Raw genomic sequence first — 57,149 nt, forward strand, 5'->3', positions numbered from 1 at the left:
CCCCGCCCCCCCCCCCCCGGGCGGGCCCCCCCCCCGCCGGGCGGCCCGCCGCGGCGCGCCCCCCCCCCCCCCCCCGGGGGGGGGCCGCCCCACCGCCGTTGTCTACCATGCCCCGATGGACACCTCCCGGCTTCCGCCCGCGGCCCGGCAGCGACGCGGCTCGGAGATACGCGCGTTCCTGCGCTCACGGCGGTCCCGGCTGACCCCCGCGGACGTGGGCCTGCCCGGAGGCGGCGGGCGGCGCACCCCGGGGCTGCGCCGCGAGGAGGTGGCCGTGCTCGCCGGGGTGGGGGTTTCCTGGTACACCTGGCTGGAACAGGGGCGTGCCATCAATGTGTCGGCGGGGGTGCTGGACGCCGTCGCACGGGTGCTGCGGCTGTCCCCGGCCGAGCGCGAGCATCTGTATCTGCTCGCCGGGCTCAATCCGCCGCAGACACCGGCGGCGGCCCGGCGGATCTCCCCCGAGCTGCGGCGGGTGATCGACGGCTGGCTGCCGCGCCCCGCCTATGTCATCGACCGGCACTGGAATCTGGTCGTGGTCAACCACGCCGCCCGTGTGGTCTTCGGGTACGGCGAGGACGGCGACAACTGCCTGGTGAGTTTCTTCCTCGATGTCCGCCATCGCTCCGCGCGGACCCACCGGGAGGAGGCGGCGCGGGCGATGGCCGGCCAGTTCCGGGCGGACGCCGCACGCTGTCCGGACGATCCGGAGTTCGGCCGGATGGCCGCCGAGCTGTGTTCCGTGAGTCCTGAATTCGCCGCCGCATGGGCCGCACACCCCGTCGGCAGCACCTCCCAGGGCGGCAAGGTCGTCGACCATCCCGAGGCCGGGGAGCTGGTCTTCGAGTACACCACGCTGCCATTGCCGGATCTGCCCGGTCATCGGCTGCTGCTGTACAACCCCGCGCCGGACAGCGGTACGGAGGCCCGGCTGACGGCGCTGCTGAGCGAGCGGCGGGGGATCGACGGCTGAGACTGGTGGTGCCGGACCCAGGTTCGGCCGGCACTGCCGGAGCCGTGCGGGGCGAACGAGGATCGCCCCATGAGCACAGTGACCAGAACCGTCGCCACGATGCGCGCCATCAGTCAGGACGTTCTCGGCGGACCCGAGGTGCTGAAAGAGGTGCGGTTGGACGTCCCGTCCCCCGGACCGAACGAACTGCTCGTCAGGGTCCACGCGGCCGGGCTCAATCCGACCGACTGGAAGCACCGGGCGAGCGGGGCGTTCCTCGGCGCGCCGCCGTTCGTCCTCGGCTGGGACGTCTCCGGAGTGGTCGAGGAGGTCGGGACCGGGGTCACCCTGTTCGGGCCGGGGGACGCCGTCTTCGGGATGCTGCCCCATCCGCACGGAGCCGGAGCCCACGCCGAGTACGTCACCGGGCCCGCACGGGCCTTCGCGCACAAACCCCGGCAGATCGACCATGTGCGGGCGGCGGCGCTGCCGCTGGCCGCGCTGACGGCCCGGCAGGCCCTGGTCGACACCGCCCGGTTACGGCCGGGGCAGCGGGTCCTGATCCACGCGGCGGCGGGCGGGGTCGGCCATCTCGCCGTGCAGATCGCCAAGGCCAGGGGGGCTCATGTGATCGGCACGGCGGGCGGGGAGAAGCACGAGTTCCTGCGCGGCCTGGGGGCCGACGAGGTGATCGACTATCGGAAGACCGATTTCGCCGAAGCAGTCGGCGAGGTGGACGTCGTACTGGATCCCGTCGGCGGCGACTACCGGGCCCGCTCGCTGCGCACCCTCCGCCGCGGCGGGGTGCTCGTCTCCCTCCAGCTCCACGGGAAGCGGGAACTCGCCGAGGAGGGGGCCCGGCTCGGGGTGCGGGCCGAGGTGATGATCGTCGAGGCCGACCGGGCCGGGATGGAGGCGATCGCGGACCTGGTCCGGACCGGCCGGCTGCGCCCGGCGATCGCCGGGGTGTTCCCGCTGGCCGAGGCCGCCGGGGCACACGCGCTGGGCGAGACCGGACGGACGGCCGGGAAGCTGGTGCTCGCCGTGCGGTGACAGGTGCCACCGCCGGTCGGCGTCGACGCCGACCGGCGGTTACCGGTCCCGGGTACTAGTCCGCTAGTCCTGCTTCTTGCGGCGGGTGCCGAAGACGATCTCGTCCCAGCTCGGCACGGCGGCGCGGCGGCCGGGGCGGACGCCGTCGGCCTCCGCCTGGCGGTCGGTGGTGCCGGTGAGGCGGTCGCGGTGGCCCGCGACGGAGCGGGGCATCAGGACGTCCGCGTAGGCGGAGCCCGCGCCGGCGGAGGCGGCCGGGGCGATCGGCTCTTCCTCCTCCGGCTCCTGGCCGTCCGGATCGTGGTCCTCGTCGCCCGGGGGCTCCGAGGAGGCCGGGCGCTCGGGGACGACCATGTCGCCGCGGAAGCTGGGCACCGCCTCCAGGAGGCTGGTGAGGGAGTCGCGCTCGCCCTCGTCCGGGGTCGCCGAAGGGGCGTTGGCGCTCGGGCGGTCGAGGGTGCGGTCCAGTGGCCGGTCTCTGGGCAGACGGGCGATCCGGGGCACGAACGGGAAGCTCGGCTCCTGGCCGGCGATGGTGTCGTCGGTCTCGCCGATCAGCGCGCGCGCCTCGTCGTCCACGGCCTTGACCAGCCGCCGGGGCGGATCGTAGGTCCAGCTCGCGGAGTGCGGCTCGCCCGCCACCCGGTAGACGAGCAGCACCTCCCAGGTGCCGTCGTCACGACGCCAGGAGTCCCACAGCAGGGTGTCCTTCTCCGCGCCGCGCAGCGTCAGCCGCTCGCGCACCGCGTCGCCGAGCTGGGGGCCCGTGTTCTCGCCGGGGCGGCGTACGGGGGTCTTGCGCGCCCGCTCCGCCATGAACGCCCGCTCGGCGAGCACCGGTCCCTCGAAGCGGCGCACCCGCTCGACCGGGATCCCGGCGAGCTGTGCGACTTCTTCGGCGGAGGCTCCGGCTCGTATCCGCGCCTGGATGTCCCGGGGGCGGAGATGGCTCTCGACCTCGATCTCGATCTGGCCGAGACGGGCACGGTCGTTGCGCACGGCGGCGCGCAGCCGCTCGTCGATGGGGAGGGTGTACTCCGTGCTGTCGGCAGCCTTGAGCACCAGTCGTGTGCCGTCGTTGGAGACGGCCACGACACGCAGTTCGGGCATGGGGACCTCCCGGGTGGTGCCTGCCGACGTCACCTGTCGCGTCGCTGCTTCCGCTAGTCGAGTGTGGCCTGCCCGGGTGCAGCCTGCCACAACCTTGCCGATTTGCCCGGCGTGTCGGGCACATGCCCATGAACGCCGTTATGGCAAGGTTACCCGTTTGCCACCGAGAGTGACCAATCGACCACCCTCGGTGCGGATTTCCCAGCGATATCGCGACGCCGCCGGTTCGAGCGCCACGTTCGGCCCCCTCCCCGAATCAGGGCACCCAAGAGGGAGTCCGGACCCAGGGCTCGTCACAGTACTCCATTCGGGCCATCCGAGCGGACTGCCGCGCCGCGCGACTTCTCCCCGTGCGCGGCGGTTCACCGCCAGCAGCCGGATGCCGGGTGTCCTGATTCACAGAATCTCCCCAAAGGGAACTATTCACTTCTCCCATTTGTCCCTCATGGGTACGCAAGGGACAGAAGGGCAAGCAGGGACTGAAGATGCATCAGAGGTCGGAGACCGGAGCGGAAGAGAACGAAGAGCGGGCGCGGCGGCTGGATCTGAGCGTTCCACAGGTGGCCGGAAGCGCCCTGGCCGCCGTGGCGGCGGCGGTGCTCGCCTCCCGGCTGGGGGTCTACGGCACGATCATCGGCGCGGGCGTCGTCAGCGTCGTCGCCACCTGCGGCGGCTCGGTCTTCCAGCATCTGTTCAGCCGTACGGGCGAGCAGTTGCGCGCGGCTCCGGCGGGCGGGCGCGAGAAGTCCGGGGCGTCCCGGGCGTCCCGGGAGGCGGCACTCCCCCCGGCCCCCGGGTCCGACGGGGAGTTCGGCGCGGCCACCACCCACGGGAGCAGGGTCAGAGGGTGGAAGCGCCCGCTGATCGGCGCGGGCGTCGTCTTCGGCGTGGCCATGGCGAGCATCACCGGCTTCGAACTGGCCTCCGGCTCCGGGCTCGACGGAGGTACGGGCACCACCGTCGGCTCGGTCGTACGCGGCGGTCCCGGCGGGTCCGGCGGACCGGCCCCGGACGAGCGGCCCCCGAACTCACCGGACTCCTCCGGCTCTCCGGACGCCCCCGAGTCCCCCGAGTCCCCCGGCTCTCCCGGGGAGCGGCCCGGGGAGCGGCCGGACCCGTCGGGGAGCGGCGCTCCGGACGACGGATCCGGCCCGCCGGAGACACCCGTACCCGATCCGGAGCACCCGTCGACCGGCACGGAGAACGGCGCGGGGAACGGCGCGGGGAACGGCTCCGGGCCGACCGAGCCCTCCGAACCCACCGGCCCCACCGGCCCCACCCCGGGCGACGGCTCCGGGAGCGGGACCGCCGAGCCGTCGACCGGCCGGAGCCCGGCCCCCGTACCCACCTCCGCGCCGCGCGGCGGCGCGAGCACCGGGCCGTGAGCCGGCTCAGTCGCCGAGCACCCGCCGCAGATGGTCGTTGCCGAAGCGGCGCTCCGGGTCGATCCGGTCCCGTACGGAGAGGAACTCGCCGAACTTCGGGTACACCCCGGCGAGGTACTCCGCGTCCCGGGTGTGGAGCTTGCCCCAGTGCGGCCGGCCGCCGTGCGCGGTCATGATCCGCTCCACGGCGGTGAAGTACGCGCGGTGGGGCGTGCCCCGGTACAGATGGACGGCGATGTAGACGCTGTCGCGGCCGTACGCCGTGGAGAGCGGGATGTCGTCGGCCGGGGCGGTGCGCACCTCCACCGGGAAGCCGATCTTCAGCGGGGAGCGCTCGATCATCGCCCTCACCTCGCGCAGCGCCGTCATGGCGGCGGCCCTGGGCAGCGCGTACTCCATCTCCACGAAGCGCACCCGGCGCGGCGAGGTGAAGACCTTGTAGGGGATGTCGGTGTAGGAACGGGCGGTCAGCGCCCGCCCGGCGAGACGGGCGAGGGCGGGGACGGTCGCCGGGACGGCCCGGCCCAGGGAACTGGCGACCTGGAAGAGACCGTTGGAGACCAGTTCCCGTTCGACCCAGTCGGCGATCGCGCCGGGCGGCTCGGCGGGACCCGCGGAGCGGTTGTTCCGCTTGGTGGCGCAGTGGCCGGTGTGCGGGAACCAGAAGAACTCGAAGTGCTCGTTCTCCGTGTGCAGGGCCTCGAACTCCGCGGCGACCCGGTCGAAGGGCATCGGCTCCTCGCGCGCCCGCAGCAGGAAGAGCGGTTCGACGGCGAAGGTGACGGCGGTGATGACGCCGAGCGCGCCGAGTCCGAGCCGGGCCGCCGCGAAGATCTCCGGGTTCTCCCCCGGTGAGCAGGTCAGCAGCGAGCCGTCGGCGGCGACCAGTTCCACTTCGGTGATCTGCGCGGAGAGTGAGGCCGATTCCCGGCCCGTGCCGTGGGTGCCGGTGCTGATGGCCCCGGCGGCCGTCTGCGCCATGATGTCGCCCATGTTGGCGAGGGAGAGCCCCTCGCGGGCGAGGACGGTGTTCAGCCGCTTCAGCGGGGTGCCGGACTCGACGGTCACGGTCATCGCGGCGCGGTCCACACGGCGGATGCCGGTGAGGAGATCGGGCCGGATCAGCAGCCCGTCGGCGGCGGCGAGCGCGGTGAAGGAGTGTCCGGTGCCCACCGTCCGCACCCGCAGCCCGTCCTCGGCCGCCCGCCGCACCGCGTCCACGACCTCGTCGGCCGAGGCCGGTGAGATCTCCCGGACGGGCCGGGCGGTGACGTTGCCTGCCCAGTTACGCCATATTCGTGCCGTCCCGCTCTCCCCGACCCCGCTCATCGTCCCGCAGTCCCTCCCGTTTCGGCGCCGGCCCGGTCAGCCGGCGGTACCCCAGGAACGCCACTCCCACGGCGATCGCGCCCGCCGCTCCGGGCACCGCGTAGGCCGCCCCGGCCCCGGCGGCGTCGACCGCCCGGCCCCCGGCCGAGAAGCCGAGCGCCACACCGACCGCGAGCCCGGTGCTGACCCAGGTCATGCCCTCGGTCAGCCCCGAGCGCGGCACATGCCGCTCGACGAGGGCCATCGTGGTCACCATCGTGGGCGCGATGGCCAGTCCCGCGAAGAGGAGCACCAGGGCCAGGACGGTGAGGTTCCCGGCCAGTTGGAGGGGGATCATACTCACGGCCGTCGCGCTCACTCCCAGCAGCCACCGCCGGGCCGCCGGGCCCTTGGGGCGGAGCAGCCCGAAGACGACGGCGGCGGCGCAGGAGCCGAGCGCGTAGAGCGCGAGCAGCGGTCCGGCCATGGCCGGACTCCCGTGCTCCTCGGCGAAGGCGATGGTGACGACGTCGACCGCGCCGAAGACCGTGCCGGTGGCGACGGAGGCCGCCACCAGGACCTGGAGTCCCGGGGAGCGCAGCGCCGAACGGCCGCCGTGGTGTTCGCGGGGGTGGACCGGCGGTTCGGTGTCGCGCTGGGCGGTCAGCCAGAAGACTCCGGCGAGCAGCAGGACGACGGCGAGCAGTGGTCCGGCGGCGGGGAACCAGGCGGTGGAGAGCCCGATCGCGAGGGTCGGGCCGCAGATGAAGCACAGCTCGTCGACGACCGATTCCCAGGAGTACGCGGTGTGCAGCTCGTGCGGGGAGTCCCGGTGGACCTCGGCCCAGCGGGCCCGGACCATCGAGCCGACGCTCGGTACGCAGCCGGCGGTGGCGGTGAAGAGGAAGAGCGTCCAGACGGGCGCGCCCTCGGTGGCGCAGATCAGCAGCCCGGCGACGGAGACCGCGGCGACGAGGGCGGCCGGGCGCAGCACCCTGGCCTGGCCGTGCCGGTCGACCAGCCGGGATATTCGGGGGCCGAGCACCGCGGTCGAGAGGGCGACCGTGGCGGAGAGCGCGCCGGCCGTTCCGTAGCCGCCGGTGAGCTGGGAGACCATTGTCACGATGCCGATGCCCATCATCGCCAGCGGCATGCGTCCGAGGAGTCCGGCGGCGGAGAACCGGATGCTGCCGGGCGTCTCGAAGAGGGCGCGGTAGGGGCTGGCCAAGGAGAACTCCGGTAAGCAGTATGAATGGCATTCGCAGATTACGCCCGGGGCGTCGCCGCGCACACCCGGGGTCCCGGGGGCGGGACCCCGGGGTCCCGGGGGCGGGCATCGCGGTACGGGAAGGGGCGCGCGGCCGGTTTCCACCGCCGGGACGGCGGGTGGGTGGTCGCGGTGTCGGCGGCGGGTGGCAGGATCGGAGTCATGTCCGATGCGCACGACCCCACCCCCTACGACGCCCTGCTGCTGCTCTCGTTCGGCGGCCCCGAGGGCCCGGACGACGTCGTCCCGTTCCTGGAGAATGTGACGCGCGGCCGGGGCATCCCCAAGGAGCGGCTCAAGGAGGTGGGGCAGCACTACTTCCTGTTCGGCGGGGTCAGCCCCATCAATGAGCAGAACCGCGCCCTGCTGGCCGCCCTGCGCGCGGACTTCGCGGCGCACGGCCTCGATCTGCCGGTCCACTGGGGCAACCGGAACTGGGCCCCGTATCTGACCGATGTGCTGCGCGAGATGACGCTGGCCGGTCACCGCCGGATCGCGGTCCTCGCCACCAGCGCGTACGCCTCGTACTCGGGCTGCCGCCAGTACCGCGAGAATCTGGCGGACTCGCTGGCGGCGCTGGCGGCCGAGGGGCTTGAGCCGCCCCGGGTCGACAAGCTGCGGCACTACTTCAACCATCCGGGCTTCGTACGCCCGATGGTGGACGGCGTGCTGGCGTCACTGGCGGAGCTGGACAAGGAGATCCGCGACGAGGCCCATTTCGCCTTCACCACGCACTCCATCCCCACCGCTTCGGCGGACTCCTCCGGGCCGGTGCCGGAGCACGGCGACGGCGGCGCGTATGTGCGCCAGCACCTGGAGGCGGCCCGGCTGATCGTGGACGCGGTGCGCGAGGAGACGGGCGTGGAGCACCCCTGGCGGCTGGTCTACCAGTCGCGCAGCGGGGCCCCGCACATCCCCTGGCTGGAGCCGGACATCTGCGATCACCTGGAGGAGCTGCGCTCCGCCGGGGCGCCGGCGGCGGTGATGATCCCCATCGGGTTCGTCTCGGACCACATGGAGGTGCTGTACGACCTGGACACGGAGGCCGCCGCCAAGGCCGCCGAGCTGGGTCTTCCGGTGCGCCGCTCGGCGACGGTGGGCGCGGATCCCCGGTTCGCGGCGACCGTGCGCGAACTGCTGCTGGAGCGGGCGGCCACCGAGCGCGGCGCGGCCGTGGAGCGCTGCGCCCTGGGGGCGCTCGGCCCCTCGCACGATCTCTGTCCGGTCGGCTGCTGTCCGGCCCGCGCGCCCCGGCCCGCCGCCGCGGGCGCCGACAGTCCCCGTCTGTGAGGAGCCGCCATGACCGGCGTCAGTGACAGTCTGCTCTCCGAACTGCTCGATCTCGGCCTGGAGGCCGCCGCCCGGGCGGGCGCGCTGCTCCGGGACGGCCGCCCCGACGATCTGGAGGTCGCGGCCACCAAGTCCAGCCCCATCGACGTCGTCACCGAGATGGACCTCGCCGCCGAGAAGCTGATCACGGGCTTTCTCGCCGAGCACCGGCCCCACGACGGCTTCCTCGGCGAGGAGGGCGCTTCCAGCCCGGGCACCAGCGGGGTCCGCTGGGTCGTCGACCCGCTCGACGGCACGGTGAACTATCTCTACGCCCTGCCGACCTGGGCGGTCTCCATCGCCGCCGAGTACGAGGGCGAGACCGTCGTGGGGGTGGTCGAGGTGCCGATGCGCGGCGAGAGCTTCCGCGCGGTGCTCGGCGGCGGCGCGTACGCCGCCGGGGGCGGTGCCGACGACCGGGCGCTGCGCTGCCGTCCGGCGGCCCCGCTGGACCAGGCCCTGGTCTCCACCGGTTTCAACTATGTCCAGGCCGTGCGCGCGCATCAGGCCGATGTCGCCCGGCGGCTGATCCCCCGGGTGCGGGACATCCGGCGCGGCGGATCGGCGGCGGTCGATCTGTGCGATGTCGCGGCGGGCCGCCTCGACGGCTACTACGAGCGCGGGCTGCACCCCTGGGACCTGGCGGCGGGCGATCTGATCGCGCGGGAGGCGGGGGCGCTGACGGGCGGCCGGCCCGGCGGGAAGCCCTCGTACGACCTCACGGTGGCGGCGAGCCCCGGGGTCTTCGCGCCCCTCGGTGAGCTGCTGGAGGAGCTGGGCGCCTGGCACGACTGACCGGGCCCGCCGTCCGGGCTCCGGGCGGCGGACCGGGGCGTCCGCGGCCCGGACGGACACGGACGGACACGGACGGACACGGACGGACACGGACGGACCCCGGCGCGACGATCCGCGCCGGGGTCCTTCGAGTGATCCACGACCGCGCTCCGCCACCGGGTCCGGGCCGTGGGCGGCCGTGCTCTGTGCGTTCGGATGCGGGGTCGTACGGGATTCGGGCCGGATCCGCGGCCCGGATCCGCGGTTCGTTCGGATCGGGCCGGATCGGCGGCCGGGGTCTGTCGTACGGGGTATGTCGTACGGGGCCGGGGGTGTGTCGTGCGGATTCGGGCCGGACGGGCGGTCGCCGGGGAGTCTCCCTAGGCGGCCCTGACCTCCACGCCGTGCTCGGCGGCCAGGCGGTGCAGATCGTCCAGCTCGGCCTGCTCGACGTCCGCGAGGAAGTCGTCGCCCGTCTCACGGGCCAGCGTGAGGTCGGTCTCGGCGGCCTTGATCCGCTGAAGCAGTCCTGCGGTGAATGCGTCCATGTGCGCCCCCTCGTCGTGGGTCGGTGGCACGGGGGTGTGCCGGGGCTCCCCTGCCGCGACAGGGGACGGGCGATCACTGATGGCACGGTTCTGGAGGTGTGCCACTACGGGGCGTGATCGCGGGTGTCTTCTCGTCCTCCCCCGGCCTTCCCGCCGAGAAACCTCAACTGGCCCGGAATTCAGGCCGATTCCCCGGACGGCGGGCGGGCCGCCGCGAGCGCCCACCGCCTTACAGCCGGTTTACGCGCGTAACGGGCAGGATGGACACGCACACCCGTGCGTAAACCTGCCCTGATCATGGCTGACGGGCCCGGAGGAAGGAATCCAGACGTGCGCGTACTCGTCGTCGAGGACGAGCAGCTGCTCGCCGATGCGGTGGCCACCGGACTGCGCCGGGAGGCCATGGCCGTCGACGTCGTGTACGACGGAGCGGCGGCCCTGGAGCGGATCGGCGTCAACGACTACGACGTGGTCGTCCTGGACCGCGACCTCCCGCTCGTCCACGGCGACGATGTGTGCCGCAAGGTCGTGGAGCTGGGCATGCCGACCCGGGTGCTGATGCTGACCGCGTCCGGCGATGTCAGCGACCGCGTCGAGGGCCTGGAGCTGGGGGCGGACGACTATCTGCCCAAGCCCTTCGCCTTCACCGAGCTGATCGCCCGGGTGCGGGCGCTCGGGCGGCGCACCACCGTCCCGCTGCCGCCGGTCCTGGAGCGCGCCGGGATCAAGCTCGACCCCAACCGCCGGGAGGTCTTCCGCGACGGCCGGGAGATCCAGCTCGCGCCCAAGGAGTTCGCGGTCCTGGAGGTGCTGATGCGCAGCGAGGGCGCGGTCGTCTCGGCCGAGCAGCTGCTGGAGAAGGCCTGGGACGAGAACACCGACCCGTTCACCAATGTGGTGCGGGTGACCGTGATGACCCTGCGGCGCAAGCTCGGGGAGCCTCCCGTGATCGTCACCGTGCCCGGCTCCGGCTACCGGATCTGAGCGGATGGCCTCCGCTCCGGCGCCCCCCTCGGCGCCTCCGAAGCCGACCTGGGACCCGCGCGACCCCGTGCGGCCGCTGCTGCGGCCCACGATCCGGATAAGGCTGACGCTGCTGTACGGCGGCATGTTCCTGATCGCCGGGGTGCTGCTGCTGTCGATCATCTATCTGCTGGCCGCGCAGGCGCTCAGCTCCGGCACCTCGCTGCCCTTCAAGCTGCTCCCGGACAGCAAGATCCAGCGGACCAACGACTCCTGCCCGGCGCTCATCCGCGGGCTCTCGGCCGAGCAGGCCAACGCCGTGCTGTCCTCGTGCTTCGCGCACGAGCGGCAGGTGGCGCTGGACGATCTGCTGCGGCGGTCGCTCTTCGCCCTGCTGGGGCTGAGCATCATCGCCTTCGCCTTCGGCTACGCGATGGCGGGCCGGGTGCTGTCGCCGCTCGGCCGGATCACCCGCACCGCCCGCCAGGTGGCCGGTTCCGATCTCTCCCGCCGGATCGAGCTGGACGGGCCCGACGACGAGCTGAAGGAGCTGGCCGACACCTTCGACGAGATGCTGGACCGCCTCAGCCGGGCCTTCACCGCCCAGCAGCGGTTCGTGGCGAACGCCTCGCACGAGCTGCGCACCCCGCTGGCGATCAATCGCACCCTGCTGGAAGTGCATCTCTCCGATCCGGGCGCGCCCGTGGAGCTCCAGCAGCTGGGCAAGACGCTGCTGGCCACCAATGAGCGCAGCGAGCAGCTGGTGGAGGGCCTGCTGCTGCTCGCCCGCAGCGACAATCAGACCTTTGAGCGGAAGCCGGTGGATCTGGCCGAGGTCGCGAGCCGCGCGGTCGACCAGACCCGCGCGGAGGCGGAGGCCAAGGGCGTGGAGATCCTCGGGGAGCGGTCGCCGGCGGTGGTCCAGGGCAATGGGGTGCTGCTGGAGCGGATCGCGCTGAATCTGGTGCAGAACGCCGTGCGGTACAACATCGCCGAGGACGGCTGGGTGCGGGTGACCACGGAGACCCAGCACGGCCAGGCGGTGCTGGTGGTGTCGAACACCGGTCCGGTGGTTCCCGCGTATGAGATCGACAGCCTCTGGGAGCCGTTCCGGCGGCTCCGGGAGGACCGTACGGGCAGTGACAAGGGTGTGGGTCTCGGTCTTTCGATCGCCCGGTCGGTGGCCCGCGCCCACGGGGGACGTATCATCGCGGAGCCCCGTGAGGGGGGAGGGCTCGTGATGCGCGTCACGCTTCCCCTCTGAGACAGTGTTTCGACGGCAGCCAACCCGTTCGCTTTGGGCGGAATTTTCGGGACTCGTTCCCGGGTTATGGCTGTGTGATCGATCACAGAGGCGGCTTTCAGGCCATCTACTCTCCGTGATCAGGTCCCTTTCCGGAAAGCCGGTAAAAGTCCGGGTTTCCGGGTGCCAAGATGACGGGAAGTACACGGGGTGGCGCCCGTGAGCTGCGGCATTGGGATCGTGTACGGTCCCCATCGCCATCCAACCCGATCACCCTCGGGTCGATCCGGTTGGGTGTCGATTCAGTAACAGACCTTGATGTGAGGCAAAATCTCCGCCTCAGGTCGGGCACAAGTCCGGCCTCTCACGCGTTACGTGCGCTGGAGACACCCGCAACCACCCAGGAGGGGGAGAAGCGACATGGCAACGGATTACGACACCCCACGCAAGACCGACGACGACGTCGACTCCGACAGTCTTGAAGAGCTCAAGGCCCGGAGGAACGACAAGTCGACCTCGACCGTCGATGTCGACGAGTTCGAGGCCGCCGAGGGCATGGAGCTCCCCGGCGCGGACCTGTCCAACGAGGAGCTGGCCGTCCGGGTCCTGCCCAAGCAGGCGGACGAGTTCACGTGCATGAGCTGTTTCCTCGTGCACCACCGCAGCCAGCTGGCCCGCGAGAAGAACGGCCAGCCCATCTGCCGCGACTGCGACTGAGGTCCGGTCGGCCGTGGCAGACGAGACACCGATCAGGAAGCGGCGCTTCCGGCTCCAGAAGGCGTCGGAAGCGCACCAGGGCGGCACAGCACCGGCGGACGGCTCCACGCCCTCCGGCGGGCACTCCGCCGCCCTCCTGCCCCGTCGTGCGGGAGACGTCGAGCGTGGCCCCGAGGCCCCGTCCGGCGTCTTCCCGCACGAGGCCGCTCTTGAGACCCTCCCCCGGGAGACTCAGCAGGCCCTCGAAGCGCTGCCCGCCGAGGCGGGCGACGAGCCGGGGACGGCGACCAGGTTCCGGCGGCTCGCCGCCGTGCGCCAGGGCGTCATCCGGAGCGGCGAGGGCGCCAAGGCCGCGGTCGGCTATGTCGCCGACCGTGTCATCGAGAACGCGCCGCGTGTGCCGGTGCGCGATCTGGCGACCCTGCGCGCCCAATTCCCGGGGCTGAGCCCCGAGCAGCTCGCCGACAAGCTGGTCGCGGGCGCGGCCAACGCCACCGCCACCGTCGGCGCGGGCGTGGGAGCCGTCGCGATGCTGCCCGTACCGCCGGCGATGCCGGCCGAGCTGGCGGCGGAGATCACCGGTGTGGCGGCGATCGAGCTGAAGCTCATAGCCGAGCTGCACGAGGTCTACGGCCTGCGTCCCGAGGGCGGTCTCAAGGACCGCACCACCGCGTATCTGACCGCCTGGTCGGAAGAGCGCGGTGTCCAGGTGACCAAGCCGGGGACCTACAAGAACGCCGTGATGGCCAGCCGCGGCCTCAAGCACGAGCTGCGCCAGCAGATCATGAAGCGCATGATCCGCAATCTGCCGAACCTGATGCCGTTCATGGTCGGCGCGGCGGTCGGCGCGGTGATGAACCGGCGGGACACCCGCCATCTCGCGGACCGTGTCCGCAAGGATCTGCGAGCCCGGCAGACGCACTGGGACGCGCTCCCCTCGCTGCCGCCGCTGGAGCAGCCCGCCCAGCCTCTGGAGGGCCTGCCCAAGCGCCCCGAACTGGAGAGCTGACCCCAGAGGGGCTCCCAGGCTCCCAGAGCCCCGGAAGACCCCGGAAACCCCAAGGACCCCAAGAGCCCCGAGGCGACCCCACTGGCCGCGCGGGGCTCTCAGTGGCTCATGAGCCCCCTGGGGCCCCCTCGGCCCGTGAGCCCCTCAGCCTCAGCCCGCCAGCGCGGCGGCCAGGGCCTTCGGGTTCCGGGTCGACAGATAGACGTACGGGGTCGGGTCGGCCGGATCCGTGATCTCGACCCGTACCGCCGTCGGGATGTAGCTGCGCAGCAGCATGAAGGCGCGCGGGTCGGCCTTGTGGAAGCGCCAGGCCCTGGCCTCCTCCGCGTCCAGCTCCTCGGGCTCCCCCAGCGCCGTGAGCGGGATCCGCGCGTCGCCCACCACCAGCGAGCCGGCCACCACCCGGATCCGGGCCGAGCCGTACGAGCTGACCACGGCCGCGGCCAGCGCACCGGCCCCGACCAGTCCGCCGAGGGTCGCCACGGTGCCGATCGGGAAGGTGAGCAGGCCGCCCGAGAAGGCCACGAGAGCGCAGATGGCCCACCAGCTCCAGGGGGCGGTCAGTCGTTCGTCGTAGCGCGGGGTGGAAGGCTGCATGAGGCCAAGCTTGGCACGCGCCCCCGGCGGGCCGTCCGGGCGGGTGCGGTGCGCGGTCGAAGAGGCGGCTCGTCTGGGCCCGGCCGCCCGACCGCGGGTAAGGTCTGCGGCTGTGAGCACTGCGAATCCCCGGGGAACGAACCCCGCGTCCTCGGCCCTGACGCCTCCGCCGAGCGCCATACCGCCGGTACGTCACCCCGACGCGCCCGCCCCCGGCGAACTGCTCGGCGCGCACTACGAGGACTGCTTCGGCTGCGGCGGCGGCCAGCCCCACGGCCTGCACCTCCAGGCGCGCGCGGGCGAGGGTGTGAGCATCACCGCCGAGTTCACCGTGAAACCCGCCCACCAGGGCGCTCCGGGCCTCGCGCACGGCGGTGTGCTGACCTCCGCCCTGGACGAGACGCTGGGCTCGCTGAACTGGCTGCTGCGGACGATCGCGGTGACCGGCCGGCTGGAGACCGATTTCGTGCGGCCCGTGCCCGTGGACACCACGCTCTTCCTCCAGGCCGAGGTGGCGGCCGTGGCCGGGCGCAAGATCTACTCCACCGCCGTGGGCCGGATCGGCGGGCCCGACGGGCCGGTCGCCGTGCGCGCCCAGGCACTCTTCATCGAGGTCAAGGTCGATCACTTCATCGACAACGGCCGCCCGGAGGAGATCCGGGCGGCGATGGCCGATCCCGACCAGATCCGGCGCGTACGCGCCTTCGAGGTGAACCCCTGATGTCCCAGACGCCCGTCGACGTGCTGATCCGCCGGGTAGACCCGGAGGTGCCGCTTCCGGTCTATGCGCAGCCCGGTGACGCCGGTGCCGACCTGGTGACCCGCGAGGCCGCCGAGCTGGCTCCCGGGGAGCGCGCCGTGCTGCCCACCGGGGTCTCCATCGCGCTCCCCGACGGCTACGCCGCCTTCGTCCACCCGCGCTCCGGGCTCGCCGCCCGCTGCGGTGTGGCCCTGGTGAATGCCCCGGGGACGATTGATGCCGGGTACCGTGGGGAGATCAAGGTGATCGTGGTCAATCTCGACCCGCGCGAGACCGTGCGGTTCGAGAGGTTCGACCGCATTGCGCAACTGGTCGTCCAGCAGGTCGAGAAGGTGCGCTTCCACGAGGTGGCGGAACTTCCCGGCTCGGCGCGGGCCGAGGGCGGCTTCGGGTCCACCGGTGGTCACGCCGCCGTGGACGGCTCAACGGGTGGGAATAGATACGCTTCCGTCGTATCCGACCGGGAAGGACAGTGACGTGTTCGGACGTCGCAAGAAGAGTGGTTCCGCGGAGGACGCGGACGCAACGGGCGAGGCCGGGCAGGTCGTCGACGAACGCGACGCGGAGGCCGGTGACGAGAGCGCCGAGGCGGGGGGCTCCCGCCGGGTGAACCTCCCGCCGGCCCCGCGCCCCGACGGACCCTGGGACGCCTCCGAGGTGTCCGCCCCCGGCGAGGGCCGGGTCGATCTGGGCGGTCTTTTCGTGCCCGGGGTCGAGGGCATGGAGCTGCGGGTGGAGGTCGCGGGCGACGCGATCGTCGCGGCCACGGTCGTGCTGCGCGACAGCGCCGTACAGCTCCAGGCGTTCGCCGCGCCCAAGAAGGAAGGCATCTGGGGCGAGGTCCGCGACGAGATCGCCTCCGGCATCACCCAGCAGGGCGGGATCATCGACGAGGTCGAGGGTCCGCTGGGCTGGGAGCTGCGGGCCCAGGTGCCCGTACAGCTGCCGGACGGCACCGGCGGGGTGCAGCTCGTGCGCTTCGTCGGCGTGGACGGGCCCCGCTGGTTCCTGCGCGGAGTGATCTCCGGGCAGGGCGCGGTGCAGCCCGAGGCCGCCGGTCTGCTGGAGCAGGTCTTCCGGGACACGGTCGTCGTCCGCGGCGACGGCCCGATGGCCCCCCGTGACCCGATCGTCCTCAAGCTTCCCGAGGACGCGCAGATGGTCCCCGAGGGCGTCCAGCAGGAGGACCAGGAGAGCTCCCGCTTCTCCGGCGGCATGGGCCAGCTCCAGCGCGGCCCCGAGATCACCGAGGTGCGCTGACCCGATCCGGGTCCGGTGGGCCGCACTCCCGTCAGGGGGTGCGGCCCACCGGCGTTTCGCCGTACTGTGCCGATCACCGAGGTCGGACATGCGTACGAGGGGGCTGGGATGGCCGGGAACACTGAGGTCGGCGCGGGGGCGGCCGCCACGGCGGAACGGCGGGGCGGGCCCATGGTCCGGGTGGAGGATCTGCACCGGTCGTACGGCACCGGGGCGGCGGCCGTGCACGCGCTGCGGGGCGTCTCCTTCGAGGTCCCGCGCGGGGAGCTGGTCGCGCTCAGGGGCCGGTCCGGCTCGGGCAAGACCACCCTGCTCAATCTGGTCGGCGGCCTCGACTCCCCCGACGAGGGCCGGGTGACGGTGGACGACACCGATCTGGCCGCCCTCGGCGAGAACGGCATGCTGGAGCTGCGCCGGGACCGGATCGGCTTCGTCTTCCAGTCCTTCGGGCTGATTCCGATCCTCAGCGCGGCCGAGAACGTCGGTCTCCCGATGCGGCTGCGCAAGGCGCCCGCGCGCGAGCGCGAGGAGCGGGTGGAGCTGCTGCTGACGCTGGTGGGGCTGGCCGGTCACGCGGCGCAGCGGCCCGGGGAGCTGTCCGGCGGCCAGCAGCAGCGGGTCGCCATCGCCAGGGCGCTGGCCAACCGGCCCGCGCTGCTGATCGCCGACGAGCCGACCGGGCAGCTGGACGCGGAGACGGGTCTGTCGGTGATGGAGCTGCTGCGGGCGGTGGTGCGCACCGAGGGGGTGACGGCGCTGGTGGCGACCCACGACCCCCAGCTGCTGGGACTGGCCGACCGGGTGCTCGAACTGAACGACGGGGAGATCACCGAGGGCCGGGCGGTGTGACGCTCCGGGGGTGCCCGCGCGGGCGCCGGAATCGGCCGGGACCGTCGTGGTGCGGAGCCGTGTTGACGGCCCGGATCAGGGGAAACGCCCGGCCGTCAACCGGAGCCCGGTGTATCAGAATCCCGTCAAGGAGAGGGCTGACGCCGCCGACCCACCCGATTTGCCCGAATCGCTCGCCGTAAGGTCGTCGGAGCGCAAGCAGCTGTTCCACCAGACCGGCTGATTCTGAAAGACAATGAGGCCATGGGACGCGGCAAGCTACGAATCTACCTGGGCGCGGCGCCCGGCGTCGGCAAGACGTACGCCATGCTCTCCGAGGCGCACCGCCGGGTGGAGCGTGGCACGGACTGCGTCGTCGCCTTCGTGGAGCACCACGACCGTCCCCGTACCGAGGTCATGCTGCATGGCCTGGAGCAGATCCAGCGCCGGGAGCTGGAGTACCGGGGTTCCGTCTTCACCGAGATGGACGTCGACGCCGTACTGGCGCGCGATCCGGCGGTCGCCCTGGTGGACGAGCTGGCGCACACCAATGTGCCCGGCTCGCGCAACGCCAAGCGCTGGCAGGACGTCGAGGAGCTGCTGAGCGCGGGAATCGATGTCATATCGACCGTCAACATCCAGCACTTCGAGTCGCTGGGCGACGTCGTGGAGTCGATCACCGGGGTGCGCCAGCGGGAGACCGTGCCCGACGAGGTGGTCCGCCGGGCCGATCAGATCGAGCTGGTCGACATGTCGCCGCAGGCGCTGCGCAGACGGATGGCGCACGGCAACATCTACAAACCGGACAAGGTAGACGCGGCGCTCTCCAACTACTTCCGCCCGGGCAATCTCACCGCGCTGCGGGAGCTGGCCCTGCTCTGGGTCGCCGACCGGGTCGACGAGTACCTCCAGCAGTACCGGGGCGAGCACAACATCCGTTCGACCTGGCAGGCCCGGGAGCGGATCGTGGTGGGGCTCACCGGCGGTCCGGAGGGCCGCACGCTGATCCGCCGCGCGGCCAGAATGGCGGCGAAGGGCTCCGGGAGCGAGATCCTGGCGCTCTACATCGCCCGCAGCGACGGGCTGACCTCCGCCTCCCCCAAGGAGCTGGCCGTCCAGCGGACCCTGGTGGAGGATCTCGGCGGCACCTTCCACCACGTCATAGGCGATGACATCCCGGCCTCGCTGCTGGATTTCGCGCGCGGCGTCAACGGGACGCAGATCGTGCTCGGCTCCAGCCGGCGCAAGGCGTGGCAGTACATCTTCGGCCCCGGGGTGGGCGCGACCGTCGCCCGCGACTCCGGGCCCGATCTCGACGTCCACATCGTCACCCACGACGAGGCGGGCAAGGGGCGCGGACTGCCGGTGGCGCGCGGGGCCCGGCTGGGCCGCTCCCGGATCATCGCGGGCTGGCTCACCGGCGTGGTGGCCCCCGTGCTGCTCTCGCTGCTGCTCACGGCGATGAACGACTCGCTCGGGCTCGCCAACGACGTCCTGCTCTTCCTCTTCCTGACCGTGCTGGCGGCGCTGCTCGGCGGGCTGCTGCCCGCGCTCGCCTCGGCGGCGGTGGGCTCGCTGCTGCTGAACTTCTACTTCACCCCGCCGGTGCGCACCCTGACGGTGTACGACCCCAAGAACATCGTCGCCATAGTGATCTTCTTCGCGGTGGCGGTCGCGGTGGCCTCGGTGGTCGATCTGGCGGCCCGCCGCACCCATCAGGCGGCCCGGCTGCGCGCCGAGTCGGAGATCCTCTCCTTCCTCGCGGGGAGCGTGCTGCGCGGCGAGACCACGCTGGACGCCCTGCTGGAGCGGGTACGGGAGACCTTCGGCATGGAGTCGGTGGCCCTGCTGGAGCGCAGGAGCGATGTGGAGCCCTGGACCACGGCGGGCAGTGTGGGCCCGGAGTCGGTGGTGCGCCCCGAGGACGCGGACGTGGACATGCCGGTCGGCGACGACATGGCGCTCGCGCTCTCCGGCCGGGTGCTGCCCGCCGAGGACCGCCGGGTGCTGGCCGCGTTCGCCGCGCAGGCGGCGGTGGTGCTGGACCGCCAGCGGCTGGTCGGGGAGGCCGAGGAGGCCCGCAGGATGGCCGAGGGGAACCGTATCCGTACGGCTCTGCTCGCCGCCGTCAGCCATGATCTGCGCACCCCGCTCGCCGCGATCAAGGCCGCCGTCTCCTCGCTGAGGTCCGACGATGTGGCCTGGTCGGAGGAGGATCAGGCGGAGCTGCTCGAAGGGATCGAGGACGGGGCCGACCGGCTGGATCATCTGGTGGGCAATCTGCTGGACATGTCGCGGCTCCAGACCGGCACCGTGACCCCGCTGATCCGGGTGACCGATCTGGACGAGGTGGTGCCGATGGCGCTGGTCTCCGTACCCGACGAGAGCGTGGAGCTGGACATCCCCGAGTCGCTGCCGATGGTGGCCGTGGACCGGGGGCTGCTGGAGCGGGCGGTGGCCAACATCGTCGAGAACGCGGTGAAGTACAGCCCCGACGCGGTTCCCGTGACGGTGGCCGCGAGCGCGCTGGGCGACCGGGTGGAGGTGCGGGTCGCCGACCGGGGGCCCGGGGTCCCGGACGACGGCAAGGACCGGATCTTTGAACCGTTCCAGCGGTACGGGGACGCGCCGCGCGGCGCGGGGGTCGGCCTGGGGCTGGCGGTCGCCCGGGGATTCGTGGAGGCGATGGGGGGAACCCTGTTCGCCGAGGACACCCCCGGCGGCGGAATGACCATGGTCCTCACGCTGAAGGCGGCCCCCGGGTTCGCGCCCGCGTGCCCCGACCTTCCCGCCCAGGTCACCTCGTGACCGGAGGGAACTTCCAGACGCCGGAGCTTCGGGTGCGGGTGCCGGAGTCACGGATGACAGTGCATCGGATGACAGTGAAACAGTCCAGAAAGGCGGGCCCGCGGTGACGAGGGTGCTGGTGGTCGACGACGAGCCGCAGATCGTACGCGCCCTCGTGATCAATCTGAAGGCGCGCAAGTACGAGGTGGACGCGGCCCCCGACGGCGCCACCGCGCTCCAGCTCGCCGCCGCCCGCCACCCCGATGTGGTGGTGCTGGACCTCGGGCTGCCCGACATGGACGGCGTCGAGGTCATCAAGGGGCTGCGCGGCTGGACCAGGGTGCCGATCCTGGTCCTCTCCGCCCGCCACACCTCCGACGAGAAGGTGGAGGCGCTGGACGCGGGCGCGGACGACTACGTCACCAAGCCCTTCGGGATGGACGAGCTGCTGGCCCGGCTGCGGGCGGCGGTCCGCAGGGCCGAGCCGGTGGGCGGCGGCGAGGACGATGTGGTGATCGTGGAGACCGCCGGGTTCACCGTCGATCTCGCGGCCAAGAAGGTGCACCGCGACGGGCGGGACGTCCGGCTCACCCCGACCGAGTGGCACCTCCTGGAGGTGCTGGTGCGGAACACCGGCCGGCTGGTCAGCCAGAAGCAGCTGCTCCAGGAGGTCTGGGGGCCCTCGTACGGCACCGAGACCAACTATCTGCGGGTCTACATGGCCCAGCTGCGGCGGAAGCTGGAGGCGGACCCCTCGCACCCCAGGCACTTCGTCACCGAGCCGGGGATGGGATACCGCTTCGAGCGGTCCTGAGCCTTCGGGCGGTCCCGGCCTTCGGGCGGCCCCGGCCTACGTCCGGCGTCCGGCCCGGAAGCGGGCCGGGTCCGCTGTCGGCGGAGGCCGGTACGCTGGGCTCATGAGTGCTGTACCCCCTCCGGGGGACGATTCCGGGAAGGCCGGCGGGACCGAGAAGCCCGTCGGCCGCTTCCGCCGCATGCTCGACCGGCTCTCCAGCTCCCAGCAGGACCTGGAGTCCGAGGAGCTGCGGGAGGACACCCAGGCGTCGGGATGCACCCGCATCGCCGAGTGCGGCGACCGCCAGATCGTGAGAGTGACTGGTACCTTGCGCACGGTCACCCTGCGCCCTCGGGCCGGAGTCCCCGCCCTGGAGGCTGAGCTGTTCGACGGCACCGCCCCGCTGGACGTCGTCTGGCTGGGCCGCCGCTCCATCGTGGGCATAGAACCCGGCCGCAGGCTCATAGTCTCCGGCAGGATCTCCATGAGCCAGGGCCGCCGTGTGCTCTTCAATCCCACATACGAACTCCGACCGCTCGGACAGGAGTAGCCGGTGACGTCTTTCGACAAGCCGACCACCACCACGACCAACACCCCTCAGCAGGACGGCTCCCAGGACGTCGCACCCCAGCCCGACGACTCCAGGGCCGTCACGGAGGCGGCGCTGTTCGAAGCCTTCGGCGGGGTCCGCGGCATGGTGGAGACGGTCGCCCCCGGACTGCTCTTCGTCACGATCTACACGATCAACAAGGATCTGCACATCTCCGCGATCGCCGCGCTGGCGGTCTCGCTGGTGCTGGTCGCGGTCCGGCTGCTCCGCAAGGACACCGTGAAGCACGCCTTCAGCGGCGTCTTCGGCGTGGCCTTCGGCGTCGTCTTCGCCATGATGACCGGCAACGCCAAGGACTTCTATCTCCCGGGGATGCTCTACACCCTCGGCCTGGCGCTGGCGTACATCATCACGGCGATCGCGGGCGTACCGCTGATCGGTCTGATCCTCGGGCCGGTCTTCAAGGAGAACCTCTCCTGGCGGACCCGCAACCCCGGCCGCAAGGCGGCCTACACCAAGGCCAGCTGGGCCTGGGGCCTGATCCTGCTGACGAAGTGCGCCATCCTCTTCCCGCTCTACTGGTGGGCCGACACCACCCAGCTGGGCTGGGTGCTGGTCTCGCTGAAGATCCCGCCATTCCTGCTCGCGGTCTACCTGACCTGGGTCTTCCTCGCGAAGGCCCCGCCGCCGATCGATGTGTTCGCCGAGCTGGAGGCGAAGGACCGCGCCAAGGCCGAGCGCGCGGCCCACGCCGAGCGCCCCGAGGTCTGAGGCCCGAAGGTCCGAGGCGTCGAATCGTGGCCGGCTGTCCCTCCGGGGCAGCCGGTCACGATCTCATCAAGTCCTCCCGGAGACCATTCTCCTGGATCCATGTCCTCTGAAAGCATCCTGTTCGTCAAGGGTTTTCGGGGGCGCGGGGCATCAGGGGGCTTGTCGTGGCGGGGTTTCTGTTTCTCCGCGCGCGCGGCCACCGGCTGCTGCTGGCCGCCGCGTTCCTCGCCATCGCACTGACCACCGCCGTACTGACCACCCTCACCTCCTTCGCCGGAGCCGTCGGCGACGCCGGGCTCCGGCAGGCGCTGCGGACCAGGGACGCGGCCGACGCCTCGCTGACCATCTCCCTGGAACGCCCCGGCGAGGACCGGGCGGCCGCAGCACGGGACGCCCGGCAGGGGGCGCGGCAAGCCTTCGACGGACTGCCGGTGACACTCCGCCAGTTCGATCTCTCCGGCCCGTACGCCCTGCCCAAGACCCTGCGGCCGAAGGCCGGGCGCGCGGGCGAACCCGATCTCGCGACCTTCGCCGTGGTGGACCGCTCCCGGGTGCGGATGTCGGCGGGCGACTGGCCCGCCGCGGCCCCCGGCGGCGTCACCGAGGTCGCCCTGCCCGAGACGGCCGCCCGCGAGCTGCGGCTGAGCCCCGGGCCGCGCGTCCTCACCCTCAAGGACCGGCTCGGCGGGAAGCCGGTCCGGATCAGGGTCACCGGCGTCTACCGCCCCGCCGACCGCGCCGATCCGTACTGGCGGCTGGACGATCTCGCCGGGCGCGGAGCCCGTGAGGAGAGCGGCTTCAGCTCCTACGGACCGCTGCTCACCGACCCCGCCGTCTTCCACTCGGACCGGATCGCCAAGGGCGAGCTGGCCTGGCTCGCCACCGCCGACTTCCGCACCGTGGACGCCGACCGGATCGGCCCGCTCCGCGAGGCCGCGAAGGACGGGCAGAGCCTCCTCTCCGCGCGGCCCTCGCTGAAGAACGGCGTGATGGCGCGCACCGCGCTCCCCTAGGCCCTGGACCGGCTGGAGCGGGCGCTGCTGGTCTCCCGGGCGACCCTGCTGATCGTCTCGCTCCAGCTCGTCCTGCTCGCCGGGTACGCCCTGCTGATGGTGGCCCGGCTGCTGAGCGCCGAGCGGGCGCGCGAGACCCGGGTGCTGCTGGCCCGGGGCGCTTCCCGGGGGCAGGTCGCCCGGCTGGCCGCCCTGGAGGCGCTGCTGCTCGCGCTGCCCGCCGCCGTGTGCGCGCCGCTGCTCGCCGGCCCGCTGACCGGGCTGCTGGCGGAGCGGGGGGCGTCCGCCAGGATCGGACTGCGGATCGACACGGGGGCCACCGCCTCGGTGTGGCTGGCGGGCGGCGCGGTCGCGCTGGCGTGCGCGGTGGCGGTCGCCGTCCCCGCGCTGACCGCCGCGCGGGGCGCGGGCGGCCGGGCCGGGGCGCTGCCCGGGCCGGTGCGGGCGGGCGCGGACCTGGCGCTGCTCGCCGTCGCCGGGGTGGCGTACTGGCAGCTGGAGCGGCGCGCCTCGGGCAGTGGCGCGCTGACCGGCGACCGCGCGGGGGAACTGGGCATAGACCCCCTGCTGGTGGTCGCGCCCGCGCTCGCGCTGCTCGCGGGAACCGTGCTCACGCTGCGGCTGCTGCCCCCGGCCGCGCGGCTCGCGGAGCGGCTCGCGGCCCGGGGCCGGGGGCTGACCGTCCCCCTCGCGGGCTGGCAGTTCGGCCGCAGACCGCAGCGCTCCGCGGGGCCGGTGCTGCTGCTGGTGCTGGCGGTGGCCATGGGAATGCTGGCGATCGGTCAGGGCGCTTCCTGGGAGCGCTCACAGGACGACCAGGCCGATTTCGCCTCCGGGGCCCCGGTGCGGGTGCTGGACAGCGGTGCGCTCCCCGCGTTCGGGAGCACGGGGGCGTACGAGGGGCTGGCGGGGGTACGGGCGAGCGCCCCGGCCGCCCGGGGCGCGATGTCGCTGTCGGGCGGGAAATCGGCCGCCGTGCTGGCGCTGGACGCCGCCCGGGCCGATCAGCATGTCCGTCTCCGGGGCGATCTGGCGGGCGAGGACGGCCCCGACCGCTTCCTCAAGCCCCTGCGCCCGGCGGCCGGGGAGCCTGCCCGGGCCGGTGTCGTACTCCCCCGCGACACCGCGCGGCTGATCCTCGATCTCACCCTGAGCGCGCCCTCGGGCACGGAGGGGCCGCCGGACGAGAACGGGGTTCCCGGGCCCGCCGAGGCGGAGTTCGCGGTGACCGTCGAAGACCGCTTCGGGGTCCCGTACCGGATGCCGCTCGGGTCCGTGCGCGCGGACGGCGAGCGCCGTTCGCTCGCTCTCGACCTCGCCGCCGCGGCCGGGGCCCCGGCGGGCAGGCCCGCCGGTCCGCTGGCACTGACCTCCGTGGAGTTCGAGGAAGCCGACTATCAGGAGCGGATCGTGCCCAAGCGGTTCACGCTGCACGGTCTGCGGACGGCCGGTGCGGACGGCGCCCCGCGGCCGGTCGCCGTCGGCGGCGGCGGCCCGGTCTGGAAGGCGGGGGCGAGCACCAATGTGGAACCCGGTCTCACCGACGGGAACGAGGAGGGTCCGGCGGTGACGGGCGTGCGCTCACCGCGCGGGGCGCTGCTGGAACTCTCGTACCACTCGGGCAGGGCCGTCTGGGAGTGGCCCGGCGGGCGGACGGTCACCGTGCGGGCCGCGGTGCGGCGGGCCGCGCCCGCGATGGCCGCCGCGCTGGCGGACCGGCGGTTCCTCGACGCCGCCGCCGCGAAGGTCGGTTCGGTGGTGGATGTGCCCATGCCCGGCGGCGATCTGAAGGTGAGGATCGCCGGTGTGCTGGGGCACATCCCGACGACCGGCCCCTCGGTCCGCCGGGACCGGGGCGGCACCATGGACGGCCCGGTCGGCGGACCCGGCGGGACCACGACCGACGGCGGGGCCCTGCTGCTCGATCTGCGGGCGGTCAACCAGGCCCTCGCGATCCGTGCCGACGCCTCGTTCCCGGCCACCGAGTGGTGGCTGTTCACCGAGCCGGGCGCGGCCGGATCCGTCGCCGCCGAGCTGCGCGAGCGGCCCGGTCTCGACCCCGGCCGGGTCCTGGTGCGGGACGAGTTCGCCGCCGAGCTGCACGACGATCCGCTGGGCGCGGGCCCGCGGTCCGCGCTGCTCGCGGCGGCGCTGGCCGCCGCCGCGCTGGCCGCGGTCGGGTTCGCGGTCTCCCTGGTGGGGTCGGTACGGGAGCGCTCGGCCGAGTTCGCGGTGCTGCGGGCGCTGGGCGCGCCCCGGCGGCGGCTGGCCGCGCTGCTGGCCGCCGAGGGCTTTCCGCTGATCGTGCTGGGGCTGGGCATCGGGGTCGCGCTCGGGGCCGTGCTCACCCGTGCCGTGGTCCCGCTGATCGTGCTGACCGGGCGGGCCGGCCGGCCCGTGCCGCCGGTGCTGGTGGAGCTGGACGCGGGCCGGATCGCGCTGCTGCTGGCCGCGATCGCCGCCGCGCCCGTGCTGATGGTGACGGCGCTGGCGCTGCGGCGCGGCGAGAGCGCCTCGGCGCTCCGCGCCCAGGGAGGGGAGTGACATGGCCGCCCGGCCCGCCCGAAGGACCGCCGCGCCCTGGGTCCGCACCCGGCTGCGCACCGCGCCCGGCGCGGCGCTCGCGCTGGCGCTGCTCGCGCTGCTCACCTCGTTCCTCGCGGCGGCGTTCCCGCGCGCGGTCGACGCGTACGAGAGCGAGGGGCTGCGCCACGAGCTCAGCTCCGCGATCCCGCAGCGGAGCGTCTTCGGGCTGTCGGCCGCCCCTCAGGAGGACGCCGACCCGGACGACCGGGCCGCCGCGCTGCGGGGCGCGCGGGTGGCGGAGCAGTACCGCGAGATCGTCGCCGGGCTGCCGAAGCCGCTGCGGGCCGACGCCGAGGGGTCCGCGTACGGGGCGCGCGTTCTGACGCCGGTGCCCGCCGACGACCCGTGGCTGCCCCATCTGGACGGCGGCCCGACGGTCTTCACCGTCAGCTCCCAGGCCGGTCTGGAGAGCCGCTCCGAGCTGCGCTCCGGGCGGCTGCCGAGGGCCGGTCACACCGGGCCGACGGCCGGACGGGTGGAGGCCGCCGTCACCGTGAGGACGGCCGCCGTCCTGGGGATCAAGGCCGGTTCGACCGTGCATCTGGCCCGGGACGGCACCAGGGGCCCGCTCGCCGTGACCGTCACCGGGGTCGTCGAGCCGCTCCGTCCCGAACTGGGCTACTGGGACGTCGAGCCGGTGCTGCGCGCCCCGGCGAAGCTCTGGACCTCGGGGCCCACCCCGGAGCCCTACTGGCACGGCGCGCTGCTGCTGCCGCCCGAGGCGGCCCCCGTACTGCTGTCGCTGGACGCGGGCAGTGAGGCGTACTGGCGGCTCGCCGTCGATCCCGAGGGGCTGCGCGCGGGCGATCTGCCCGCGCTGCGGGCCGCGGTCGCCTCCCTGGAGCGGGGGCCCGCGCGGGCCGCGCTGCGGGAGTCCGTCGCCGAGGAGCTGGACGCCGAATCCGGTCTTGACGATCTGCTCGGCCGTTACGCGGACACCCTGACCGCGATCGGTCCGGTGGTGGCGGTCGGCGCGTTCGGCGTCGGCACCGTCGCCGCGATCGTGCTGCTGATGTCCGGCGGGCTGGCCGCCGCCCGCCGCCACGGGGAGCTGGCCCTGCTGCGGTCGCGCGGTGGCTCGCTGCCCGGGACGGCCGGCCGGCTCTTGGCGGAGGTCGCCGTTCCGGTACTGCCCGCCACGGCGGTCGGCTGCGCTCTCGCCTTCGTCCTGCTGCCGGGCGCGCCCGCGACGCCGTCCCTGATCGGCGCGGGCGCTGTCGCCCTCATCGGCTGCGCCGCGCTCCCGCTGCGCGCCGCACTGGCGCACCGCCGCCCCCGGCTGCCCGGTGAGCGGGCGGACTCCGTACGGAAGAGGCCCTCGGGCCGCCGTACGGTCGCCGAAGCGACCCTGCTGGTCCTGGCGGTGGCGGCGGCACTGGCGCTGCGGCGGCGGGGCGCGGCGGGCGGCTCGGTCGACTGGCTGGTCAGCGCCGCTCCGGTGCTGGTGGGCGTCGCGGGCGCGCTGCTGCTCGTACGGCTGTATCCGCTGCCGCTGCGGCTGCTGGCGCTGCCCATGGCGCGGCGGCGGGGCGCGATCGGCTTTCTGTCGCTGGCCCGCGCGGGCCGCGCCCCCGCCACCACCGCGCTGCCGCTGCTGGCGCTGCTGGTGGCGCTGACGACCGCGGCCTTCGGGGGCTCGGTGCTCGCCGGGGTGGCCGACGCCCGGGACCGGGCCTCGCTGCTCGCGGTGGGCGCGGACGCCCGGGTCGAGGCGGCGGGCGACGAGCTGCCGAAGGGGCTCGCCGACCGGGTGCGCGAGGTCGCCGGGGTACGGGAGGCGGTGGCCGTGCGCCGGGAGTTCGACATCGATCTGCTCGACGGCGACCAGGACATCGTGACGCTGATCGCCGTGGACCCCGAGGCCTACGCGCGGCTGTCCGCCGCCACCGGGCACGGCGGCTTCGACGCCGGCGAGCTGCGGGCGTCCGCCGGGGCGCTGCCCGCGATCGCCTCGCCCTCGGTGGCCGCGCGGCTGGGCGAGGGCGCGTCCACCGTGGCGATGGCGGACGGGTCGTTCTCGGTGCGGGTGACCCGGGTGCGCGAGTCCACGCCCGCGATGGGCGACGGGAACTTCCTGCTGATCGACGCGGCCGGGCTGCCGGTGCCCCGGCAGCCCAGCACCCTGCTGATCACCGGCTCCTCGGTGTCGGGGCCCGGGCTCAGGGCCGCTGTCCCCGGCTCCGCCGAGGTGCTGCTGCGCTCCGCCGAGCGGGCGGCCTTCACCGATTCGCCGGTGCAGAGCGGGGCGGGGCTGCTGTACGCGGTCGCCAGTGCGACGGGCGCGGGGTACGCGGTCCTCGCGGTGCTGCTGTCGCTGCTGCGGGCCGCGCCGGAGCGGACCGCGCTGCTGGCGCGGCTGCGGACCATGGGGCTGACCCGGCGTCAGAGCCGGTGGCTGCTGATTCTGGAGAACCTCCCGCAGACCGCGCTCGCCGGGGCGGGCGGGGCGCTGGTGGGGTGGGCGGCGATCGTGCTGCTGGCCCCCGGCGTCGATCTGGCCCGGCTGGCGCTGGCCGGCCAGGGGCGGTTCGACGCGCTGGGTCCGGTGTGGCTGCGGGCCGACGCGTGGAGTCTGGTGCTGCCCGCGCTGGGCGTGGTGGCGGTGGCGGCGGGGGTGGCCGCGGCGCAGGCGTGGCTGACCACCCGGCGCGGGACGACGACCGAGCTGAGGGTGGGAGACGCACGATGACCGATGCGCTGGATCTGCGGGAGCTGGAGCGGCGGGCGACGGCCGGGCGCTCGGCCCCCGGGTACGGCCATGACGCGCTGATCAGCTGTGACCGGCTGGTACGCGTCTTCTCCATGGACGGGGTGGAGGTGCAGGCCCTTCAGGGGCTCGATCTGCTGGTCCGTCAGGGCGAGCTGATGGCGCTGGTGGGGGCCTCGGGCAGCGGCAAGTCGACGCTGATGAACATCCTGGCCGGGCTGGATGTGCCGACGGCGGGCGCGGCTTCGGTCGCGGGGTGCGATCTGCTGGCGATGGGCTCGCGGGACCGGCTGCGCTACCGGCGCGAGGTGGTCGGGTTCGTCTGGCAGCAGACGGCGCGCAATCTGCTGCCGTATCTGACGGCCGTACAGAATGTGTCGCTGCCCGCGCAGTTGCGGGGCCGGGCCGCCGGGCGGGCCCGGAAGCGGGCCGAGCGCGCCGATTCCCTGCTCGCGCTGCTGGGCGTGGCCGACTGCCGGGACCGCAGGCCGCACCAGATGTCCGGCGGTCAGCAGCAGCGGGTGGCGATCGCGGTGGCGCTGGCCAACGAGCCGTCGGTGCTGCTCGCGGACGAGCCGACAGGCGAGCTGGACTCGCAGACCGCGGAGCAGATCTTCGCGGCGTTCCGCACCGCGAACGAGGAGCTGGGCACGACGATCGTGATCGTCACCCATGATCAGGCGGTCGCCGCCGAGGTCCGCCGCACGGTGGCCATCCGGGACGGCCGCACCTCCACGGAGATCCTGCGGCGCACGGAGGTCGACACGGCGACGGGCCGGGAGTCGGTGGTGGCGCGGGAGTACGCGATGCTGGACCGCGCCGGCCGCCTTCAGCTCCCGGAGGAGTACACCCGGGCGCTGGGGATGCGGGACCGGGTGCTGCTGGGGCTGGAGCCGGACCGTATCGAGATCCGCCCGGACACCCCGGAGGGGGTGTGAGCCTCCGGCCCGGAAGGGCGTGGGGCCGGTGTCCTCCGGGCATGCCGAGCGGGCCCCGCCCCGGCGTATCCCCCGGTGTATCCCCGTCGTGCGCCCGGTCCCGACGTGCCGCCGGGCGCCCGGAGGAGCCCTCCTCCGGGCGGCCGGCGGACCGGGTCGCTACATCTCCCGGCGTACCGAGAGCAGCTCCTCAAGCTGCTCCTCCCGGGCCTGCGCGGCCACGAAGAGCAGTTCGTCGCCGGCCTCCAGCGTCTCCTCGGGGGTCGGGGTCAGCACCCGGGTGCCGCGGATGATCGTGACCAGCGAGGTGTCCTCGGGCCAGGCGACGTCCCCCACGGGGGTGCCGGCAAGCCCGGACTCCGGCGGCAGCGTCAGCTCGACGAGGTTGGCGTCGCCGTGGCTGAAGCGGAACAGCCGTACGAGGTCGCCGACGCTCACCGCCTCCTCCACCAGCGCCGACATCAGGCGCGGGGTGGAGACCGCCACATCCACGCCCCAGGACTCGTTGAAGAGCCACTCGTTCTTCGGGTTGTTGACGCGGGCCACCACCCTGGGCACCCCGTACTCCGTCTTCGCCAGCAGCGACACGACCAGATTGACCTTGTCGTCGCCGGTCGCGGCGATCACCACATGGCAGCGCTGAAGCGCGGCCTCGTCGAGCGAGGTGATCTCGCACGCGTCGGCCAGCAGCCATTCGGCCCTCGGCACCCGCTCCACCGAGATCGCGGTCGGCGCCTTGTCGACCAGCAGGACCTCGTGTCCGTTCTCCAGCAGCTCCCCGGCGATGGAGCGGCCCACCGCCCCCGCGCCCGCGATAGCGACCCGCATCAGTGACCGTCCTCCTCGGGGCCTTCGGCGAAGGACGCCTCGACCTTCTCGATCTCGCCCGTCCGCATCATCACGTGCACCAGGTCGCCCTCTTGGAGGACGGTCCCCGAGGTGGGCAGCACCGCCTCGCCCAGCCGGGTCAGGAACGCGACCCGTACACCGGTCTCGTCCTGAAGGTCGCTGACCTTGTGACCGATCCACGCGGGCGAGGTGTAGACCTCGGCGAGCTGCACCCCGCCGCTCGGGTCGCGCCACAGCGGCTCCGCGCCGGAGGGCAGCAGCCTGCGCAGCATCTGGTCCGCCGTCCAGCGGACCGTGGCGACGGTCGGGATGCCCAGGCGCTGATAGACCTCGGCGCGGCGGGGGTCGTAGATCCTGGCCGCGACGTTCTCGATGTTGAACATCTCACGGGCGACCCGGGCCGCGATGATGTTCGAGTTGTCCCCGCTGCTGACGGCGGCGAAGGCCCCCGCCTCCTCGATGCCCGCCTCGCGCAGGGTGTCCTGGTCGAATCCCACGCCGGTGACCCGGCGGCCCCCGAACGAGGAGCCCAGCCGACGGAAGGCCGTGGGGTCCTGGTCGACCACCGCGACCGTGTGCCCCTGCTGCTCCAGGGTCTGCGCGAGAGCGGCTCCCACTCGCCCGCATCCCATGATGACGATGTGCACGACCGTCCTTCCGGCTGCCACTGCCGTGACGTGGCATTTCTTTGCTCAGTATTTAACGGTGCTCTGGCTTAAAGGGTCTCAGACCTTCGCCCAAGCTACACATACCCCGTGGGGACTGGGCACCGGGTATCGGGAGGAGTGTCAGATTCCGCCGGAGAGCGGGGGGTGGTGGGTGGGCGACGCCCTTATCGAGCGCTTACGATCCTCTCCGTGTCCAAACTGACCGACCTGCCCAAACGGATTCTGATCGGCAGGGCGCTGCGCAGTGACAGGCTGGGGGAAACACTCCTCCCCAAGCGCATCGCGCTGCCTGTCTTCGCCTCCGACCCGCTGTCGTCCGTGGCGTACGCGCCCGGCGAAGTTCTCCTGGTGCTCTCCATCGCGGGTGTGTCGGCCTACCACTTCAGCCCGTGGATCGCCCTCGCCGTCGTGGTGCTCATGTTCACCGTGGTCGCCTCCTACCGCCAGAACGTCCACGCCTACCCGAGCGGGGGCGGGGACTACGAGGTCGCCAACACCAATCTGGGGCCCAAGGCCGGTCTCACGGTGGCGAGCGCCCTGCTGGTCGACTATGTGCTGACCGTGGCCGTCTCCATCTCCTCCGGGGTGGAGAATCTCGGCTCGGCGATCCCCTTCGTGGTCGAGAACAAGGTGCTGTGCGCGGTCGTGATCATCGCGCTGCTGACCGTGATGAATCTGCGCGGGGTCAGGGAGTCGGGCAAACTCTTCGCCATTCCGACCTATGTCTTTGTCACCGGCGTCTTCCTGATGATCGCCTGGGGTGCTTACAAAGGCCTGGTGCTCGACGAGACGATGAAGGCGCCGACCGCCGATTTCGAGATCAAGGCGGAACATCAGGGACTGGCGGGTTTCGCACTAGTCTTTCTGCTGTTGCGGGCTTTCTCCTCCGGCTGTGCCGCGCTCACCGGTGTGGAGGCGATCAGCAATGGGGTGCCCGCCTTCCAGAAACCGAAGTCGAAGAACGCGGCGACCACGCTGGCGCTGATGGGGATGCTGGCCGTCACCATGTTCTGCGGAATCATCGGACTGGCGATGGCCACCGATGTGCGGATGGCCGAGCGGCCCGCCGAGGAACTCCTCCACAACGGGGTCCCGGTCGGCGCGGAATATGTACAGGATCCGGTGATCTCGCAGGTCGCGGCCGCCGTCTTCGGCGACGGCACCTTCTTCTTCGTCCTCCTCGCGGCGGCCACCGCCCTGGTGCTCTTCCTCGCCGCGAACACCGCGTACAACGGATTCCCGCTGCTCGGCTCGATACTGGCGCAGGACCGCTATCTCCCCCGTCAGCTGCACACCCGGGGCGACCGGCTCGCCTTCTCCAATGGCATTGTGCTGCTCGCCGGGGCCGCCGCCCTCCTGGTGTGGGTGTACGGCGCGGATTCCACCAAACTGATCCAGCTCTACATCGTCGGCGTCTTTGTGTCGTTCACCCTCAGCCAGACCGGCATGGTGCGCCACTGGAACCGCCATCTGCGAACCGAGAAGAATCCGGCGAAGCGCCGCCACATGATCCGTTCACGGGCCATCAACGCCTTCGGGGCCTTCTTCACCGGCCTTGTGCTGGTCGTCGTGCTGGCCACCAAATTCACCCACGGGGCATGGGTGGCGCTGCTGGGCATGCTCATCTTCTACGGCACGATGAGCGCGATCCGCAGGCATTACGACCGGGTCGCCGAGGAGATCGCGGCCTCCGACGGGCCGAGCGACGACAGCGTGCGGCCGTCCCGGGTGCACGCCATCGTGCTGGTCTCCCGGATCCACCGGCCGACCCTGCGGGCGCTGGCGTACGCCAAGCTGATGCGGGTCGACAAGCTGGAGGCGCTCTCCATCAATGTGGACCCCGCCGAGACCAGGGCGCTGCGCGCCGAGTGGGAGCGGCGGCGCATCAATGTGCCGCTGAAGATCCTGGACTCGCCCTATCGGGAGATCACCCGCCCGGTGATCGAGTATGTGCGGGGGCTGCGGCGGGAGAGCCCGCGCGATGTCGTCAGCGTGGTGATCCCCGAGTATGTGGTGGGGCACTGGTACGAGCATCTGCTGCACAATCAGAGCGCGCTCCGGCTCAAGGGCCGGCTGCTCTTCACCCCGGGTGTGATGGTGACCTCGGTGCCGTACCAGCTGGTGTCCTCGGAGGCCGCGCGCAAGCGGGCGCGCAAGCGCCAGAACTGGAGCGCGCCGGGGGCCGTGCGCCGGGGGCCGGTGGACGAGCGCCCCAGGGAGCCCAGCTCCCGCACATGACGTCGGCCGGTCCCTCCGCGCCGACGTAGACTGGTGGGCTGCCCCTCCCTCCGGGCCCGCCGCGGCCCGCGCGGCCGCCGACGCGGCCGGGCCCGTACCTCCCGTACACCCGCGACACCCGTACACCCCGTACATCGAAACTCTGGAGTCACCCCGCCATGCAGAACGCCTCCGATTCTTCGCTTTCCTCACTGGTCGGGGAGGAGTACGAGGTCGAGGTGGGCCCCGTCGCGCACGGCGGGCACTGCATCGCCCGCACCGACGGCGGCCGGGTGCTCTTCGTACGGCACACCCTGCCCGGCGAGAAGATCGTCGCCCGGGTGACCGACGGCGACGAGGACTCCCGCTTTCTGCGCGCCGACGCGGTCCGGATCATCGAGCCGGCCAAGGACCGCATCGAGGCCCCCTGCCCGTTCTCGGGCCCGGGCAAGTGCGGCGGCTGCGACTGGCAGCATGTGAAGCCCGGCGCGCAGCGCCGCTTCAAGGGCGAGGTGATCGCCGAGCAGCTCCAGCGGCTCGCCGGGCTCACCCCCGAGGAGGCCGGCTGGGACGGCACGGTCATGCCCGCCCCCGGCGACAAGGTCCCGGCCGGCGAGGTGCCCGCCTGGCGCACCCGGGTGCAGTACGCGATCGACGAGGACGGCCGCGCCGGTCTGCGCAAGCACCGCTCGCACGATGTCGAGCCGGTCGACCACTGCATGATCGCCGCTCCGGGCGTCAGCGAGCTGGGCATCGAGAAGCGCGTCTGGCCGCAGATGGCCTCCGTCGAGGCGATCGCCGCCACCGGTTCCAGCGACCGCCAGGTCATCCTCACCCCCGCCCCCGGCGGCCGGCTCCCCCTGGTCGAGCTGGACAAGCCCGTCTCCGTGATGCGCGTCGACGAGCGCGACGGCGGAGTCCACCGCGTCCACGGCCGCGCCTTCGTCCGCGAGCGCGCCGACGGCCGCACCTACCGCGTCGGCTCGGGCGGCTTCTGGCAGGTCCATCCGCAGGCCGCGGACGTCCTGGTCAAGGCCGTCATGCAGGGCCTGATGCCCCGCAAGGGCGAGACCGCCCTCGACCTCTACTGCGGCGTCGGCCTCTTCGCCGGCGCCATCGCCGAGCGCGTCGGCGACCAGGGCGCCGTCCTCGGCATCGAGTCTTCAAAGCGCGCCGTCGAGGACGCCCGCCACAACCTCCGCGACCTGGAGCGCGTCCGCGTCGAACAGGGCAAGGTCGACCAGGTCCTCCCCCGCACCCAGATCACCGAGGCCGACCTCATCGTCCTCGACCCCCCGCGCGCCGGCGCCGGCAAGCAGACCGTCCGCCAGCTCGCCGCCCTCTCCCCCCGCCGCATCGCCTACGTCGCCTGCGACCCGGCGGCCCTCGCCCGCGACCTCGGCTACTTCCGCGAGGCGGGGTACCGGCCGCGTACGCTGCGGGCCTTCGACCTCTTCCCGATGACGCACCATGTCGAGTGCGTGGCGATTCTGGAGCCGGTGAAGAAGGAAGACGCCTGACCTGCGGTTTTACCGATGTGCGCTCCAGGCGTTACGGGTGCTGCCCTGACGCCTGGAATGACGCTCGTGACGCTCGTTCGACGCTCGTTGATCATGGTGATGGATGTGCCGTTCAAGGGCTTCCAGCGCATGGGGCGGGAGGGGGACCCCGGCCGTTCCGCTTTCTTCCGGCTCCGCGCGCGTTGACCGGTACCTCATTGCCAACGGCCACGGTCACCGGGCCGCCGGAGGGGTCACTCGGACGGGTCTCCAGGGATGGCGGGCGCCGGCCTGTGGAGGTGCGCTGACCGGGTGAAGAGCGGCGAACCTGAGACGAATGACGCGGTCACAGTGCCTGGATCGGTGCAGTATCCGGTCAAGATCGCATTATCGGAACAGGCGGACGGCGATCTCTCTCGCCACTGCCTTCCCTGCCTCCCCTCAATGGTTGGCAGGCAATCGGAAGGAGTCTCCGTGTCGTTGAGAAGACGTATTTCACTGGCCATCGCCATCGGCGCAGTGGTCTCGCTGCCCCTGACCGTCACATCGGCAACGGCTGCCGATCTGGACGCCCCCAACGCCCGCGCGGCTGCCAAGGTCAGCGCCGCCGGCACTCTCGTCTCGGGCAAAAACGTCGTGTCGTCCCAACGCGTCGCGAAGGGGCGCTACTGCGTCAGAGTGAACAGCACCGTCTCGCTCAGGAACGCGGTGGTCCTGGCGACACCCAACAGCGGTAGACAGACCACCCTTGATGTCCGCCGCGCGCCGACCGGCACCTGCGGCTTCGACGCCAGTTCGATCACGGTCTACACGTACAACGCCGGATATTACGCCGACACATGGTTCACGGTCGCCGTGCTCTAGTTCGGCCCTTCTGCCCGGCGGCATGTGCCGCCAGGCAGAAGGCATCCTCTCCACGCCCGTGCGGACGGGGCTGGCGAAGCACGTGACCCGAGGCCGCCACGAGGTCCGAATCCGACGGATACGAGGCTCTCGCCCGGGTGTGCTCCTGATCGGCGGCCGGCCCGTTCGATCGGAGTCACAGACGCTCGACGGAGGAGGCGGCCGGTGCGACGCCGCGGGTGTCGAGCACGTAGGGGGCCTCGGCAACGACCTTGCCGAGGTCGAACTCGGGGTGGGCGGTGAGGATGAGCACGGCGTCGTAGTCGCCGGCGGGGTTCATCTCGCCGAGGATCCCGGGCTCGGTTGCCGCCGCGTGCGGGTCGACGACGGTGACGATGGCGCCCTTGGCCCGGAGGATGTCGATGGCGACACGGGCGGGGCTCTGCCGTACGTCGGCGCTGCCGGCTTTGTAGGACAGCCCGAGGGCGGCGATCGTCGAGCCCTTGAGCGGCTTCCCGCGGGCGTTGAGGCCGTCCTGAAGGCGCCGCACCACATAGGCGGGTTGCTGCTCGTTGATGTCCTGGGCGAGTTCGACGAAGCGGAATGACTCGCCCAATGTCGTTCTGACGTGATGGCTGAGATAGACGGGGTCGACTGGCAGGCAGTGACCTCCCACTCCGGGGCCCGGGGTGAACTTCATGTAGCCGAAGGGCTTGGTCTCTGCCAGCCGGAGCGCGTCCCACAAGTCGATACCGAGAGTGTGGGCGAAGCGGGCCAGCTCGTTGACCAGGGCGATGTTGACGTGTCGGAAGGTGTTCTCCAGGATCTTCGCCAGTTCCGCGCTCTCCAGCGTTCCCGCTTCATGCACGGTCGCGGTGACCGTCCGGTAGAAGTCGCGGACCCGTGCGGTACAGGCCGGTGTCAGGCCGGAGATCACCTTGGGGGTGTTGGCGAACGTCCAATCCCGGTTGCCGGGGTCGATCCGTTCGGGGCTGTACCCGGCGTGGAAGTCCTCACCCGCGGTGAGTCCGGACTCCTCCTCCAGGAGGGGGACGAGGGCATTGCGCGTGGTTCCGGGGTGCGTGGTGGACTCAAGGATCACGATCTGGCCCTGCCCGCGGCTCAGGCCGCGCGCCAGCAGGGAGCCGGCCGTGCGGACATGGCCGAGGTCTGGCATCCCGTCTCTGAGCGGTGTCGGCACGGCGATGACCGCGACATCCCATCCGCGGTTCAGCGCCACCGTGTCGGACACGGGAAGGTAGCGTCCACTGGCGAGCGCGGCTCTCAGCTGCCGGCACGGAACGTCCTTCACATAGGAGTCCGCTTCCCTCAGTCGCCGGCAACGCTCGCCGTCGGGTTCGTACGCGACGACCCGGTGCCCCGCCCGCACCGCGGCCATGGCAAGAGGCAGCCCCACGTACCCCTGGCCCGCGATCAGGACGCGCAGGGCTCGACCATTGAGATCCGAGCCAGACGAAGCATCAGAAAAAGCCGTTGGATGGGACGGACTACTTACGCATTCCTGAACCATGACCCACACATGACCACAAATAGTGTGGTATCGGCAAGCTTCTCGGGTGCGTCGAAGGCGGAGAACAACACCGCCTCCCTCCCGGCGGGCCTGATCCACCGAAAGTTGGTCAGATCCGAAGCTGGACCCCCTTCGTGGCGGGTGGCCGACTCGGCGCTTTGAAAGGGCATTTGACGATCGGCCATGTGTTCCGTCAGCGGCGCTACGCCATCACGCCCCGAGTGGCCCAGCCCATCCTGCGCGTCTGCGTCGCCGCGTAGTACATCGCCGGTCGGATCACCATCATTTGATAGGCCAGCAGCAACGGTGTGAGCAGCAGCCACAGCATCAAGCGCGACCGGAACGCCATCTCCGGCCGTTCGAGATACAGCGAGGTCTGCATGTAGAGGAGCACCAACCAGTACGCGATCATCTGCCAGTACACCTGGCCGCCCAACAGCGGAATGGCCACGAGTACGTAGCCCACGATCAGCGGATACAGCGCCACCAGTGTCAGGTTCCAGCACCGCAGCGCAAGCGCCCAGCCGGTGAAGTTCCTGATCTCCCAGGGCAGATACCGCATGTACCCCTTGAACCAGCGGGTCCGCTGCCGGAATGCGCCACGGTAAGTGGACGGCATCTCGAACTGCACCACGGCCTCATCGACAGCTACGACCTGACCACGCTGCAGCGAGTAGTGGGACAGCCGTCGATCGTCACCGAAGGTGCCCTCCGTCAGGTAATCCTCGGCGTTGTCCCAGAGAATGCCCGCTCGGTAGATCGCGAATGCCCCCGATGTGGGAACCACCGCGCCGATCGAGGACCGGGCTCGGCGCATCACCATGTTGCTGAGGTTGATCTCCAGGTCCTGCACTCGTGTCCAGATCGACTCGGTGCGGTTGAGCACGAGGCAAGAAGCGCTGGTCGCGGCCTGTACCGCTGGATCAGACATGGCACGGAGCAGCTGTTCGATCCCGTCCGGCGCGATGACGCTGTCACTGTCCACCGTCACGACGAAGTCGGCCCACTCGGCTGCGCCGACATGCGCCAGCCCGGCCATCTGAGCCCCTCTCTTGCCGGCGTTGCCCTGCCGTAGCCACACCACGCCCGCCAGGTCGAAGGGCTCGACCGGTGTATCGGATCCGTCGTCCACAACGATGATTCGCTCGGGCGGTTTCGTCTGTGACACCAATGACCGGACGCACGCGCGGAGCAGGTCGGGCCGCTCGTTGTACGTCGGCACGACGACCACGACCCGGCCTTCGGCGACCGGGAGATGGGCGAATGAGCGCCGTCGCGCCGACGAACCGAGCATCCACATCAGCGTCGCGGCAACGGCGATGTAGAACACCCCGGTGATGTCCCAGGCCGTGTTCCCCATCTGCCAGTGGAAGGCGACGATCAGGGCTGCCGTCATAGTCGCGACCGTCCACGCAAACGCCTTACGCGTTCTCACGCCGCCGCCAGTACCTGATCACGAGAATTCCGATCACGATCAGCACCAGACTGACGCCGATGAGCCACGACAAGCCGATCGACACGCCCCCGATACTGATGGCCAGCCCAGTCTTGGGCAGCGGGTCTTCATACATACCGTGGTTCCCTTGGGGTGAGCGTTCCTGACGGCACATCACGCTTGGCAGTCGCTTACTGAAATGCGTCGGGTGGAAACGAAATCCTCCCTGTCAGGTGATCCTCTGGTCTCACAGAATCATGATCTCGCCTACAACTCGCCCTTTGCGCAATCCAGGAGGCCAATATCAGTCAGATAGCCCTATAGTGCGACGCCCCTGCGCCCCGGCTTGGTCCTCCACCGCGGGCCGGGGCCAGTGTCGGCACCCGCGACGGACCCGGGTCATGGGTGGGTGGGAGAGGGAGACGCCCGGTGGATCCAACAACTCGGCTACGGCTGCCGCGAAGAACCGCGGCAGTTGCGAATTGCGGTTGATGAGGCGGATGCCCTGCCCGGTGGCATCGGCGACGTCGGTGAGGTGCTCGCCGGAACGGTCGGCCCGCCGCGCCCTACGGCGCGGCGGGGCGCAGGAGAACGGGCAGGGTGAGGACGTCATTGCCGATGAACGACGGCTGTGGGTCCGGGGTGTTCTCCTCGTCCGCGAGCGTGATGTGCGGGAACCGGTCGAAGAGGGCGGGCAGGGCGATGGCGGCCTCCAGCCGGGCGAGCGGGGCGCCGAGGCAGTAGTGGATGCCGTGTCCGAAGGCCATGTGGTCCCTGTCCACGCGGTCGATCTTGAAGCCGTGCGGGGTGTCGTGGAACGACGGGTCCCGGCCGTGCGCCCCGAAGCCGATGAGGATGGCCTCCCCGGCGGCTATGGTGACGCCCTCGCCGAGGTCGATGTCATGGATCGCGAACCGCAGTGGGAGGTGGACGACCGGCGGATGGAGCCGCAGGGTCTCCTCGATGACATCGGCCCAGCGGGCGGGCTCGGCGAGGGCCGCGCTCAGCTGCCGGCGGTGGGTGAGGAGGGCCAGGACGGCGTTTCCGATCAGGGCGATCGTGGTCTGGCTCCCGGCGCCGATCATCAGGACCAGGGTGGAGATCAGCTCGGTCTCGGTGAGCCGGTCCCCCTCGTGGGCGGTGAGCAGCAGGCTGGTCATGTCGTCGCCGGGCTCCCGCCGCTTCGCCTCGACGAGACGGTGCATGACGGTGTGCAGCTCGCTCGCGATCCGCGCCGATTCCTCCTGGGGGACACCGGTGGCCAGGATCGCGTCGACGACGGAGAGCATGGCGGGGCGCTGGTCCTCGGGAACGCCGAAGAGATCGCAGATCACCCGGGTCGGCACACCGTGCGCGAAGTGCGCCCGCAGATCCACCGCCGCGCCGTCGTCCAGGGCCTCCAGACCGTCCAGGACGTCGGTGACGACGGACTCGATCGCGGGCCGCAGGGACTCCATGCGCCGCGGTGCGAAAGCGGGGCCGATCAGCCTCCGTAACCGGGTGTGCTCCGCCCCCTCGGAGGTGGCCATGGAGCGGACGTCGACCCAGGGGGAGAGCCAGGGGACGGCACCCGGCCGGTAACCGGTCCAGGTGCCGCGGGCGTTCCTGGTGACATCGGGATGGGTGACCAGCCGCCTGACGACATCGCCGCGCGTGACGGACCAGGCGATGACGTTCTGGGGCAGCCGGACCCGCACGGCGGGCCCGGTGGCGCGGAGTTGCTCGATCTGCTCGTACAGCCGGTCACCTCCGTCGCTGTCGAGGACCGGGATGGAAACCTCGTGGCTGGCGGTCATGAGACACCTCCGGTCACCCGGGGCGGCCCGTCGGCGGGAGCGGCCACGATGACGCGGTCTCGCTCCCGGGCGCCGGGGCGCGCCGGTGCGTGGATGGATGGACTCCGCGGCGACGGCGGGGAATCGGTACCGGGGATTGTCCTGCGCCCACTCGGAACTGCATAGAGGGAATCAGCCTCTTGTCTGAAATTCAGACCGGTGAGAGCGGTTCGCGGATCGAGACCGCTCGGGGAGAGCGCCTGGCGCCATGCGATGACACCGTCCGCCGATGGGTGAAGCCTGGGTTCCGGGTACGCGTCAGGGGTGAATTCCGGACCTTTCAGGTCAGGTAGGCGGCAGGAAGTAGCCTCAACTTCTACAGTCGTGTAGAAAGTAAGAGTAGGTCCGGCGGTTGCCGGGCCGCGCCGCGGAGGCACGCGATCCGCGGGCAGTGTCGCCGAGTTGGGTGTTCCGGGTTCATGGTCGGTCGCGGCACCACGCGGCCGGGCCCTGCGCTCCGGGACCTCCCAGGCCCTGACCCGGCGGTATCGCCGCACTCCGCCGGAAACCTCGCTCGCTCCATCAGCCCCGGAGGGCACACATGGCTTCGATCGATCTGAACAAGGTGCTGGACAAGGCGTGGGCGGAGAAGAGCCTGCCGGAGATCCTCGACGCACCCGTCTCCGCCCTGAAGGGGGTGTCCGACCGTGACGGCGAACTCCTGAGGGAGGCCTTCGGCGTCGCCTCCGTCGCCGATCTCGCGGAACTGAAGTACGCCCGCTGGGCCCAGGCCCTGTCCGCCCTCGCCACGGCGGCCAGGTAGTCACACCGGACCGCGCGGTGCCGCGGCCGGACGTTCCCCCCTGGCCGCGGCACCGCGCACCCCATGCACACGAAAAGGAGAACGCCATCATGGTGTTCAAGCGGTTGCTCGGCTCGCTCGGCGTGGGCGGGCCGGTCGTGGACACGGTCCTCGACCCCGGTCCCGTGCTGCCCGGCAGGGAACTCACCGGCCAGATCCGTCTGGAGGGCGGTAAGGCCGCCTTCGACATCGAGCACATCACGCTGGAGCTGGTCGCCCGGGTCGAGGCGGAGCACGGCGAGGGCGAGTCCGAGGGCGTGGCCGGCTTCGGCCGATTCACCGTCGCGGGCGGATTCCGGCTCGCCGAGGGCGAGCGGCGCGGTGTTCCCTTCGCTCTCACGCTGCCCTGGGAGACCCCGGTCACCGAGTTGTACGGCCGGCCGCTCGGCATCGTCCTCGGCGTGCGGACCGAACTGGGCGTGGCGGGCGCGAAGGACAAGGGAGATCTGGACCCGCTGACCGTGGCCCCGCTGCCCGCGCAGGAAGCCGTTCTCGAAGCCCTCGGGCAGCTCGGCTTCGGCTTCCGGTCCGCCGATCTGGAGTACGGGCACATCGGCGGTACGGGGCAGCATCTCCCCTTCTACCAGGAGATCGAGCTCGCTCCCGCTCCCCAGTACGCGCACGCCATGGCGGAACTGGAGGTGACCTTCATCGCAGGCCCCGGCGACATGGAGATCATCCTGGAGGCCGACAAGCCCTCCGGCCTCTTCTCCTCGGGGCACGACGCGGTCAACCGGCATGTCCTCAGCCATGAGGGCGCCGCCCACCGCGACCTGAACGCGGTCGTCGACGCCTGGATCCGCCAGCTGGTGGCCGGCCACGGTCATCACAGCGTTCCCGCGCCCTACGCGCACGGCGACCACCATGAAACCCACCACGGACACGACGGTCCCCACGGTCACGGCGGCCACCGCTCCGGCCCCGGCACAGGCGCCGTCATCGCCGCGGGCGCGGCCGGTCTCGCCGTCGGCGTGGTGGGCGGAATGGTCGCCGCCGAAGCCGTCGACGAGATCGGGGACTTCTTCGAAGGCGAGGAGGGGGAGGGGGGCGAGGGCTGAGCCGCCGAAGCACACAACGTCCAGATCGGCATCGGCATCGGCATCGGCATCGGCAAGGCTGACGGCGACTTGTAGCCGTCGCACCAGAACGGCTCCGGCCCGGGGCGTCGGATCGCCCGACGCCCCGTACGGAAGCGAACCAGGCTCGGCCACCCGCCGGCTCTTCTACAGAGGGGTGGCCGCCTTCAACACCACGAACAGGGTGAACGCCGCGTTCGCCGACGACAGCGCGGAGCAGGTCGCCCCCGCCGCGGCCGTCCACACGGCCAGGCCGGCCGTACTGAACACCGACGGCCACCTCCGTACGGCCGGGGCCGGCTCCAGCAGCGCCGCCACCCGCCTCGGCACCGGCCCGGCGACAGCGAAATGAGCCAGGGTCGAGGCCGGTGCGCCACGGGAGACCAGCGCGGCCCTGGCCACGGCCCGCGCCATCACCCGCCGGCTGCCGACCTCCTTCGCCGCGTCCTCGTCGGCCCACCGCTCCGTCGTGTACGCCACCGCCGTCCGCAGCGGGCGCAGAAAGGGATTGGCGCGCGCGGCCACCTGAACCGCCAGCAGGAAACGGTGATGACGGCAGGCCAGATGGGCCCGCTCATGCGCGAACAGCGCCCGCCTCTCCGGCCCTTCCAGACAGGCGACCATCGCCGTCGACACCACCACCCGGTTCGCCCGGCCCCTCCCCGATGGCAGGGCGTACGCGTAAGGCCTCTCATCCGGCAGTACCGCCACCGGGGAATTCCCGAGCCCCGCCAGAGCCCGCCCGGCGTCCCGGCGAACCCGCCAGTGCACCCACAGCATCCGTGAGCACGCCACCAGGACCGCGATCAGGACCGGAATCGCCACCCGTCCCGCCACCTCGTCGTAGGGGACCGCTTCCCGCACCTCCCGGTCCGACCATCCGTCCGGCAGGGGATTGCCCGGCAACTGCGCGGTGCCCACCACCATCAGCAGCGCCAGGCACACCGTGCTGCACACCGCCAGCACCCCGGCGACCACCGTCAGCAGGACCGTCGCGGTACGCGGATGCAGGCGCTGCTCCGCCAGCCGGGCGACCGGCCACGCGGTCAGCGGCAACACCAGCGGCAGGAAGACGAAGACCCCCATGAACGCGTCAGTCCTCCGGTTCCTCGGCCCGCTCCAGCAGCTCCCGCAACAGCCGCTCGTCGCCCGGCGGCAATGACGTCACGAAGCTCGCGAGCACCGCCTCCCGGTCGCTCTCCCCGTCCAGCACCCGCCGCATCCGCAGCGCGGCGAGACCGGCCTCGTCCGCCGCCGACGACCACACGAACGCGCGCCCCGACTTCTCCCGCGTCACCGCCTCCTTGGCCAGCAGCCGCGTCAGAATGGTGATCACCGTCGTATACGCCAGCTCGCCACCGAGCCTGGCCCGCACCCACGCCGCGTCCACCGGCCCCGGCGCCTCCCCAAGCGCCGCCAGCACCTGCGCCTCCAGCTCGCCCTGCCCCCGCCGAAAACGCCGCTCCCGCTCGCTCACCCCGTCTCCCTCCAGCCGCCTTCCCGCCTGCCGGAGACGGGATCATTCATCGTAGCCAGATCCATGGCCGTCACGGGACGCCCGTTCAGCCAGGTCACCAGCAGGGCGTGCCGCCTGCCGAGCGGGGGGGGGCGGCTCATGGCCGTTCCGGCCGGCTGGGTGGCTCCTGTGCGGGGTCGGCGGGGTCCGGAGCGGTTCCGTCGTCGAGGACGATCTCGATGGTCTTCCGGCCGGGGCCGGCGGTGACGGTGTTGAGTTCGCCCGCGATCCGGTTGTAGACCGTGGCCGCGAGCGCCCAGTCGGCGCCCAGGGCCGGCCGGTCGTCGCGGGTGGTCCACAGGACGATCAGCAGGGCGATGAGGGAGCGGCCCGACAGTGCGGTCCGGATCCGTCCTTTCTTGATGTTGTCCACCGAGGGCGGGGCCCGGAAGTGGTCGTGGGCCACCGCGAGGCCGGTGAGGAACTCCCAGGTGTCACGGTGGCAGTACAGCTTGGCCGTCGAGATCCCGGCCGCCCGCATCAGCAGTTTCCCGTGCTCCACTTCCGGCTTTCCCCCACCGGCTCCCTCGCCGCCCTGACCGGGCGGAACCACGGGCGGAACTGCGGGAGGCGGGGGCGGCCCCTCACCGCGGTAGGCCGCCTCCACCGCCCGCTTCAGCGCCGCTTCCTGTTCCGCGGCGTCCCGGGCCGCGGCGTCCGGGTCGCTGCCGCTGTCCGGTGCCGCTTCCGCGGGCTGCTCCGCCGCACTGCGCTCCATGGGCTCCATGGGCTCCTCTTCGGGTTCGTCGCTGGGTGGGGCCGCAGCGGGCTGCGGATCCGGTTCGGGGGCGTCCGACGCCTGGGCCCCGGCCGTGGCTTCCGTCCGGTCGGCCCCCGGCCCGGGGCCGGGCAGGCCGGGCGACTGACAGGCAGAGCCCGGTCTCGGTACGCGGTCCGCCGCGTCCACCAGATCCCGCAGGCGCTCGGCGATGTCACCATGCAGAACGCCGATGTCGGACCGGGCCGCGGTGAGTTCGCCGAGCAGGTGCTTCTGTTGTTCGCGCAGCGCGCGGTTCTCTGTACGCAGCCCGGCTGCCTCGCTCTGGAGCTCCTCCAGGCCCTGCTGCCCTCGCACGGCCTGGTGGAGGGCTTGAAGGGCCTTCGTCTCGTCCGCGAGCTGCTCTGTCATGGCGTCAAGGGACTTCTTGACGTCCTTGCGTGTACTGATCCACCCCATGTAGTCCCCTGGTCACCTTCCGTCGCGCGGTTGGTGATACCTCCCCCTGTGGCGGTCCGGTAATCCGATCGTTTCCAGCCCCTTGGGGAGCGCGGTTCCCAGCCTCGTCGCAACACGGAAGGGCGGTTACCTGCAACGGTTCAACCGTTCCAGGCACCGCCGCTCCTCCTGACCGCCGACCGGACCAAGGCAGCCTCGCGGCGCGTTGTCAGTGGCTGAAGGCACACTGCTCGCATGGATCACGCTTCGCGCGATCACTGGCTGAGACGGAGAGCAAGGGGATGAGCACGTGAGCGAGGGGATTCAATGGCTGGCCGGTCTGGAGAACTGGATGTCCAGTGTGGTGTTCGCCCGGGGGGCATCCGCCCGGGAGCTCGCGCTCCGTCTGGGGGCCGCCCCGGACGGAGCGACCGAGCCGATCACCGACGCCCAGGCATGGGCCCTGGACATGGAGGAGTACCGGCCGGACGGCGACGGTGACGGTGTCGTGCGGGTCGGCGAGCACGGAGGCTGGTCGTTCGCCCTGGAGTACGGCGACTCGACCGGCGGGGACCGGTTGGCAGAGGTCTCCTGCGGTGGGGTTGAGGCCATCCGCTATGTGCCGATACAGGAGCACCCGCCCGCCACCGTGCACTACGCCCGTGACGGCGTGGAGCTGTGCGCCTTCGGACTGGCCGAGGAGAATCAGCGCTTCGGCACGGAGCCCGATCTGCTGCTTTCCGACCTCATCGCCGGACAGGTGCTCGGCGCGGACGGGACGACGCTCCTCGCTCCCAGAGGCCTTGGCGGCGAAGACTTCAGGGACACCTATCGGCGTACCTTGGGCGTGGTCGAGCGGCGCTTCGGGCTGTCCCTTCCGCCCCGCTGCCTACAGGAAGGGCGTCTGCCGGCGTACGCGGTCCGCGGGACGCCGGACATGAGGATCGACGGCGGCGGTACGCGGTGATCTCACTCCCCCGTCCCCACCGCTCCCAGAAGATGACCAGGAAGCGGCAGGTCGATACCCGGCGTCGTTGTCCGGCCGGCCCGGGATCCGATCCAGGCCGGGGTCACTGCGGGCTCTGTGTCTCCGGCAGTGGCTGATCGGCTTTGGGTCCCGGCTTGGTCTTGACGAACTTCAGCCCGATGACGCACAGGATGATCCCGCCGAGGAACACGATCTTGAACGCGGAGGCGGGCTCCTCGCCGGTGAGCATGGCGTAGAGGACCGTGAGGGCCGCTCCGATGCCGATCCAGACCGAGTAGGCCACGCTGATCGGAATGCGGATCATGGCGTAGCCGAGGCCCGCCATGCTGAGGGCGAGTCCGACGAAGAAAACGACGGTGGGGACCGTTTTGCTCAGCCCGTCGGAGAGACCGAGGGCTGTGGCCCAGACGGCTTCGAACACGGCGCTGATGAGAAGGATGGCCCAGGGCATCAGCTGACCGCCTTCAGTCCGACGACACAGCCGACGAGACCCAGCAGCAGGAGCACCCGCGCGGTGGTGGCACGCTCCTGCCCGGTCGCCATGGCCCAGACGGCGGTGAGTACCGCCCCGATGCCGACCCAGACCGCGTACGCGGTGCCCGTCGGCAGGCTCTTCATGGCGAACGCCAGACCTGTCATGCTCGCTGCGAGAGCAACCACGAAGACGATGGTCGGAATGGGGCGCTTGAAGTTCTTGGATGCTGACAGTGCCGTGGCCCAGACGGCCTCCAGCACTCCGGATACGACGAGAATGAACCACGCCATGACGGACTGACCTCCCAAGTGGCCAGTCTTGTCGCTGAGCGGGTACTGATCCGTCGTCCGCAGGCCCCACGGGGGCCTCATCACCTTGTATAGCACAACTACAGCGGCGCTTGTGAGCCCGTTCGCCGCGGACGGCATCGACGGCACCGTGCCTGCTTCGCTCCTGACCTGAACTTCCCAACACTGGCCACAAGTTCCGGAACGGGACCGTCCACTGGTGCCCGGAGCCTAGGATCGACAGGGCGTCGAGGAGGGGGAGACCCTGTGGACTGTCGCGTGCCCTTACCGGGGAGCCGCTTGATGTCGCCTTTGGCTTTGCTCGCCGTGGTGCTGACGGGCTGCTCCGGTACGCCGGACGGCCCCGGAGAGGCTGAGGGGCGGAGCGCTCCGGCGAGCGGAGGGGTGGGGGCGGGTCCGGGGTCCGGCGGGGGTGCCGGGGGCGGGCCTTCGGCGAGCGTCACGGAGAGTTTCCGGCCCGACAGCGCGCGGCTCCCGAGAACCCCTGCGGCGGCGCGCGCTCTCATCGGCCGTGTCATGGCCGACACCGACAGTTTTGGGGCCGAGGTGGTGAGGCGGAGCCCGTACGAGAGCGACCCGGCGACCTGGCCCGTGCTCGGCGAGGACTGCGTCTGGCAGCGGCGGAAGCCCGCGGACAGCGTCCTGGCCACCCTCACCCGGTCGTTCGAGGTGCCCGCCGCGGCGGGCAAGGGCCCGCTGCGGCTCGCCGCCGTGGTCACCGTCCACCGCACCCGTGAGGACGCGACCTGGGAGATGGCGGAGTCGATCGAGGAGTCGATGCGCTGCCCCACCCAGAAGCTGCGCGAGGGCGAGCTGATCGGCCCTCTGCTCGCCGCCGCGCTCCTGGGCGGCGAGGCCACCCAGACGAACTCCGAGGACTCCCTCAGCGAGACGGGTCGGTATCAGAGCTCCGAGCTGGGCGGGCCCCACCACTACTCCTGGCAGCAGGCGCAGACCTCGCAGTTCACCGTCGCCGTGACCGGCAAGGGGGCGAAGGGCCGCACCGAGCAGGAGGTGGACGAGCTGGTCGTGCAGGCGCAGTCCACCATGCTGGCCCGGCTGGAAGCCGCCGTCGAGAAGCAGAGCTGAGGCCGGACGATGGAGGATCTGCGCCCCGGCGACCCCGCCCGGATCGGCGGGCACCGGCTCCTCGGCCGCCTCGGCGCGGGCGGCATGGGAGTCGTCTACCTCGGGCGCACCGACGCCGGAGCGCTCGCCGCGATCAAGGTGATCCTGCCCGAGCACGCCGGGGACGAGGACTTCCGTGCCCGTTTCCGGCGTGAGGCCGAGGCCGCCCGCCGGGTCGACAGCCCCTGGGCGGTTCCGGTCACCGGTGCCGACACCGAGGCCGAACGCCCCTGGCTCGCGACGGAGTTCGTCCCCGGGCCTGCTCTCTCCGACGTCGTCACCCGCCGGGGGCCGCTGCCCGTGCGCAGTGTCATGGCCCTGGGGCGGCTGCTGTCCCGTGCCCTGGCCGCGGTGCACGCCGCCGGGCTCGTGCACCGCGATGTCAAACCGGGCAATGTCCTGCTGACGGCCGACGGCCCCCGGCTGATCGACTTCGGGATCGCCCGCGCCGCCGACGCCACCGCCCTGACCGCCACCGGTCTCCTCGTCGGCACCCCCGGCTTCCTCGCGCCCGAGCAGGTGTCCGGGGGTACGGCCGGGCCGGAGGGGGACGTCTTCTCGCTCGGCTGTCTCCTGGCGTACGCGGCCACCGGCCGGGCGCCGTTCGGCGGTGGGGCGGTCGACGCCGTCCTCTACCGCACGGTGCGCGACGCGCCCGACCTCGACGGCATCGACGACGCGTCCCTGCGCTCGCTGTTGGAGCGGTGCCTCGCCAAGAAGCCCGGCGGGCGCCCGTCCGCCGCCGTCCTCGACGCCCTGATACCCGGGGACGTGCCCGCCGGGGCCACCGCCGGCTGGCTGCCCGAGGACGTCGTCCGCCTCATCGCCGACCGCTCCGTCGCTCTCCTCGCCCTGCCCGGCATCGACGCCACCGTCGCCGACGAGCGGCCCGGGCCGCCGCGCCCCGGCCCCACCCGGCGGCGGGCCCTGCTGTCGGCGGCCGGTGGCGCGGTGCTCCTCGGAGCGGGCGCCTTCGCCGCCGTACGCCTCACCCGTGACGGGGCCGCACCCGGCGGAAAGAGCCGGGTCATCGGCGTGCACGCCGACCTGACCGGGCCGGGGGCCGCCGCCGGCCGGGCTCAGGAGCGCGGTGTCCGGCTCGCCGTGGACCGCTTCAACTCCCGCGACGGACAGCTCTTCCGGCTCTCCGTGAAGGTCCTCGACGACCGGGGGGACGCCGGTCGCTCCGTCCGGGTCGCCGAGGAGTTCACCCGCGACCCGGAAGTCCTCTCGGTCATCGGGCCCACGGGCGACGCGGCAGCCGGAGCCGCCCTGCCCGCCTACGACGAAGCCGCGCTGCCGGTCCTGACCGTCTCGGCCCTCCAGATCGCCTTCCCGGCCCGGGCCAACGGCTCCTTCTTCCAGACCGCCCCCTCCTACGCGGCACTGTCCGTCCCCGTCGTCAGCCGTGTCCTGCCGCGCCCCGGGGTGAAACGGCTGGGCATCCTGATCGACCGGTCCGGCGGACAGGCGGCCTATCAGGCGGGCTACGCGGCCAACCTGATGGCGCGCGATCTCACCGGCGCCACGCCCCACCCCCGGGTGGTGCCTCCCGGGACCACCGCCTTCGGCCCGGTCGTCGCCGACCTGCTCGCCCACCACGGCGACGCCGTCTTCTACGCCGGTGACGCCGACGGGGCCGCCGGGGTCGCCCGCGCGCTGGCCGCCCGCTCCTTCACCGGACCGCGCATGGCCCAGCACACGGTCATGGGAGCGGAGTTCCTGGAGCGGGCGGGCGCGGCGGCGGAGGGCTGGGAGTTCGTCGCGCCGTTCACCCATGCCACGGCGCCCGCCGCGGCGACGTTCGCCGCCGCCCACCGGGGGCGCTTCGACGCCGAACCGGCGGCGTGGTCGGCCGAGGCGTTCGACGCGGCGGGGCTCGTCGCCCGGGCGCTGGCCGGCCTGGTCGGCGGCGGAGCCAAGGGGACCGTCCCGCCCACCCGGTCCGCGCTCACCGCCGCGGTCGCCGCGACCCGGTACAAGGGGATCTCCCGTTCCTACGCGTTCGACCAGGAGCGTCAGAGCCTCGTCGGCCGGGACGCCCATCTGTACCGGGTCGAGAACCGCCGCTACCGCTACCTGGGCCCGGCCCAGGAGCCGAAGAGCTGACGTGCGGCCCCTCACCTCCGAGGACCCGCGCACCGTAGGCCCGTACCGCACTCTCGCCCGGCTCGGCGCGGGCGGCATGGGCGTCGTCTATTTGGCCCGCTCGGCGGGCGGTGCGCTCGCCGCCGTCAAGGTGATCCGGGCCGAGTACGCCGCCGACCCCGGCTTCCGGGCACGCTTCCGACGCGAGGCCGAGGCGGCGGCCCGGGTGACCGGCCCCTGGCTGGTGCCGGTGCTCGGTACGGAGACCGAGGCCCGCGAGCCCTGGCTGGCGACCGCGTTCGTCCCCGGGCCCTCGCTGGGCGAGGTGGTGGGCACCGGCGGCGCGCTGCCCACGGCCACCGTCCGCGCGCTCGGGAGCCGGCTCGCCGAGGCCCTCGTCGCGGTCCATGACGCCGGGCTGGTCCACCGCGACGTCAAGCCCGGCAATGTGCTCCTCGCCCTCGACGGCCCCCGCCTCATCGACTTCGGGATCGCCCGCCACGAGAACGCCCCCGCGCTGACCGCCACCGGCGCGGTGATCGGGACACCCGGCTTCCTCGCCCCCGAACACGCGTCGGCCGGAACGCCCGGGCCGCCGTCCGACGTGTTCTCGCTCGGCTGCGTCCTCGCGTACGCGGCGACGGGGAGGGGGCCGTTCGGCAGTGGCGGCGGCGCGGGCGTCCTGTTCCGGACAATCCATGAGAAGGCGGATCTGACGGGCGTCCCGCCTGGTCTGGTTCCCCTGATCACCGCCTGCCTCGCCAAGGAACCGGCCGACCGGCCGGCCGCGAGCAGGGTGCGCGAGACGCTGGCGGCGGGCGGCGATGAGGATTCCGGAGACCCTCGCGAGTACCCGGGCCGGCCGGGGGTGCCGGACCAGCGCGAGTCCCCCCGTACCGCTCCGGCTCCCTGGCGGATGCCGGCCGGGCTGCCCGCGTTGATCGCCGACCGGTCCGCGGCGGCCCTCGCGCTCCCCGACCCCGAGCCGCCGCCCGCCGCATCCGCCCCGGCGGCCGGGTCTTCCCACCGCTCCCGCCGGGGGCTGCTGACGGCCGGGGCGGTCCTCCTGGCGGGCGGCCCCACCGCGGCCTGGCTCGCCCTGCGGGAGCGCGACACCAGAGCGGGCGGGCCGCCCGCCGGGTCCGCCGGAACATCCGTCCACACGATCGGGCTCCACGCCGACCTCACCGGACCCGGCCGCGCCACCGGGCTGGCCCACCAGCGCGGCATGCGGCTCGCCGTCGCCGACCACAACGCCCGCGAGGACAAGGCGTTCCGGCTCGCCCTGCGCACCGAGGACGACGCGGGCGACCCGGCCAAGGCGCTCCGGGCGGCCGACCGGCTGGCGGCGGACCCCACCGTCGTCGCCGTCGTCGGGCCGACCGGGCACGAACTGCGCGAAGAGCTTGGCGCACGGTACGGCGCGGCACGACTCGCCCTGGTCGTCGTCGCGGCGAACTCCAGCACCGACGAGCCCACCCTCCTCCACCGCTGTGTGACCCGTCCCGCGGACCCCCGGCTCGTCATCGGCATCATCGGCTATCTGGCCCGCACCCGCCCCGCCCAGCGCATCCTGCTGGTCGAGGACACCGTCGACACCGGTCTCGGCGGCCACCTCGGACGAGGGTTCCGCAGCGCGCCCCCGTCCAGTGCCACGATCATGAATCAGCGGCTCGCCCGGGGAGGCGCGGGCTTCGCCGCGGCGGCCCGGAAGGCCGTGACCGGCCGGGCGGACGCCGTGGTGTTCGCGGGCGGCGGCGCCTCCCGGGCCGCCCTGCTGGCCACCGCCCTGGCGGACGAAGACTTCACCGGCACCCGCGTCGGCGCCGGACCCGCTCTCGGGCCCGCCTTCCTCCGCGAAGCGGGCGAAGCCGCCGAGGGCTGGGTCTTCGCCGAGGCGTACGCCGACCCCGCCGCCCTCCCCTCGGCCCGCGCCTTCACCGCCGCCCATCGCAGGCGCTTCGGCGTACCACCGGCCACCTGGGCCGCCGAGGCGTACGACGCCGTCGGCCTGATCGCCCGCGCCACCGGGACCACCAGGGCATCGGGAGAGGTTCGCCGGGGCATCGGGCAGCGGCTCGTACGGACCGAGCACCGGGGCATCGTGCGCACCCTCGCCTTCCACGCGACAACCCGCGCGGTGCGGTACGAGGACGGGATCTACCTCTACCGGATCGAGAACAGCCGCCCCCGCTTCCTCGGCCCGTACGGGGAGGTGTGAAACCGGGGGCGGCTGGAACGCGTGCCTTCGCACCGTCCCGTACGCGTGGAGCGCGTGGGTGGGGTCAGCAGCCGGTGGTGGTGTCGCCGGGGTCGGCGACGCAGGTGTCGTTGCCCAGGCCGCCGTTGGCGATGTCACCGGCGACGCCGTCCTGGACGTCGATGGTGTCGTTGCCGAGGCTGCCGCTCATGGCGTCGGTGCCGTCGTGGTCGGTCAGGACGTCGTTGCCGTTCTGGCCGTCGAGGGTGTCGTTGCCGGGGCCGCCGTAAATGTGGTCGGCGCCGTTGTCGAACAGGTGCAGGAGCGAGCCGATGAGGGTTTCGCCGTCGTTGGTGTCGTCGCCGGCCTCGCCGTAGAGGTGGTCGTCGCCATTGCCGCCGCCCATGGCGTCGTCGCCGTCGCCGCCCCGGACGGTGTCGTTGGCGTTGCCGCCGTCGATGGTGTCGTCGCCGCGGCCCGCGTAGACGGTGTCGTTGCCGTTGCCCGCGTTGATGGTGTCGTTGCCGCCCAGGCCGCAGATGACATCGGCGCCGTTGGTGCCCGACAGGGTGTCGTTGCCGTTGGTGCCGGTGATGGTGCACCCGAGGGCGTTGTCGACGGTCGTGTTCTGCGTCGCGGTGTCGTTGCCGGGCGCGGGGTCGGTCTGGGTGGCGTCGACGGTGGCGGTGGCGGTGACCGTGCCGGTGGTGGTCGGCGACAGGGTGAGGGTGACCGTGGCGCTCGCGCCGGACGCGAGGCTTCCCAGGGTGCAGGAGACGGTGGGGGCGGTGATGCCGCACGAGCCCTGGGACGCGGTGGCGGACACGATGCCGGCCGGGGCCCCGGACAGGGTGACGGCGGCCGTGGTGCCCGTCGCGCCGTTCGGCCCGTTGTTGGTCACCGTCACGGTGTCGGTGAAGGTGCTGCCCAGCGATGCCGGATCGGCGGAGTCCGCCACCGTGACCGCCAGATCGGCACCGGGGTCGAGATAGGTGTACTGGTCGGCGGGGCTGGTGGCGCTGGTGCCGGCGGACTTGGTGACGGTGATGTCCACGGTGCCGGGCACACCCGCCGGTGCGGTGGCGGTGACCGAGGTGTCGCTGTTGACGGTGAAGGAAGTCGCGGCGGCGGTCCCGAACTTCACGGCGGTGACACCGGTGAGGTCGGTGCCGGTGATGTCGACCGCGGTTCCGCCCGTGGCCGGGCCCGAGGTCGGGCTGATCGAGGTGACCACCGGCTGCGGCACGTTCACCACGGCCAGGCCGCTCGGACGGGAGCCGACGGTGATGGTTCCCGTGGCGGTGTTGGCGGCGGTGTCGACGACGCTCACCGTGTTGGTGCCGTTGTTCGCGACATAGGCGGTGGAGCCGTCCGGGGTGAAGGCCACCCGGTTGGGGCCGGTGCCCACCGCGATGGTCGCGGTGACGGTGTTGGTGGCGGTGGAGAGCACCACGACGGAGTTGCCCGGGGCGTTGGCGATGTACAGGGCGGCACCGCTGGGGCTCAGGGCCATGCCGTTGAGGTTGCCGCCGATGGTGACGGTCGTGGTCACCGTGTTCGTCGCGGTGCTGATCACCGCCACCTTGCCGCCGGAGTTCTGGAGCAGATAGGCCTGGGCGCCGTCGGGGGACACGGCCACGTCGACGGGACGGCCGCCGGCGTTGACGGTGGCGGTCACCGTGTTGGTGGCGGTGTCGATGACCGTCATGCCACCGGCGTTGGTGGTGTTGCCGTTGTTCGAGACGTAGGCGGTGGCCCCGCCGGGGCTGAACGCGACGGCGCCCGGAGCGATGCCGACCGGGATGGTGGCGGTCACCGTCCGGGTGGCGGTGCTGATGACCGAGACCGTGTTGGAGCCCGCGTTGGTGACATACAGCCTGGAGCCGTCCGGGGAGAGAGCCGCCCCGAAGGGATTGGTTCCCGCGGTGATGGTGGAGGTCACCGTGTTGGTGCCGGTATCGATCACGGCGACGCCGCCGCTGTACTTGGTGACGTAGGCGGTGGTCCCGTCCGCGGAGGCGACCAGGCTGATGGGGGAAGTGACCGGAATGGTGGCCGCGGTCGTACCGGTCACGGTGTCGTGGGCGGTGACCGAGTTGCCGCTGCCGTTGGTGACGTACACGAACTGGTGCGTCACCGCCGCGGCCGGGGCCGGGGCCGGAACGGCCCCGGCCGGAGTGATCGCGCCGAGACCGACGATCGAGAGCAGACCGGCGACCACCGCCGCCGGCACCGTGCGCGCTCTGGCACGGACCGGGCCGTGACGCGTGGTGGAGTCGAACATGAGGGGACCCTCTTCCCGAGGCATGTGCCGCGTCCGGCAGGCCCCCGGGTGGGGTCGGCTCCATCAGAGCGCGGCACGAGTACCCGCCGGCTCCAGAAACCTCTGGACCGCCGACGGCCCTGGCCATCTCGTGCAGCGCCCATCACCGGCACACGGCGGGGCGCGCGGCTTCACCGCGTCCCCGCCATGTGCGGTGCAGGAACCATGAAAAAGGCTAGCAAGTCGCCTGTGGCTTCAGAGCCGGAACAGCAGGAATACGGCATTGGGCTTCATGCGGCGGCACCATGAACGGCAACGGCCAGGTGGACCCTTGTGCTCAGCCCGCCGCGGGCGTCCGGGAGCGCCGATCGGCGGAGGCGGCCTCTCCGGTCATCGTGGGGCGACGGTCCGGATGAGCTTCTTGTTGACGAACTCCTCGATTCCGGGCCGTCCGAGTTCGCGCCCGAATCCGGAGCGCTTGACGCCGCCGAAGGGCAGTTCGGCCCCCTCGGCGCCGACGCCGTTGACGAAGACCATGCCGGCCTCGATGCGGTCGGCGACCCGCTCGGCCTGGGCGGGGTCGGTGGTGAAGAGGTACGAGCCGAGACCGTAGGGGGTGTCGTTCGCCATACGCACGGCGTCCTCCTCGTCGGCGGCGGCGAAGACCATCGCGACCGGGCCGAACAGCTCCTCCCGGGCCGCCGGGTGTTCGGTGGTGAGGCCGGTCAGGACCCCGGCCGGGAAGTGGGCGCCGTGTCGCTTCCCGGTGCTGTGCAGGGTGGCTCCCTGGGCGACCGCCGCGTCGACCTGGCGGCCCAGGTTCTCGGCGGCGGCGGCCGAGGACAGCGGCGCGCCGGTCTCGCTCGCGAGCAGCCTGGCGGTGAACCGTTCGACGAACGCGTCGTGGAGGTGGTCGAGGACCACGAACCGCTTGGCGGCGTTGCACGCCTGGCCGGTGTTGTCGAGGCGGGCGGCGACGGCGGCGTCGACGACCGCGTCGAGATCGTCGGTGGACAGGAGGATGAAGGGGTCGGAGCCGCCGAGTTCGAGGACGACCTTCTTGAGGTGCCGCCCGGCGATCTCCGCGACGGCCGCGCCCGCACGCTCGGATCCGGTGAGCGAGACTCCCTGGACACGGGGGTCGGCGATGATGTCGGCGATCTGCTCGTTGGTGGCGTACACATTGACGTAGGCCCCGGCCGGGAAGCCCGCCTCGGTGAACAGCTTCTCCAGGAGCGCCGCGGTGGCCGGGCACTGCGGCGCGTGCTTGAGCACGATGGTGTTGCCGAGGGCCAGGTTCGGGGCGGCGAAGCGGGCGACCTGGTAGGCGGGGAAGTTCCACGGCATGATGCCGAGGAGGACGCCCACCGGGCCGCGTCGGACGACGGCGGTCCCGGGGCCGGAGAGGACGTCGAGCGGTTCGTCGGCGAGGAACTCCTCGGCGTGGTCGGCGTAGTAGTGGTAGATGTCGGTGCAGAAGTCGATCTCGCCCTCGGCCTCCTGGAGCGGCTTGCCCATCTCCTGGACGATGCTCGCGGCCAGCTCGGCACGGTGCTCGGTGTGCAGATCGCCGAGCCGTCGCAGCAGGGCCGCGCGCTCGGCCACGGAGCCGGTGCGCCCCCACGCGGTGGCCGTGTGGGCGGCCTCGACGGCCGCCGCCACCTCGGCGTCCGTGGCGGTCGGGTAGGTGGCGGTGATCTCACCGGTGGTCGGGTCGGTGACGGCGTACATCATGCCTCCGGGTACTGGTGGGGGACGGCCGCGGCCTCCGTCGCTCCCGCTGGTGTGGATGCTTGTGGCGTGCCGCGCCGGGCGAGGGGGTGCCTCACGGTTCGAGGATAGTTCTGACGCCGATGTTCGACCGGAGGTCGTCGAAGGCCGCCGCCGCCTCGCGCAGGGGCCGGGTGCGGCCGACGAGGTCGTCCAGGGGCAGTTGGCCCGCCAGATAGAGGCGGGCCAGTTTCGGGATGTCGATCTCCCCGATGCTGGAACCGTAGTTGCAGCCGAGGATCCGCTTGCCCTGGTCGGCCAGGTCGAAGGGGTCGAAGGAGGCGGTCGCGCCGGTCGCCGCCATGCCCACCAGGACCGCCGCCCCGCCCGGGGCGAGCATGGCGGGGAGTGTGCCGATGACCTTGGGGCTTCCGATCGCCTCGAAGGCGTAGTCCACCCCGCCGAACTCCTGCCGGCACCAGGCGGCCACATCGGTCCCGGCGCCGTCGAGGATGTGGGTGGCGCCGAACCGCTGTGCCGTGGCGAGGCGTTCGGCCGAGAGGTCGACGGCGATGATGGGGTCGGCCCCGATCAGGCGCAGGCCCATCACGACGGAGAGTCCGACTCCGCCGGTGCCGATGACCACCGCGGACTCGCCGGGGCGGACGCCCGCGGTGTTCACGACGGCGCCGACGCCGGTGGTGACGGAGCAGCCGAGGAGTGCGCCGATGCTGAAGGGGAGCGCGTCCGGGACCTTCACCGCGGCCACTTCCGGCACGATCAGCCGCTCCGTGAAAGCGCCCAGCCCGAGGTAGGGCCACACCGGCTCGCCCCGGTCGTCGGCGAAGGCGGTGGTGCTGTCGGGAAGCGTGTTGGCGACGGCCTTGGTGCCGGTGCACAGCCACGCGGTTCCGGCGACGCAGCCGCGGCAGCGGCGGCACGGCGCGAACCAGGAGAGGACGACATGGTCGCCGGCCTTCAGCGAGGTGACGCCGGCCCCGGCCGCGGTCACCACTCCGGCCGCTTCGTGCCCGAGGACGAGGGGGCGGTCGCTGGGCCAGTCGCCCGACACGACATGCAGGTCGGAGTGGCACACACCGGCCGCGCGGACCTCGATCTCGACCTCGCCCGGCCCGGCGGGCCGGATGGACACATCACGGGAGGTCAGTCCCTCGGTGGGATCGAAGACGATGGCGGGGGAGAGTTTCGACGGCATCAGGACGCCTTCACCTTTTCCGAGGTCGGGGTGGCGGATGGGGAGGTCGCGGTGGCGGGGAGCTTTGTGTGGGGCTTGGCGATCAGGATGTAGAT

48 protein-coding genes, 1 pseudogene and 1 riboswitch (1 of these 50 only partly in view) are annotated in these 57,149 nt (G+C 72.3%); of the genes and pseudogenes, 29 read left to right on the plus strand and 20 right to left on the minus strand.

The window, feature by feature from the left end:
• Nucleotides 1-115: 115 nt before the first annotated feature.
• Entirely contained in the window at nt 116-973 is an 858-nt protein-coding gene (locus IE247_RS15665) for a helix-turn-helix transcriptional regulator (protein WP_190123722.1), read from the plus strand.
• Nucleotides 974-1,042: 69 nt separating this feature from the next.
• A complete protein-coding gene (locus tag IE247_RS15670; protein ID WP_190123723.1) occupies nt 1,043-2,005 on the plus strand; it encodes an NADP-dependent oxidoreductase in 963 nt (320 codons plus the stop codon).
• Between the two features lie 63 nt (nt 2,006-2,068).
• On the opposite strand, the gene sepH is transcribed toward IE247_RS15670, so the two are convergent.
• Nucleotides 2,069-3,115 (minus strand): septation protein SepH, encoded by a 1,047-nt coding sequence (gene sepH, locus IE247_RS15675; protein WP_190123724.1) that lies wholly within the window; start codon nt 3,113-3,115, stop codon nt 2,069-2,071.
• Nucleotides 3,116-3,600: 485 nt separating this feature from the next.
• On the opposite strand from sepH, the gene IE247_RS15680 reads away from it, so the two are divergent.
• Nucleotides 3,601-4,500, plus strand: a complete 900-nt coding sequence (locus IE247_RS15680) for a hypothetical protein (protein ID WP_190123725.1) — start codon at nt 3,601-3,603, stop codon at nt 4,498-4,500.
• Nucleotides 4,501-4,506: 6 nt separating this feature from the next.
• Here IE247_RS15680 and IE247_RS15685 read toward each other — a convergent pair whose 3' ends face one another.
• Both IE247_RS15685 and IE247_RS15690 read right to left on the minus strand, forming a co-directional pair.
• Nucleotides 4,507-5,829, minus strand: coding sequence for a D-arabinono-1,4-lactone oxidase (locus tag IE247_RS15685; RefSeq protein ID WP_190123726.1), 1,323 nt, complete (start codon nt 5,827-5,829; stop codon nt 4,507-4,509).
• The gene (locus IE247_RS15690) at nt 5,786-7,036 is read right to left on the minus strand and encodes an MFS transporter (protein WP_190123727.1); all 1,251 of its coding nucleotides are present in this window, start codon (nt 7,034-7,036) and stop codon (nt 5,786-5,788) included. Before IE247_RS15690 ends, IE247_RS15685 begins: the two co-directional genes overlap by 44 nt.
• 201 nt (nt 7,037-7,237) lie before the next feature.
• On the opposite strand from IE247_RS15690, the gene IE247_RS15695 reads away from it, so the two are divergent.
• Entirely contained in the window at nt 7,238-8,365 is a 1,128-nt protein-coding gene (locus tag IE247_RS15695) for a ferrochelatase (protein WP_190123728.1), read from the plus strand.
• 9 nt (nt 8,366-8,374) lie between these two features.
• Nucleotides 8,375-9,199 (plus strand): inositol monophosphatase family protein, encoded by an 825-nt coding sequence (locus IE247_RS15700; protein ID WP_190123729.1) that lies wholly within the window; start codon nt 8,375-8,377, stop codon nt 9,197-9,199.
• A 359-nt stretch (nt 9,200-9,558) separates the two neighbouring features.
• On the opposite strand, the gene IE247_RS15705 is transcribed toward IE247_RS15700, so the two are convergent.
• On the minus strand, nt 9,559-9,726 hold the full coding sequence (locus tag IE247_RS15705; RefSeq protein WP_190123730.1) for a hypothetical protein: 168 nt from the start codon (nt 9,724-9,726) through the stop codon (nt 9,559-9,561).
• Between the two features lie 330 nt (nt 9,727-10,056).
• On the opposite strand from IE247_RS15705, the gene IE247_RS15710 reads away from it, so the two are divergent.
• From IE247_RS15710 to IE247_RS15725, 4 genes are all read left to right on the plus strand, one after another.
• A complete protein-coding gene (locus IE247_RS15710; RefSeq protein WP_190123731.1) occupies nt 10,057-10,710 on the plus strand; it encodes a response regulator transcription factor in 654 nt (217 codons plus the stop codon).
• Between the two features lie 4 nt (nt 10,711-10,714).
• Complete coding sequence (locus IE247_RS15715; protein ID WP_190123732.1) at nt 10,715-11,953, plus strand: sensor histidine kinase; 1,239 nt, start codon at nt 10,715-10,717, stop codon at nt 11,951-11,953.
• 399 nt (nt 11,954-12,352) lie between these two features.
• On the plus strand, nt 12,353-12,649 hold the full coding sequence (locus tag IE247_RS15720; protein WP_005310959.1) for a DUF4193 domain-containing protein: 297 nt from the start codon (nt 12,353-12,355) through the stop codon (nt 12,647-12,649).
• Nucleotides 12,650-12,662: 13 nt separating this feature from the next.
• Nucleotides 12,663-13,658, plus strand: coding sequence for a hypothetical protein (locus IE247_RS15725; RefSeq protein ID WP_190123733.1), 996 nt, complete (start codon nt 12,663-12,665; stop codon nt 13,656-13,658).
• Between the two features lie 150 nt (nt 13,659-13,808).
• Here the strand turns inward: IE247_RS15725 and IE247_RS15730 are convergent, their stop codons facing one another.
• Nucleotides 13,809-14,255 carry a DUF3093 domain-containing protein gene (locus IE247_RS15730; protein ID WP_190123734.1) on the minus strand — a complete coding sequence of 149 codons (447 nt, stop codon included), beginning with the start codon at nt 14,253-14,255 and terminating at the stop codon, nt 13,809-13,811.
• A gap of 112 nt (nt 14,256-14,367) precedes the next feature.
• Between IE247_RS15730 and IE247_RS15735 the strand changes: the two genes are divergently transcribed.
• The 11 genes and pseudogenes from IE247_RS15735 (at nt 14,368) to IE247_RS15785 (ending at nt 29,251) form a co-directional block, all read left to right on the plus strand.
• Nucleotides 14,368-14,976, plus strand: coding sequence for a PaaI family thioesterase (locus IE247_RS15735; RefSeq protein WP_229869138.1), 609 nt, complete (start codon nt 14,368-14,370; stop codon nt 14,974-14,976).
• Nucleotides 14,976-15,491 (plus strand): dUTP diphosphatase, encoded by a 516-nt coding sequence (gene dut, locus IE247_RS15740; protein ID WP_190123736.1) that lies wholly within the window; start codon nt 14,976-14,978, stop codon nt 15,489-15,491. Before IE247_RS15735 ends, dut begins: the two co-directional genes overlap by 1 nt.
• A 1-nt stretch (nt 15,492) precedes the next feature.
• Entirely contained in the window at nt 15,493-16,275 is a 783-nt protein-coding gene (locus tag IE247_RS15745; protein ID WP_190123737.1) for a DUF3710 domain-containing protein, read from the plus strand.
• A 171-nt stretch (nt 16,276-16,446) separates the two neighbouring features.
• Entirely contained in the window at nt 16,447-17,124 is a 678-nt protein-coding gene (locus IE247_RS15750) for an ABC transporter ATP-binding protein (RefSeq protein ID WP_229869148.1), read from the plus strand.
• A 243-nt stretch (nt 17,125-17,367) separates the two neighbouring features.
• Nucleotides 17,368-19,911, plus strand: coding sequence for an ATP-binding protein (locus tag IE247_RS15755; protein ID WP_190123739.1), 2,544 nt, complete (start codon nt 17,368-17,370; stop codon nt 19,909-19,911).
• Between the two features lie 103 nt (nt 19,912-20,014).
• The gene (locus tag IE247_RS15760) at nt 20,015-20,704 is read left to right on the plus strand and encodes a response regulator (RefSeq protein ID WP_190123740.1); all 690 of its coding nucleotides are present in this window, start codon (nt 20,015-20,017) and stop codon (nt 20,702-20,704) included.
• 103 nt (nt 20,705-20,807) lie between these two features.
• Nucleotides 20,808-21,236, plus strand: a complete 429-nt coding sequence (locus tag IE247_RS15765) for an OB-fold nucleic acid binding domain-containing protein (protein ID WP_190123741.1) — start codon at nt 20,808-20,810, stop codon at nt 21,234-21,236.
• A gap of 3 nt (nt 21,237-21,239) precedes the next feature.
• Entirely contained in the window at nt 21,240-22,007 is a 768-nt protein-coding gene (locus tag IE247_RS15770) for a DUF3159 domain-containing protein (protein WP_190123742.1), read from the plus strand.
• A 164-nt stretch (nt 22,008-22,171) separates the two neighbouring features.
• A pseudogene (locus IE247_RS15775) lies at nt 22,172-25,564 on the plus strand (FtsX-like permease family protein).
• Nucleotide 25,565: 1 nt separating this feature from the next.
• Nucleotides 25,566-28,295 (plus strand): FtsX-like permease family protein, encoded by a 2,730-nt coding sequence (locus IE247_RS15780; protein WP_190123743.1) that lies wholly within the window; start codon nt 25,566-25,568, stop codon nt 28,293-28,295.
• On the plus strand, nt 28,292-29,251 hold the full coding sequence (locus IE247_RS15785; protein WP_190123744.1) for an ABC transporter ATP-binding protein: 960 nt from the start codon (nt 28,292-28,294) through the stop codon (nt 29,249-29,251). Before IE247_RS15780 ends, IE247_RS15785 begins: the two co-directional genes overlap by 4 nt.
• A 159-nt stretch (nt 29,252-29,410) precedes the next feature.
• On the opposite strand, the gene IE247_RS15790 is transcribed toward IE247_RS15785, so the two are convergent.
• Both IE247_RS15790 and IE247_RS15795 read right to left on the minus strand, forming a co-directional pair.
• Nucleotides 29,411-30,079, minus strand: a complete 669-nt coding sequence (locus tag IE247_RS15790) for a potassium channel family protein (protein WP_190123745.1) — start codon at nt 30,077-30,079, stop codon at nt 29,411-29,413.
• Entirely contained in the window at nt 30,079-30,747 is a 669-nt protein-coding gene (locus IE247_RS15795) for a potassium channel family protein (RefSeq protein WP_190123746.1), read from the minus strand. Before IE247_RS15795 ends, IE247_RS15790 begins: the two co-directional genes overlap by 1 nt.
• A 210-nt stretch (nt 30,748-30,957) precedes the next feature.
• Here IE247_RS15795 and IE247_RS15800 point away from each other — a divergent pair, with 210 nt between their 5' ends.
• From IE247_RS15800 to IE247_RS15810, 3 genes are all read left to right on the plus strand, one after another.
• Nucleotides 30,958-33,006 carry an APC family permease gene (locus IE247_RS15800; RefSeq protein ID WP_190123747.1) on the plus strand — a complete coding sequence of 683 codons (2,049 nt, stop codon included), beginning with the start codon at nt 30,958-30,960 and terminating at the stop codon, nt 33,004-33,006.
• Between the two features lie 158 nt (nt 33,007-33,164).
• Nucleotides 33,165-34,505: a class I SAM-dependent RNA methyltransferase gene (locus IE247_RS15805; RefSeq protein ID WP_190123748.1), complete on the plus strand. Its 1,341-nt coding sequence runs from the start codon at nt 33,165-33,167 to the stop codon at nt 34,503-34,505.
• Between the two features lie 459 nt (nt 34,506-34,964).
• Nucleotides 34,965-35,348 (plus strand): hypothetical protein, encoded by a 384-nt coding sequence (locus tag IE247_RS15810; RefSeq protein ID WP_190123749.1) that lies wholly within the window; start codon nt 34,965-34,967, stop codon nt 35,346-35,348.
• A gap of 175 nt (nt 35,349-35,523) precedes the next feature.
• On the opposite strand, the gene IE247_RS15815 is transcribed toward IE247_RS15810, so the two are convergent.
• The 4 genes from IE247_RS15815 to IE247_RS15830 all read right to left on the minus strand — a co-directional run bounded on the left by IE247_RS15815 (nt 35,524) and on the right by IE247_RS15830 (nt 40,089).
• Nucleotides 35,524-36,774 (minus strand): nucleotide sugar dehydrogenase, encoded by a 1,251-nt coding sequence (locus tag IE247_RS15815; protein WP_190123831.1) that lies wholly within the window; start codon nt 36,772-36,774, stop codon nt 35,524-35,526.
• Between the two features lie 286 nt (nt 36,775-37,060).
• Entirely contained in the window at nt 37,061-38,254 is a 1,194-nt protein-coding gene (locus tag IE247_RS15820) for a glycosyltransferase family 2 protein (RefSeq protein WP_190123750.1), read from the minus strand.
• Nucleotides 38,255-38,279: 25 nt separating this feature from the next.
• Complete coding sequence (locus IE247_RS15825) at nt 38,280-38,429, minus strand: hypothetical protein (protein ID WP_190123751.1); 150 nt, start codon at nt 38,427-38,429, stop codon at nt 38,280-38,282.
• Between the two features lie 430 nt (nt 38,430-38,859).
• Nucleotides 38,860-40,089 carry a cytochrome P450 family protein gene (locus IE247_RS15830; protein WP_190123752.1) on the minus strand — a complete coding sequence of 410 codons (1,230 nt, stop codon included), beginning with the start codon at nt 40,087-40,089 and terminating at the stop codon, nt 38,860-38,862.
• Nucleotides 40,090-40,669: 580 nt separating this feature from the next.
• Here IE247_RS15830 and IE247_RS15835 point away from each other — a divergent pair.
• Nucleotides 40,670-40,891 (plus strand): hypothetical protein, encoded by a 222-nt coding sequence (locus IE247_RS15835; RefSeq protein ID WP_190123753.1) that lies wholly within the window; start codon nt 40,670-40,672, stop codon nt 40,889-40,891.
• Between the two features lie 89 nt (nt 40,892-40,980).
• Nucleotides 40,981-41,988, plus strand: a complete 1,008-nt coding sequence (locus IE247_RS15840; protein ID WP_190123754.1) for a sporulation protein — start codon at nt 40,981-40,983, stop codon at nt 41,986-41,988.
• Nucleotides 41,989-42,153: 165 nt separating this feature from the next.
• Here the strand turns inward: IE247_RS15840 and IE247_RS15845 are convergent, their stop codons facing one another.
• The 3 genes from IE247_RS15845 to IE247_RS15855 form a co-directional block, all read right to left on the minus strand.
• Nucleotides 42,154-43,092, minus strand: a complete 939-nt coding sequence (locus tag IE247_RS15845; RefSeq protein WP_190123755.1) for a M56 family metallopeptidase — start codon at nt 43,090-43,092, stop codon at nt 42,154-42,156.
• Between the two features lie 7 nt (nt 43,093-43,099).
• Nucleotides 43,100-43,483: a BlaI/MecI/CopY family transcriptional regulator gene (locus tag IE247_RS15850; RefSeq protein WP_190123756.1), complete on the minus strand. Its 384-nt coding sequence runs from the start codon at nt 43,481-43,483 to the stop codon at nt 43,100-43,102.
• 136 nt (nt 43,484-43,619) lie between these two features.
• The gene (locus tag IE247_RS15855) at nt 43,620-44,651 is read right to left on the minus strand and encodes a hypothetical protein (protein ID WP_190123757.1); all 1,032 of its coding nucleotides are present in this window, start codon (nt 44,649-44,651) and stop codon (nt 43,620-43,622) included.
• A 337-nt stretch (nt 44,652-44,988) separates the two neighbouring features.
• On the opposite strand from IE247_RS15855, the gene IE247_RS15860 reads away from it, so the two are divergent.
• A complete protein-coding gene (locus IE247_RS15860; protein ID WP_229869139.1) occupies nt 44,989-45,645 on the plus strand; it encodes a DUF6461 domain-containing protein in 657 nt (218 codons plus the stop codon).
• Nucleotides 45,646-45,748: 103 nt separating this feature from the next.
• Here IE247_RS15860 and IE247_RS15865 read toward each other — a convergent pair whose 3' ends face one another.
• The gene (locus IE247_RS15865; protein ID WP_190123758.1) at nt 45,749-46,117 is read right to left on the minus strand and encodes a DMT family transporter; all 369 of its coding nucleotides are present in this window, start codon (nt 46,115-46,117) and stop codon (nt 45,749-45,751) included.
• A complete protein-coding gene (locus tag IE247_RS15870) occupies nt 46,117-46,431 on the minus strand; it encodes a DMT family transporter (protein WP_190123759.1) in 315 nt (104 codons plus the stop codon). The genes IE247_RS15865 and IE247_RS15870 overlap by 1 nt, the downstream gene beginning before the upstream one ends.
• A 17-nt stretch (nt 46,432-46,448) precedes the next feature.
• Nucleotides 46,449-46,512, minus strand: a riboswitch (guanidine-III (ykkC-III) riboswitch).
• A 219-nt stretch (nt 46,513-46,731) separates the two neighbouring features.
• Between IE247_RS15870 and IE247_RS15875 the strand changes: the two genes are divergently transcribed.
• Genes IE247_RS15875 through IE247_RS15885 form a run of 3 tightly spaced genes read left to right on the plus strand, consistent with a single transcriptional unit; the run spans nt 46,732 to nt 51,886 of the window.
• Nucleotides 46,732-47,538, plus strand: coding sequence for a hypothetical protein (locus tag IE247_RS15875; RefSeq protein ID WP_190123760.1), 807 nt, complete (start codon nt 46,732-46,734; stop codon nt 47,536-47,538).
• 9 nt (nt 47,539-47,547) lie between these two features.
• The gene (locus IE247_RS15880; RefSeq protein ID WP_190123761.1) at nt 47,548-49,686 is read left to right on the plus strand and encodes a bifunctional serine/threonine-protein kinase/ABC transporter substrate-binding protein; all 2,139 of its coding nucleotides are present in this window, start codon (nt 47,548-47,550) and stop codon (nt 49,684-49,686) included.
• Between the two features lies 1 nt (nt 49,687).
• Entirely contained in the window at nt 49,688-51,886 is a 2,199-nt protein-coding gene (locus tag IE247_RS15885; protein WP_190123762.1) for a bifunctional serine/threonine-protein kinase/ABC transporter substrate-binding protein, read from the plus strand.
• A 64-nt stretch (nt 51,887-51,950) separates the two neighbouring features.
• Here IE247_RS15885 and IE247_RS15890 read toward each other — a convergent pair whose 3' ends face one another.
• The 4 genes from IE247_RS15890 to IE247_RS15905 all read right to left on the minus strand — a co-directional run.
• The gene (locus IE247_RS15890) at nt 51,951-54,149 is read right to left on the minus strand and encodes an IPT/TIG domain-containing protein (protein WP_190123763.1); all 2,199 of its coding nucleotides are present in this window, start codon (nt 54,147-54,149) and stop codon (nt 51,951-51,953) included.
• Nucleotides 54,150-54,518: 369 nt separating this feature from the next.
• Nucleotides 54,519-55,862, minus strand: a complete 1,344-nt coding sequence (locus tag IE247_RS15895) for an NAD-dependent succinate-semialdehyde dehydrogenase (protein WP_373305567.1) — start codon at nt 55,860-55,862, stop codon at nt 54,519-54,521.
• Between the two features lie 91 nt (nt 55,863-55,953).
• On the minus strand, nt 55,954-57,054 hold the full coding sequence (locus IE247_RS15900; protein ID WP_190123765.1) for an alcohol dehydrogenase catalytic domain-containing protein: 1,101 nt from the start codon (nt 57,052-57,054) through the stop codon (nt 55,954-55,956).
• Nucleotides 57,054-57,149: the 3' portion of an APC family permease gene (locus tag IE247_RS15905; protein ID WP_190123766.1), read on the minus strand. 1,407 nt of this gene lie beyond the right edge of the window; the window shows 96 of its 1,503 coding nt (coding positions 1,408-1,503); the start codon falls outside the window, past its right edge; the stop codon is at nt 57,054-57,056. The genes IE247_RS15900 and IE247_RS15905 overlap by 1 nt, the downstream gene beginning before the upstream one ends.

The sequence above is a fragment of the Streptomyces inusitatus genome, from assembly GCF_014651115.1.
GTDB classification, from domain to species: Bacteria; Actinomycetota; Actinomycetes; order Streptomycetales; family Streptomycetaceae; genus Streptomyces; species Streptomyces amakusaensis.

What these genes read in the sequence shown, in the direction of transcription:
- IE247_RS15665 (WP_190123722.1), top strand. Translation starts at nt 116, where the DNA reads ATGGACACCTCCCGGCTTCCGCCCGCGGCCCGGCAGCGACGCGGCTCG.
- IE247_RS15670 (WP_190123723.1), top strand. Translation starts at nt 1,043, where the DNA reads ATGAGCACAGTGACCAGAACCGTCGCCACGATGCGCGCCATCAGTCAG.
- sepH (WP_190123724.1), bottom strand. Translation starts at nt 3,115, where the DNA reads ATGCCCGAACTGCGTGTCGTGGCCGTCTCCAACGACGGCACACGACTG.
- IE247_RS15680 (WP_190123725.1), top strand. Translation starts at nt 3,601, where the DNA reads ATGCATCAGAGGTCGGAGACCGGAGCGGAAGAGAACGAAGAGCGGGCG.
- IE247_RS15685 (WP_190123726.1), bottom strand. Translation starts at nt 5,829, where the DNA reads ATGAGCGGGGTCGGGGAGAGCGGGACGGCACGAATATGGCGTAACTGG.
- IE247_RS15695 (WP_190123728.1), top strand. Translation starts at nt 7,238, where the DNA reads ATGTCCGATGCGCACGACCCCACCCCCTACGACGCCCTGCTGCTGCTC.
- IE247_RS15700 (WP_190123729.1), top strand. Translation starts at nt 8,375, where the DNA reads ATGACCGGCGTCAGTGACAGTCTGCTCTCCGAACTGCTCGATCTCGGC.
- IE247_RS15705 (WP_190123730.1), bottom strand. Translation starts at nt 9,726, where the DNA reads ATGGACGCATTCACCGCAGGACTGCTTCAGCGGATCAAGGCCGCCGAG.
- IE247_RS15715 (WP_190123732.1), top strand. Translation starts at nt 10,715, where the DNA reads ATGGCCTCCGCTCCGGCGCCCCCCTCGGCGCCTCCGAAGCCGACCTGG.
- IE247_RS15720 (WP_005310959.1), top strand. Translation starts at nt 12,353, where the DNA reads ATGGCAACGGATTACGACACCCCACGCAAGACCGACGACGACGTCGAC.
- IE247_RS15730 (WP_190123734.1), bottom strand. Translation starts at nt 14,255, where the DNA reads ATGCAGCCTTCCACCCCGCGCTACGACGAACGACTGACCGCCCCCTGG.
- dut (WP_190123736.1), top strand. Translation starts at nt 14,976, where the DNA reads ATGTCCCAGACGCCCGTCGACGTGCTGATCCGCCGGGTAGACCCGGAG.
- IE247_RS15750 (WP_229869148.1), top strand. Translation starts at nt 16,447, where the DNA reads ATGGTCCGGGTGGAGGATCTGCACCGGTCGTACGGCACCGGGGCGGCG.
- IE247_RS15755 (WP_190123739.1), top strand. Translation starts at nt 17,368, where the DNA reads ATGGGACGCGGCAAGCTACGAATCTACCTGGGCGCGGCGCCCGGCGTC.
- IE247_RS15765 (WP_190123741.1), top strand. Translation starts at nt 20,808, where the DNA reads ATGAGTGCTGTACCCCCTCCGGGGGACGATTCCGGGAAGGCCGGCGGG.
- IE247_RS15780 (WP_190123743.1), top strand. Translation starts at nt 25,566, where the DNA reads ATGGCCGCCCGGCCCGCCCGAAGGACCGCCGCGCCCTGGGTCCGCACC.
- IE247_RS15785 (WP_190123744.1), top strand. Translation starts at nt 28,292, where the DNA reads ATGACCGATGCGCTGGATCTGCGGGAGCTGGAGCGGCGGGCGACGGCC.
- IE247_RS15790 (WP_190123745.1), bottom strand. Translation starts at nt 30,079, where the DNA reads ATGCGGGTCGCTATCGCGGGCGCGGGGGCGGTGGGCCGCTCCATCGCC.
- IE247_RS15805 (WP_190123748.1), top strand. Translation starts at nt 33,165, where the DNA reads ATGCAGAACGCCTCCGATTCTTCGCTTTCCTCACTGGTCGGGGAGGAG.
- IE247_RS15820 (WP_190123750.1), bottom strand. Translation starts at nt 38,254, where the DNA reads ATGACGGCAGCCCTGATCGTCGCCTTCCACTGGCAGATGGGGAACACG.
- IE247_RS15825 (WP_190123751.1), bottom strand. Translation starts at nt 38,429, where the DNA reads ATGTATGAAGACCCGCTGCCCAAGACTGGGCTGGCCATCAGTATCGGG.
- IE247_RS15830 (WP_190123752.1), bottom strand. Translation starts at nt 40,089, where the DNA reads ATGACCGCCAGCCACGAGGTTTCCATCCCGGTCCTCGACAGCGACGGA.
- IE247_RS15835 (WP_190123753.1), top strand. Translation starts at nt 40,670, where the DNA reads ATGGCTTCGATCGATCTGAACAAGGTGCTGGACAAGGCGTGGGCGGAG.
- IE247_RS15840 (WP_190123754.1), top strand. Translation starts at nt 40,981, where the DNA reads ATGGTGTTCAAGCGGTTGCTCGGCTCGCTCGGCGTGGGCGGGCCGGTC.
- IE247_RS15845 (WP_190123755.1), bottom strand. Translation starts at nt 43,092, where the DNA reads ATGGGGGTCTTCGTCTTCCTGCCGCTGGTGTTGCCGCTGACCGCGTGG.
- IE247_RS15855 (WP_190123757.1), bottom strand. Translation starts at nt 44,651, where the DNA reads ATGACAGAGCAGCTCGCGGACGAGACGAAGGCCCTTCAAGCCCTCCAC.
- IE247_RS15865 (WP_190123758.1), bottom strand. Translation starts at nt 46,117, where the DNA reads ATGCCCTGGGCCATCCTTCTCATCAGCGCCGTGTTCGAAGCCGTCTGG.
- IE247_RS15870 (WP_190123759.1), bottom strand. Translation starts at nt 46,431, where the DNA reads ATGGCGTGGTTCATTCTCGTCGTATCCGGAGTGCTGGAGGCCGTCTGG.
- IE247_RS15875 (WP_190123760.1), top strand. Translation starts at nt 46,732, where the DNA reads ATGTCGCCTTTGGCTTTGCTCGCCGTGGTGCTGACGGGCTGCTCCGGT.
- IE247_RS15880 (WP_190123761.1), top strand. Translation starts at nt 47,548, where the DNA reads ATGGAGGATCTGCGCCCCGGCGACCCCGCCCGGATCGGCGGGCACCGG.
- IE247_RS15890 (WP_190123763.1), bottom strand. Translation starts at nt 54,149, where the DNA reads ATGTTCGACTCCACCACGCGTCACGGCCCGGTCCGTGCCAGAGCGCGC.
- IE247_RS15895 (WP_373305567.1), bottom strand. Translation starts at nt 55,862, where the DNA reads ATGATGTACGCCGTCACCGACCCGACCACCGGTGAGATCACCGCCACC.
- IE247_RS15900 (WP_190123765.1), bottom strand. Translation starts at nt 57,054, where the DNA reads ATGCCGTCGAAACTCTCCCCCGCCATCGTCTTCGATCCCACCGAGGGA.